This window comes from Burkholderia sp. IO2 (assembly GCF_029522185.1).
Classification (GTDB): domain Bacteria; phylum Pseudomonadota; class Gammaproteobacteria; order Burkholderiales; family Burkholderiaceae; genus Burkholderia; species Burkholderia cenocepacia.
This window is the reverse complement of record NZ_JAKWFH010000061.1, coordinates 1-43167: the sequence shown is the minus strand read 5'-3', so window position 1 is coordinate 43167 and position 43167 is coordinate 1. Positions and strand designations below refer to the sequence as shown.

General features: G+C 68.3%; 43 protein-coding genes. 25 read left to right on the top strand and 18 right to left on the bottom strand.

Going from position 1 to position 43167, the window contains the following annotated elements; genetic code table 11:
• Positions 1-2435 (bottom strand): AAA family ATPase (locus tag MMB92_RS29560; protein WP_212093560.1); only part of this gene is annotated, 2435 nt, incomplete at its 3' end.
• A 241-nt stretch (positions 2436-2676) separates the two neighbouring features.
• Here MMB92_RS29560 and MMB92_RS29555 point away from each other — a divergent pair.
• The 12 genes from MMB92_RS29555 (at position 2677) to MMB92_RS29500 (ending at position 14200) form a co-directional block, all read left to right on the top strand.
• Positions 2677-3609, top strand: a complete 933-nt coding sequence (locus tag MMB92_RS29555) for a hemerythrin domain-containing protein (protein ID WP_277563128.1) — start codon at positions 2677-2679, stop codon at positions 3607-3609.
• An 18-nt stretch (positions 3610-3627) separates the two neighbouring features.
• The gene (locus tag MMB92_RS29550; RefSeq protein ID WP_006490884.1) at positions 3628-4608 is read left to right on the top strand and encodes a quinone oxidoreductase; all 981 of its coding nucleotides are present in this window, start codon (positions 3628-3630) and stop codon (positions 4606-4608) included.
• A 10-nt stretch (positions 4609-4618) separates the two neighbouring features.
• On the top strand, positions 4619-5467 hold the full coding sequence (locus MMB92_RS29545) for a TauD/TfdA family dioxygenase (RefSeq protein WP_006490883.1): 849 nt from the start codon (positions 4619-4621) through the stop codon (positions 5465-5467).
• A 130-nt stretch (positions 5468-5597) separates the two neighbouring features.
• The gene (locus tag MMB92_RS29540; RefSeq protein ID WP_277563127.1) at positions 5598-6653 is read left to right on the top strand and encodes a 3-keto-5-aminohexanoate cleavage protein; all 1056 of its coding nucleotides are present in this window, start codon (positions 5598-5600) and stop codon (positions 6651-6653) included.
• A 155-nt stretch (positions 6654-6808) separates the two neighbouring features.
• Positions 6809-8137 carry an MFS transporter gene (locus MMB92_RS29535; protein ID WP_069352067.1) on the top strand — a complete coding sequence of 443 codons (1329 nt, stop codon included), beginning with the start codon at positions 6809-6811 and terminating at the stop codon, positions 8135-8137.
• Positions 8138-8168: 31 nt separating this feature from the next.
• On the top strand, positions 8169-8744 hold the full coding sequence (locus MMB92_RS29530; RefSeq protein WP_124675146.1) for an alpha/beta hydrolase: 576 nt from the start codon (positions 8169-8171) through the stop codon (positions 8742-8744).
• A gap of 310 nt (positions 8745-9054) precedes the next feature.
• Positions 9055-10221 carry an extracellular solute-binding protein gene (locus MMB92_RS29525; protein ID WP_006497265.1) on the top strand — a complete coding sequence of 389 codons (1167 nt, stop codon included), beginning with the start codon at positions 9055-9057 and terminating at the stop codon, positions 10219-10221.
• A gap of 49 nt (positions 10222-10270) precedes the next feature.
• Positions 10271-11350 (top strand): ABC transporter ATP-binding protein, encoded by a 1080-nt coding sequence (locus MMB92_RS29520; RefSeq protein ID WP_200064345.1) that lies wholly within the window; start codon positions 10271-10273, stop codon positions 11348-11350.
• Positions 11351-11399: 49 nt separating this feature from the next.
• Positions 11400-12278, top strand: coding sequence for a sugar ABC transporter permease (locus MMB92_RS29515; RefSeq protein ID WP_200064347.1), 879 nt, complete (start codon positions 11400-11402; stop codon positions 12276-12278).
• The gene (locus tag MMB92_RS29510; protein WP_124550488.1) at positions 12278-13201 is read left to right on the top strand and encodes an ABC transporter permease; all 924 of its coding nucleotides are present in this window, start codon (positions 12278-12280) and stop codon (positions 13199-13201) included. Before MMB92_RS29515 ends, MMB92_RS29510 begins: the two co-directional genes overlap by 1 nt.
• Positions 13202-13322: 121 nt before the next feature.
• Positions 13323-13760, top strand: coding sequence for a hypothetical protein (locus tag MMB92_RS29505; protein ID WP_006497262.1), 438 nt, complete (start codon positions 13323-13325; stop codon positions 13758-13760).
• A 227-nt stretch (positions 13761-13987) separates the two neighbouring features.
• Positions 13988-14200 (top strand): hypothetical protein, encoded by a 213-nt coding sequence (locus MMB92_RS29500; RefSeq protein WP_200064348.1) that lies wholly within the window; start codon positions 13988-13990, stop codon positions 14198-14200.
• A gap of 201 nt (positions 14201-14401) precedes the next feature.
• Here MMB92_RS29500 and MMB92_RS29495 read toward each other — a convergent pair whose 3' ends face one another.
• Complete coding sequence (locus tag MMB92_RS29495) at positions 14402-15367, bottom strand: D-2-hydroxyacid dehydrogenase (RefSeq protein WP_034201767.1); 966 nt, start codon at positions 15365-15367, stop codon at positions 14402-14404.
• A 258-nt stretch (positions 15368-15625) separates the two neighbouring features.
• Between MMB92_RS29495 and MMB92_RS29490 the strand changes: the two genes are divergently transcribed.
• From MMB92_RS29490 to MMB92_RS29470, 5 genes are all read left to right on the top strand, one after another.
• Entirely contained in the window at positions 15626-16816 is a 1191-nt protein-coding gene (locus tag MMB92_RS29490; RefSeq protein WP_059723760.1) for a CoA transferase, read from the top strand.
• Positions 16817-16837: 21 nt separating this feature from the next.
• The gene (locus MMB92_RS29485; protein ID WP_194130697.1) at positions 16838-17800 is read left to right on the top strand and encodes a hydroxymethylglutaryl-CoA lyase; all 963 of its coding nucleotides are present in this window, start codon (positions 16838-16840) and stop codon (positions 17798-17800) included.
• A 34-nt stretch (positions 17801-17834) separates the two neighbouring features.
• Positions 17835-18218, top strand: a complete 384-nt coding sequence (locus MMB92_RS29480; protein ID WP_277563126.1) for a VOC family protein — start codon at positions 17835-17837, stop codon at positions 18216-18218.
• Positions 18219-18421: 203 nt separating this feature from the next.
• Positions 18422-19249 carry an alpha/beta hydrolase gene (locus tag MMB92_RS29475; RefSeq protein ID WP_200064350.1) on the top strand — a complete coding sequence of 276 codons (828 nt, stop codon included), beginning with the start codon at positions 18422-18424 and terminating at the stop codon, positions 19247-19249.
• Between the two features lie 95 nt (positions 19250-19344).
• Positions 19345-20238, top strand: coding sequence for a LysR family transcriptional regulator (locus MMB92_RS29470; RefSeq protein ID WP_006483569.1), 894 nt, complete (start codon positions 19345-19347; stop codon positions 20236-20238).
• Positions 20239-20689: 451 nt separating this feature from the next.
• Here the strand turns inward: MMB92_RS29470 and MMB92_RS29465 are convergent, their stop codons facing one another.
• A complete protein-coding gene (locus MMB92_RS29465) occupies positions 20690-22153 on the bottom strand; it encodes an MFS transporter (RefSeq protein WP_062910631.1) in 1464 nt (487 codons plus the stop codon).
• Between the two features lie 813 nt (positions 22154-22966).
• On the opposite strand from MMB92_RS29465, the gene MMB92_RS29460 reads away from it, so the two are divergent.
• Together MMB92_RS29460 and MMB92_RS29455 are read left to right on the top strand one after the other, a co-directional pair.
• On the top strand, positions 22967-23836 hold the full coding sequence (locus MMB92_RS29460) for an RNA ligase family protein (protein WP_034201763.1): 870 nt from the start codon (positions 22967-22969) through the stop codon (positions 23834-23836).
• 41 nt (positions 23837-23877) lie between these two features.
• Entirely contained in the window at positions 23878-25011 is a 1134-nt protein-coding gene (locus MMB92_RS29455; RefSeq protein WP_062910629.1) for an AAA family ATPase, read from the top strand.
• A 62-nt stretch (positions 25012-25073) separates the two neighbouring features.
• Here the strand turns inward: MMB92_RS29455 and MMB92_RS29450 are convergent, their stop codons facing one another.
• Together MMB92_RS29450 and MMB92_RS29445 are read right to left on the bottom strand one after the other, a co-directional pair.
• Positions 25074-25757: a hypothetical protein gene (locus tag MMB92_RS29450; RefSeq protein ID WP_062910628.1), complete on the bottom strand. Its 684-nt coding sequence runs from the start codon at positions 25755-25757 to the stop codon at positions 25074-25076.
• 12 nt (positions 25758-25769) lie between these two features.
• On the bottom strand, positions 25770-26408 hold the full coding sequence (locus MMB92_RS29445) for a hypothetical protein (RefSeq protein ID WP_034201760.1): 639 nt from the start codon (positions 26406-26408) through the stop codon (positions 25770-25772).
• Between the two features lie 180 nt (positions 26409-26588).
• Here MMB92_RS29445 and MMB92_RS29440 point away from each other — a divergent pair, with 180 nt between their 5' ends.
• From MMB92_RS29440 to MMB92_RS29425, 4 genes are all read left to right on the top strand, one after another.
• Positions 26589-27692, top strand: a complete 1104-nt coding sequence (locus MMB92_RS29440) for a nitronate monooxygenase (RefSeq protein WP_058901477.1) — start codon at positions 26589-26591, stop codon at positions 27690-27692.
• 115 nt (positions 27693-27807) lie between these two features.
• A complete protein-coding gene (locus MMB92_RS29435; RefSeq protein WP_006482256.1) occupies positions 27808-28179 on the top strand; it encodes a GFA family protein in 372 nt (123 codons plus the stop codon).
• Positions 28176-28304 (top strand): hypothetical protein, encoded by a 129-nt coding sequence (locus MMB92_RS29430; RefSeq protein WP_256097523.1) that lies wholly within the window; start codon positions 28176-28178, stop codon positions 28302-28304. Before MMB92_RS29435 ends, MMB92_RS29430 begins: the two co-directional genes overlap by 4 nt.
• Before the next feature lie 111 nt (positions 28305-28415).
• A complete protein-coding gene (locus MMB92_RS29425; protein ID WP_006482257.1) occupies positions 28416-28871 on the top strand; it encodes a MarR family transcriptional regulator in 456 nt (151 codons plus the stop codon).
• Positions 28872-28923: 52 nt separating this feature from the next.
• Here MMB92_RS29425 and MMB92_RS29420 read toward each other — a convergent pair whose 3' ends face one another.
• From MMB92_RS29420 to MMB92_RS29400, 5 genes are all read right to left on the bottom strand, one after another.
• On the bottom strand, positions 28924-29640 hold the full coding sequence (locus MMB92_RS29420) for a GNAT family N-acetyltransferase (RefSeq protein WP_006497247.1): 717 nt from the start codon (positions 29638-29640) through the stop codon (positions 28924-28926).
• A gap of 168 nt (positions 29641-29808) precedes the next feature.
• Positions 29809-30138, bottom strand: coding sequence for a DUF4148 domain-containing protein (locus tag MMB92_RS29415; protein WP_006493913.1), 330 nt, complete (start codon positions 30136-30138; stop codon positions 29809-29811).
• A 73-nt stretch (positions 30139-30211) separates the two neighbouring features.
• A complete protein-coding gene (locus tag MMB92_RS29410; RefSeq protein WP_034201941.1) occupies positions 30212-30538 on the bottom strand; it encodes a DUF4148 domain-containing protein in 327 nt (108 codons plus the stop codon).
• Between the two features lie 63 nt (positions 30539-30601).
• The gene (locus tag MMB92_RS29405; protein WP_034201757.1) at positions 30602-30928 is read right to left on the bottom strand and encodes a DUF4148 domain-containing protein; all 327 of its coding nucleotides are present in this window, start codon (positions 30926-30928) and stop codon (positions 30602-30604) included.
• 68 nt (positions 30929-30996) lie between these two features.
• Entirely contained in the window at positions 30997-31416 is a 420-nt protein-coding gene (locus tag MMB92_RS29400; protein ID WP_034201940.1) for an organic hydroperoxide resistance protein, read from the bottom strand.
• A 397-nt stretch (positions 31417-31813) separates the two neighbouring features.
• On the opposite strand from MMB92_RS29400, the gene MMB92_RS29395 reads away from it, so the two are divergent.
• Positions 31814-33133 carry an MFS transporter gene (locus MMB92_RS29395; RefSeq protein ID WP_034201756.1) on the top strand — a complete coding sequence of 440 codons (1320 nt, stop codon included), beginning with the start codon at positions 31814-31816 and terminating at the stop codon, positions 33131-33133.
• Positions 33134-33189: 56 nt separating this feature from the next.
• Here MMB92_RS29395 and MMB92_RS29390 read toward each other — a convergent pair whose 3' ends face one another.
• Positions 33190-34077, bottom strand: a complete 888-nt coding sequence (locus tag MMB92_RS29390) for a LysR family transcriptional regulator (protein ID WP_006482261.1) — start codon at positions 34075-34077, stop codon at positions 33190-33192.
• On the opposite strand from MMB92_RS29390, the gene MMB92_RS29385 reads away from it, so the two are divergent.
• Entirely contained in the window at positions 34076-35413 is a 1338-nt protein-coding gene (locus MMB92_RS29385; RefSeq protein WP_034201755.1) for an alpha-hydroxy acid oxidase, read from the top strand. The genes MMB92_RS29390 and MMB92_RS29385 overlap by 2 nt on opposite strands.
• A gap of 454 nt (positions 35414-35867) precedes the next feature.
• On the opposite strand, the gene MMB92_RS29380 is transcribed toward MMB92_RS29385, so the two are convergent.
• The 7 genes from MMB92_RS29380 to andR form a co-directional block, all read right to left on the bottom strand.
• On the bottom strand, positions 35868-37094 hold the full coding sequence (locus MMB92_RS29380) for a dienelactone hydrolase family protein (protein ID WP_277563125.1): 1227 nt from the start codon (positions 37092-37094) through the stop codon (positions 35868-35870).
• A 50-nt stretch (positions 37095-37144) separates the two neighbouring features.
• Positions 37145-37993, bottom strand: coding sequence for an SDR family oxidoreductase (locus MMB92_RS29375; protein WP_034201753.1), 849 nt, complete (start codon positions 37991-37993; stop codon positions 37145-37147).
• Positions 37990-38628 carry a cysteine hydrolase gene (locus tag MMB92_RS29370; protein ID WP_006497238.1) on the bottom strand — a complete coding sequence of 213 codons (639 nt, stop codon included), beginning with the start codon at positions 38626-38628 and terminating at the stop codon, positions 37990-37992. The genes MMB92_RS29375 and MMB92_RS29370 overlap by 4 nt, the downstream gene beginning before the upstream one ends.
• A complete protein-coding gene (locus MMB92_RS29365; protein ID WP_006497237.1) occupies positions 38625-39161 on the bottom strand; it encodes an aromatic-ring-hydroxylating dioxygenase subunit beta in 537 nt (178 codons plus the stop codon). The genes MMB92_RS29370 and MMB92_RS29365 overlap by 4 nt, the downstream gene beginning before the upstream one ends.
• The gene (locus MMB92_RS29360; RefSeq protein ID WP_048986521.1) at positions 39161-40498 is read right to left on the bottom strand and encodes an aromatic ring-hydroxylating dioxygenase subunit alpha; all 1338 of its coding nucleotides are present in this window, start codon (positions 40496-40498) and stop codon (positions 39161-39163) included. The genes MMB92_RS29365 and MMB92_RS29360 overlap by 1 nt, the downstream gene beginning before the upstream one ends.
• Before the next feature lie 22 nt (positions 40499-40520).
• Positions 40521-41480 (bottom strand): PDR/VanB family oxidoreductase, encoded by a 960-nt coding sequence (locus MMB92_RS29355; protein WP_277563124.1) that lies wholly within the window; start codon positions 41478-41480, stop codon positions 40521-40523.
• Positions 41481-41582: 102 nt separating this feature from the next.
• A complete protein-coding gene (gene andR, locus MMB92_RS29350; RefSeq protein WP_006497235.1) occupies positions 41583-42566 on the bottom strand; it encodes an anthranilate 1,2-dioxygenase regulatory protein AndR in 984 nt (327 codons plus the stop codon).
• Between the last annotated feature and the right edge of the window lie 601 nt (positions 42567-43167).

Genomic DNA, 43167 nt, shown 5'->3' with positions numbered 1-43167 from the left:
GGCTGCGGCAGCGCGTGCCGCGCGGGGCCGTCGCCGGCGGCCGCCTCGTCGCCGGCGCGGCGCGCCCAGTCGGCGACGGCCGGATGCGCGTCGGCGAGCGTGCGCGTGAGCCCGAACATGTCCGCGAGGTTCATCGCCTCGTCGAGCAGCGCACGGCCGCCGCGCCCCGACTGTTCGAGCGCGAACGCGCTGAGCGCCATGATCTCGATGCGCTCGCGGCCCATGCTCATTTCGCGGGCCAGCACGGCGGCTTCGTCGAGCGCCGCACAGGCGTCGTCCCAGCGGCGCGCGGCGAGCGCCGCGTACGCATGCGCGCTCGCCTGCAGCAGCACGACGGGGCGCCGCCACAGCGGCCCGTGCGCCGGAAATTCAACCGCGGCGATCGTGTCGATCCGCTCGACCAGCGCATGGCAGGTTGCCTCGCGGTAACGCGCCGCGTGAATGCGCACCTGCTCGGCAAGGCTCGCGACCGACAGGCGCGGCAGCCGGCGGGCAACGCCCATCGCGTCGAGCGCCTCCAGCAAATCGATCGCGCGATGCTCGACGCCGCGCAGCAACGCGATGCGCGCGGCCGTGCGATAGCCGAGCAGCACGGTGTCGGGCGTGCCCGCGTGTTCGAGCACGTCGAGCCGGTTCGCGAGCAACGCGGCGGCCTGGTCGACGCGATCGGCCTCGTACGCGAGCGCTGCGCACATCGCCGCGAGCATGCAGGTCAGCGGATGGCGCCGCCCGAGATCGGCTTCCGCGCGCGCCAGCGCCGGCGACAGCACGTCGTCCGCGAGCCGGATCTGGCCTTCGCGCAGGTAGCTCAGGCCGGTGATCAGCTCGCCCCAGCGCGCGACGTAGCCGAACCCGGCCGCCGTCTCGCCGCGTGGCGCCGCCTGCTGGAACCGGCGCGCCTGCGCCGGTTCGCCGACGATGATCGCGCGCGCCGACAGCCGGTTCGCGTGCATTTGCGCGAGCCACGTCGCCGCCGGCGGCGTGAAGTCGGCCCACGGCTCGAACAGCGCGACGAAGCGGTCGATTTCGTCGGCGTAATACGCGGCCGCACTGAGGATCAGCGCGCATTCGTAGCGCATCGCGGCCGGCGTGCCGTCGTCGGCCAGGATGCCCGCGATCTGACGTTGCGCCTCGACATGGCGCTCGCCGAGCGCCAGCGCCCACGCGACCGCGATCCGCAGCGTCGGGCGCTTGTCGAGCTCCGTATCGGGCAGCAGCGCGAGCCAGTCGAGCACGTCGTTGATGCGGCCCTGCTTGATCGCATCCTCGAGGCAGCGCTGCGCGAGCGCGTACGCGGTCTCGAACTGGCCGGCCGCGTACGCGTGGCGCGCGGCTTCCTCGGTCATCCCGTGCGTGTCGAGCCAGGCGGCCGCGCGGGCGTGCAGCGTGCTGCGCTCGGCGTCGGGACGCGCAGCCAACCGATCGCGCAGCGTGTCGCGCACGAGCGGGTGCAGCCGGCACCAGTCCGAATCGTCCGACGCGGTGAACAGCGGCGTGTCGCGGGCGAGCCGCGCGAGGCGCTCGGGCGCGTGCACGTCGTCGAGCAACGCGGCGCACAACGACGGATGCAGCCGATCGGCGACGCTCGTGCGCGTCAGGAACGCGGTGTCGTCGGCCGACAGGTTCGCGAGCAACAGCTCGACGAGCCGGTCGCGCGTGCCGTCCACCCGTTGGGCGAGCGCGTCGACCGCCTGGCGCGGATCGGCCGAGCGCGCCATCGCGGCCATCGCGAGCTGCAGCCCGAGCGGCCAGCCGTCGACGCGCTCGAACAGCCGCGCGCACGCGTCGGCATCCACCCGTTGCGCGAAGCGCGCGCCGACCAGCGCGATCGTCTCGTCGAGCGTGAAACGCAGCCAGTCGGCGCCCGCCAGCGTGCATTGGCCGCCCGCGAGCAGGTCGCCGGCCGCGTGATCGAGCCCGCGTCGCGCGGCGACGACGACATGCAGGTTCTGCGGCGCGTTGTGCAGCACGTAGGTGAGCGCGTCGAGGCCGGCGGGCGGCAGCCGCTCCGCGTCGTCGACGATCAGCAACGCCTCCATCGACAGTTGCGCGACCTCGGCCAGCCACGCGGTCAGGCCGTCGAGCGCACGCGCCGCGCCGGCCGGGATCAGCCGCCCGAAACCGGGCCGCGCGCAGCCGGTCCGCACCGCCTGCACGAGCCCCTGCAGCAGCCGCGGCGCGTCGTCGCGCTCGTCGGCCGACAGCCACACGACCGCGCGGCCGAGCGCGACGGTTTCGCGGCGCCATTGCGCGAGCAGCGAGGTCTTGCCGTAACCGGCCGGCGCCTGCACCAGCGTGACCGGGCGGCCGTCGAACGCCGGCGCGGCGAGGCTCAGCCGTGCGCGCGCGAGCAACTGCGCCGGCACGCGCGGCGCGGTCGTCTTCAGGACCAGTTCGGTGGGGGGCGCGTCGGCGCGATCGGGTGGGTGGGCCATCGGGGCAGCAGTGGAGTCCGGCGGAGCCGTGCGGGCCAGCGTCCGGGGTGGGCGTGCGGCAAGGATCGGTCGAACCGCGTTCGTGCGTCAATCCCCCCCGCGACGAGTGGGGCCGCCCCGGCGCGGCGTCGATAGCATGGGTTCCGATGCATGACGAACGCCACGAGGAGGGCACCCATGAAGATCGTATCGACCGGCGCGACGCGTAGCACGCCGACCGCCGGCTGAGCGGAGCGACACGATGTACCGCCATCTGCTCGTGACGGTCGACGACGCGCCCGGCGGCATCGACGCGATCGGCGACGCGCTCGAACTGGCGCGCGCGGTCGGCGCGCGGGTCACGTTCGTGCTGCCCGCCGCCGCGCCGGACTCGCGTTTATCCGGAGCGCGGCTGCCCGGACACGGTGCGAAAGTGGAAGCCGCCGCGCGAGCGCAGGGCCTGTCCCATGGGATCGCGGGGGCCGGCCAACCGGGGGCCGGCCATCCGGGGGCCGGCGACGCGTCGCCGGGCGTGCTGGCCGGCAAACTCGGCTGCGACCTGATCGGCGTCGCGGCGCTGCCGCCCGACGCCGATGCGGTGGCCCGCGCGCAGCGACGGCAGTTGCTCGCGACGAGCGGCGTGCCGGTGCTCGTCTGCCCGTCGCGGCGGGCGCCCGCCGCGGCGCGCGTGATCGCGCGCTGCCTCGATGCGCATCGCATGGTCGGGGGGCTGCTGCACGCGCTGGCGGCGCTTGGCGACGCGACGAACGAGCCGCATCGGCAAGCGGCCGACGCACGGCGCGCGCTGGCTGCGCTCGCCGCGCTGCAGAACGCCCGGTTCGGCACGGCCACCGAAGCGCGGCTCTTCGCGGCATTGCGCGTTCGTGCGGAGTGCGTCGCGGCCGAACTGGACGAACTCGACCGTCAGCGCCAGCGCGACACGCACGCCCTCGGCGCGCTCGCGCGGCTCGCCGAAGACGGGCTGCCGTCGGCCGCGTTCGACGCCGCGCTGGCCCGCTATGCGCACGGCGCGTTCGAGCAGATGGGGCGAATCGAAGGCGTGATTTTCCCGGCCGCGCGGCGCTACCTCGGCGACGCCGACTGGACCGGACTGGACGAACCCCCGGCGGACAACGCACCCGCGACGACGCCGGACACGAACGAACCCGCCGATGCGCGACGCGCATCGGACTGACGATTGACGGAGAACAAGATGGCACATGCAGTGCGATTCCACGAAACCGGCGGCCCCGACGTGCTGCGCTGGGAGGCGGTCGACGTCGGCGATCCGGGCGCCGGCCAGGTACGCCTGCGGCACGAGGCGGTCGGCCTGAACTTCGCCGACACGTATTTCCGCAGCGGCCTGTATCCGGTGCCGCTGCCGGCCGGCATCGGCGTCGAGGCGGCCGGCGTGGTCGAGGCCGTCGGCCCCGGCGTGACGAACGTCGCCGTCGGCGACCGTGTGACCTACACGGGCTTCCTGAACACGCTGGGTGCGTACAGCACCGAACGGTTGATCCCCGCCGCGCCGCTCGTCCGGCTGCCGGCCGGCATCGCGTGCGAAACGGCTGCCGCGATGACGATGCGCGGCCTCACGTCGGCCTACCTGCTGCGCCGCATCCATGCGTTCGCGCCGGGCGACACGATCCTGCTGCATGCGGCCGCCGGCGGCGTCGGGCTGATCGTGTCGCAGTGGGCGAAGCTGCTCGGGCTCAACGTGATCGGCACCGTCTCCAGCGAACACAAGGCCGCGATCGCCCGCGCGCACGGCTGCGACCACACGATCGACTACAGCCGCGAGGACGTCGCGAAGCGCGTGCGCGAACTGACGGACGGCGCCGGTGTCGACGTCGTGTTCGACAGCGTCGGCAAGGACACCTTCGAAGGCTCGCTCGATTCGCTGAAGCGGCGCGGGCTGATGGTGTGCGTCGGCACCGCGTCGGGCCCGATCCCGCCGTTCGATCCGCAGCGTCTCGCGATGAAGGGCTCGCTGTACCTGACGCGCCCGGCGCTGGCCGACTACATCGCCGACCCGGCCGAGAAGAACGACCTGGCCGGCGAGCTGTTCGCGCACGTCGCGGCCGGTCGCATCAGGATCGAGATCAACCAGCGCTATGCGCTGCAGGACGCCGCGCACGCGCACCGCGATCTCGAATCGCGCAAGACGACCGGTTCGTCGGTGTTCATCGTCTGAGGAGGCGCGCATGCGAGTCGAACCCCTGACCTGCGCGATCGGTGCGGAACTGCTGGACGTGAGCCTCGCCGACGCCGTGCACGACGACGGCCTGTTCGCCGAGATCCGCGCGCAGTTGCTGCGGCATCGCGTGCTGTTCCTGCGCGACCAGGACATCACGCGCGCCGAGCACGTCGCGTTCGCGCGGCGCTTCGGCGAGCTCGAGGATCATCCGGTCGCCGGCAGCGATCCCGAGCACCCCGGGCTCGTGCGGATCTACAAGTCGCCCGACCAGCCGAACGACCGCTACGAGAATGCGTGGCACAGCGATGCGAGCTGGCGCGTGGCGCCGCCGTTCGGCTGCGTGCTGCGCTGTATCGAGGGTCCGCCGGTTGGCGGCGACACGATGTGGGCGAACATGGTGCTCGCGTACGAGCGCCTGCCGGACCACGTGAAGCAGCAGATCGCCGACTTGCGCGCGCGTCACAGCATCGAGGCGAGCTTCGGCGCGGCGATGCCGGTCGACAAGCGCCTCGCGCTGAAGGCGCAGTATCCGGACGCCGAGCATCCGGTCGTGCGCACGCATCCGGAAACCGGCGAGAAGGTGCTGTACGTGAATGCGTTCGCCACGCATTTCACGAACTTCCACACGCCGGCGCGCGTGCGCTACGGGCAGGACGCGAACCCCGGCGCCGGCCAGTTGCTGCAGTACCTGATCAGCCAGGCTTATATCCCCGAATACCAGGTGCGCTGGCGCTGGAAGAAGAACAGCGTCGCGATCTGGGACAACCGCAGCACGCAGCATTACGCGGTGATGGACTACCCGCCATGCGTGCGGCGGATGGAGCGCGCGGGCATCGTCGGCGACGTGCCGTTCTGAGCGCCACCGCGCGCCGACCGATTCGCCACCCGAGACACGACGCGCCGGGCTCGCCGCCCGGCGTGGCGGGGTACGCACGCCGGTACGGCCTCGTACGCCCGAACCACAACGATTCCCACTGGAGGACGACATGCAATTTCTCGACGATTCGCTGCACCCGGAAAACCAGGACAAGGTGGTCATCACGGTCGCGCCGTACGGCCCCGAATGGATGCCCGCCGATTTTCCGGAAGACATTCCGGTGACGATGGACGAGCACGTGCAGAAGGCCGTCGACTGCTACAACGCAGGCGCGACCGTGTTGCACCTGCACGTGCGCGAACTCGACGGCAAGGGCAGCAAGCGGCTGTCGAATTTCAACGAACTGCTCGGCCGGCTGCGCGAAGCGGTGCCGGACATGATCCTGCAGGTCGGCGGCTCGATCTCGTTCGCGCCGGAAGGCGACGGCGCCGAAGCGAAATGGCTGTCCGACGACACGCGCCACATGCTCGCCGAGCTGACGCCGAAGCCCGACCAGGTGACGGTCGCGATCAACACCGTGCAGATGAACATCACCGAGCTGATGAGCCGCAAGGACATCGCCGGCACGTCGCTGAACGAGGCCGCGCTGTGGGACGCCTATCGCGAGATGACGGTGCCCGCCGGCCCCGGCTGGGTCGACGAACACCTGCGCCGCCTGCAGGCCGCCGGCATCCAGCCGCATTTCCAGCTGACCGGCATGCATGCGCTCGAAACGCTCGAACGGATCATCCGGCGCGGCGTCTATCGCGGCCCGCTGAACGTCACGTGGGTCGGCATCGGCGGCGGCTTCGACGGCCCGAATCCGTACAACTTCATGGAATTCGTGCGGCGCTGCCCGGACGGCGCCTGCATCACGCTCGAATCGCTGATGAAGAACGTGCTGCCGATCAACACGGTCGCGATGGCGCTCGGCCTGCATCCGCGCTGCGGGATCGAGGACACGATCATCGACCAGAAGGGCAAGCGGATGACGTCGGTGCAGCAGGTCGAGCAGTGCGTGCGGATCGCCCGCGAACTCGGCCGCGAGATCGCGACCGGCAAGGAGGCGAAGGCGATCTACCGGATCGGCGTGCAGTACGACGGCGTCGACCAAACGCTCGCGCAGCTCGGGATGGCGCCGAACCGCCGGCCGGGCCAGGTGAGCGTGCCGCTGCGCGCGGCCTGACGCGCAGCGCCCCGGGCGGCCGCGAGCGCCGCCCGCCGATCGAGGTGGCGCGGCACCCATCCTCGCGCGACGCGCGAGGGCAAGCTCCGGGACACGGAGCGGGGCCGCGCAAGCCGCGCCGGCGCATTGCCGCCCCGGTGCCGGAGGAGACACGCATGTTGATTCATCACATCGAGCCGTCGCTGCAGGACCGGACGGCCACCGAGCGGCGCGCGCCCGCGTATGCGTGGCTCGTGTTCGGGCTGACCGTCGGGCTGCTGCTGTCGGACTACATGTCGCGGCAGGTGCTCAACGCGGTGTTTCCGCTGCTCAAGCACGCATGGGCGCTGTCGGACACGCAGCTCGGTTCGCTGTCCGGCGTCGTCGCGCTGCTGGTCGGGCTGCTGACGTTTCCGCTGTCGGTGCTCGCCGACCGTTTCGGGCGCGTGCGCAGCATCGTGCTGATGGCCGCGTTGTGGAGCGTCGCGACGCTCGGCTGCGCGCTGTCGACCAGCTACGCGGAAATGCTGGTCGCGCGCGGCCTCGTCGGGCTCGGCGAAGCCGCGTACGGCAGCGTCGGCGTCGCGCTGATCCTCAGCATCTTTCCGGCCCGGCTGCGCGCGACGCTCACCGGCGCATTCATGGCCGGCGGCGCATTCGGTTCGGTGTTCGGGATGGCGCTCGGCGGGCTGGTCGGCGCGCATCTCGGCTGGCGCTGGTCGTTCGGCGTGATGGCCGCGCTCGGCATCGTGCTGCTCGTCGCGTACCGCTGCGTCGTGACCGAGCGGCGGCTCGCCGCGTACCGCGTCGAACCGTGCCGGCGCGAGGCCGACGCGCCGCGCGATCTGCGCGGCAGCGTGCGGGCGCTGATGTCGGGACTGTTCGCGTCGCGCTCGGTGATCTGCGCGTATCTCGGCAGCGGGCTGCACCTGTTCGTGCCGGGCGCGCTGTTCGCGTGGCTGCCGAGCTACCTGAACCGCTACTACGCGATGGCGCCCGACCGCGCGGCCGTGCTTGCGGCCGGCTTCGTGCTGCTCGCGGGCGTCGGGATGGTCGGCTGCGGCATCGTCACCGACCGCGTCGGCCGGGCCGACGGCTCGCGCAAATGGCTGACCGCGATCGCGTATTGCGTGCTCACCGGCGTGTGTCTCGCGGTCGCGTTCCGGTTGCCGCCCGGGCCGCCGCAGCTCGCGCTGATCTGTGCGGGCATGCTGGTCGGCGCGGGCGCGTCCGGCGCATCGGGCGCGATGGTCGCGAACCTCACGCCGGCCGCGATCCACGCGTCGGCGTTCGCGACGCTCACGCTCGCGAACAACCTGCTCGGCATGGCGCCGGGTCCGCTGCTGACGGGGTGGGCGGCCGATCGCGCCGGGCTCGTCGGCGCACTGCAATGGATTCCGGCCGTGCCGCTCGCGGCGGCCGTGCTGTTCGCGATCGGACGCGCGAGCTATGCGGCCGATCTCGCGCGCGTCGAACGCGAACGGCGCGCGACACGACTGTCCTGAACCTTCTTCCTGACCGCTTCCTGGAGGCTGCATGACCCTGGCGACCGCTCCCACCATCCTGATCGTGCCCGGCTTGCGCGATCACGTCGAAGACCACTGGCAGACGCATCTCGAACGACGTCTGCCGAACGCACGCTCCGTCGCGCCGCTCGACGCCGACAAGCTGAGCCGCGCCGCGCGTGTCGCGGCACTCGATGCGGCGCTGGCCGCGATCGACGGGCCGGTGATGCTGGTCGCACACAGCGCGGGCGTGATGATCGTCGTGCACTGGGCCCGGCAGGCCACTCGCGCGATTCGCGGGGCGCTGCTCGCGGCGCCGGCCGATCTCGATACGCCGATGCCCGCAGGCTATCCGACGCCCGGCACGCTCGCCGCGCACGGCTGGACCCCGGTGCCGACCGGGCCGCTGCCGTTTCCGAGCATCGTCGCCGCGAGCCGCAACGATCCGCTCGCGCGCTTCGAACGCGTCGAGACGCTGGCGGCCGGGTGGGGCAGCCGGCTCGTCGATCTCGGCGAGGTCGGGCACCTGAACCCGGCATCCGGCTACGGCGAGTGGCACGATGCGGAGCGGTGGATCGGGGAAGTGGCGACGCTTCGCGCGGCCTGACGGACGATCCGTCCGCCGTGCGCCGGCCCGACCGGGGCGGCGCGCGCCTGCCGGGGGCCGCCCCGGGCGCCATGCGACCCGACGCGATACCGTTTCGCCATGCGCTGAGATACGACGTCTTAACACGCCGCACCACGCGACCCCGTCGTCCCCGGCAAGCCGGTCGCCACACAATTCCTTAACAAACGGAAGGTTTTTGTCAGGGAAAGTCCCGCCCCGCAATCCGTGGTTTTTTGTTGACCGACATCGTATAACGCCGTCATGATTTCCTGACAAGAAAGGTCCCATCCACCGACCGAAGTGAGGAGACATGAACACCACCCCGATCACTCGCCGTGTCCGCCGGATCGCACTCGCCCTGGGCTTCACGCTGTCGGCCGCCGCGGCCGTGGCGGCCCCCGTATCGCTGAACATCGTCGACGTGGCCGGCAACCTGCAGCTCACGCAGAAGGCCATCGAGGCGTTCAAGGAGAAGAACCCGACCCTCGTGTCGAACGTCACGTTCACGAATGCGCCCGCGCCGCAGTTGCCGGGCAAGATCAAGGCGATGCAGGCGGCGGGGCGCTCCGACATCGACCTCGTGCTGACGGGCACCGACGCGCTGGCCGCCGGCATCGAGCAGAACCTGTGGCAAAAGCTCCTGCCCGACAACGCGGGGGCGCTCCCCGGCGTGCTCGACAAGTACGCGCCGGGCCCGCGCAAGATGCAGGATCTCGCGCAGGGCTACGGCCTCGAAGTCACCTACATGCCGGCCGGCCCGCTGCTCGAATACAACCCGGCGAAGGTCAGCGACCCGCCGAAGACGCCCGACCAGTTGCTCGCGTGGTGCAAGGCGCACCCGAACAAGCTGATCTATGCGCGCCCGGCGAACTCGGGCCCCGGCCGCACGTTCCTGATGGGGCTGCCGTACGTGCTCGGCGACAAGAATCCGCAGGACCCGATCAACGGCTGGGACAAGACCTGGGCGTTCCTGAAACAGTTGAACGACTGCGTGCCGTATTACCCGGGCGGCACGTCGGCGGTGATGAAGGAGCTCGGCGAAGGCACGCGCGACATGACCGTGACCGTCACCGGCTGGGACCTCAACCCGCGCGCGCTCGGCATCGTGCCGGCCGAATTCAAGATTCAGGCGTTCGACAACATGACGTGGGTGAACGACGCGCACTACATGGTGATCCCGAAGGGGGTGCCGAAGGAAAAACTGGACGTGCTGTTCAAGCTGATGAACTTCCTGCTCGAACCGGCGCAGCAGGCGATGACCTACGACGACGGCTACTTCTATCCGGGCCCGGCGGTGAAGGGCGTGACGCTCGAAATGGCGCCCGCCCACAGCCAGGAAGTGATCAGGAAATTCGGCCGCCCCGAATACGCGAAGCTGCTCGCCGACCGTCCGCACGTGCAGCCGCTCAACGCGCAGGCGATGGTCGCCGCGTTCCAGAAATGGGATCGCGAGATCGGATCGCAAAAATCGAAATGACGCCTGAACCGGCGGGCGCCGCGGCGCCCGCGTCGATGGAGTTCGCGCAATGAAGCACTGTTTCGAACGGTTGCGGCTCGACGGTGTATGCCGCAGTTTCACCAATACGGAAGGCGCGCAGGTCGCCGCTCTGAACGGGCTCGACCTCGAGATCCGGCGCGGCGAGTTCATCGCGCTGCTCGGCCCGTCGGGCTGCGGCAAATCGACCGCGCTGAACTGCATCGCCGGGCTGCAGCCGCTCACGCGCGGCGGCATCTGGCTCGACGACGTGCGCATCGACGTGCTGCCGCCCGAGCGGCGTGGTTTCGGGATGGTGTTCCAGAACTACGCGTTGTTTCCGCACATGTCGGTGCTCGACAACGTCGGCTTCGGCCTCAAGATGCGCGGCGTGCCGAAACAGGAAACGCGGCGGCGCGCGCAGCAGGCGCTCGAACTCGTGCAACTCGTCGGCCACGAGGGCAAGCTGCCCGGGCAATTGTCGGGCGGGCAGCAGCAGCGTGTCGCGATCGCGCGTGCGATCGTGATCGAGCCGCCGCTCGTGCTGATGGACGAGCCGCTGTCGAACCTCGACACGAAGCTGCGCATCGAGATGCGCGCGGAGATCCGCCGCATCCACACGCAGCTCGAACGCGCGACGATCTACGTGACGCACGACCAGGACGAGGCGCTGTCGATGGCCGACCGCATCGTCGTGATGAAGGAGGGCGTCGTGCAGCAGGTCGCGTCGCCGAAGGACGTCTACACGCGCCCGCACAACCTGCATGTCGCGCGCTTCATGGGCTATCGCAACGTGCTGCCGTTTACGCTCGCAGGAATGGCTGGCGAGTACGTGAACGTCACGTCGGGCGGCGTGCGCCTCACCGGTGTGCCGATGGCCGGCTTCGACGCGAAGGAGGTCGTGGTCGCGCTGCGTCCGGACGACATCGAGCGCGCGGAAGCCGGTGCCGACAACGCGTTCGACGCGACCGTCGAGACGGTCGAATACGGCGGCCGCGACTCGCTGATCCGCGCGATCACGCCGTTCGGTGCGGTCTGGGCCCGTATGGCCGGCGAGTTCACGGAAGGTGAACCGCTGCGGCTGCGCGTCGCGCCGGCGCGCACGCTGGTTTATGCGGGAGACGTCCGATGACCGGATTGCGCCAACCGGCATGCGCGGCGACGTCGCGCCCGGAGGCCGCATGAGCACGCTCGCGACCGGCGGCGCGCCGCGCGACGCGAAAGCCTGGCTCGTCACGCCGGCGCTCGCGTTCATCGCCGCGCTGTTCATCTATCCGTTCGCGTACGGCCTCGTGCTGTCGTTCCAGCCGATGAACGCGACGAACGGCGGCGCGCTCGCGAACTACGTGCAGTTCTTCACCGACACCGCGATGTGGCCGACCGTGCTCGTCACGCTGAAGCTCGCGGTGCCGGCGACGCTGCTCAACGTCGGCATCGCGGTGCCCGTCGCGTTCGCGCTGCGCCGCAATTCGCCGTACCAGAAATTCGTCACGACGCTGCTCGTGATTCCCGTCACGCTCGGCACGGTGCTCGTCGCGGACGGGATGCTCACGTATTTCGGGCCGAACGGCTGGTTCCCGCAGGCGCTGCAGGGGCTGCACCTGTACACCGACGAAGTGCGCCTCACGCACAACTACTGGGGCGTGCTGCTGTCGCTGATCGTGTCGGGTTTTCCGTTCGCGTTCCTGCTGATGCTGTCGTACATCAGCGGCATCGACCCGACGCTCGCGCGCGCGGCCGCGACGCTCGGCGCGAACCCGTGGCAGCAGTTCCGGCAGATCTACCTGCCGCTGCTCGTGCCGGGGCTCACGATGGCCGCGTGCCTGTCGTTCGTGCAGGCGTTCTCGGTGTTTCCGTCGGCCGTGCTGCTCGGCGCGCCCGCCGGGCCGACCCGCGTGATCTCGATCGCGGCCGCCGAAGCCGCGTTCGAAAGCTACGACTATTCGCTCGCGTCGGCGATCGCGATCGTGATGGGTTTCGTGCAGTTGCTGGTGGTCGCGTCGATGCTCGGCGCGCGCCGCTTCTTCTATACGGGCGCGGTGACGGGAGGCAAGGGCTGATGGCGACCGACAATCATGCCGCTCGCACGTGGCCGCCGAAACACGATGCGCCCGACGCGCGGCCCGTCGACACCGGAAAACCGCAGCGGATGAACAACCACCTCGCCGGCCGCGCATGGAGGGCGCTCGTCTGGGGGCTGATGGCGTTCTTCCTGCTGAACGTGATGCTGCTGATCGCGACCGTCGCGGTGAACTCGGTCGCGACGCGCTGGTTCGGCACGCCGTTGCCGCAGGGCTTCACGCTGCGCTGGTATGCGAAGGCGTGGGAAGACTTCCAGCTCGCGAGCGTGCTGTGGGTGACCGTCGAGGTCGTCGGCGCGGTCGTGCTGCTGTCGATCGCGCTCGGCGTGCCGGCCGCGTATGCGCTCGCGCGCGTGCAGTTCCGCGGCAAGCGCTTCGCGCTGCTGGTGTTCCTGCTGCCGCTGATGGTGCCGCCCGTCACGTACGGGATTCCGATGGCGACCGTGATGTACAAGATCGGACTCGCGGGCACGCTGCCAGGCGTGATCCTCGCGAACCTGGTGCCGGCGCTGCCGTTCGTGATCCTCGTGATGACGCCGTTCATCGAGCAGATCGATCCGAACCTCGAAGCCGCCGCGCGCATCTTCGGCGCGAACACGTGGCGCTATTTCCGCTACGTGCTGCTGCCGCTGCTGGTGCCCGGCATGCTCGCGGCCGGGCTGCTCGTGCTGGTGCGCACGATCGGGATGTTCGAGCTGACGTTCTTCACCGCGGGCCCGAGCACGCAGACGCTCGTCGTCGCGCTGTATTACGCGGTGTTCTCGACCGGCGTGCGCGCGCCGCAGTCGATCGACGCGATGGCGATGATCTACATGGCCATCACGCTCGTATGGGTCGTGATCGCGCTGCAGTTCGTCAGTCCGACGCAACTCGTGAGCCGCGTGAAGCAGGAGCGGCAGTAGGTGAGGGCGTCGCACGATCGCGCCGGGCCGCCGGGCAGCGTGCAATTGGTTACAAATGGATACCGCGCACGACCCGGGGACGTTGCAGACTACGCGGCGTTCACCCGATCGACGGATATCCATGAAGTTTCATACGCTGCTGACACTCGCCGGCGCCTCGACGCTGCTGGCCGCCTGTAACCTGCTTCACGACGGCCCCGGATCGAGCGACGTCGACGCCGCCGTGCGCCGCGCGCTCGAAGCGGAAAACCACGGCGGCCTGAACGCGCTGTTCGGCCAGCCGCTGCCCGTATCGGCCGACGTCGTGTCGGCGAAACCCGACGGCGACTGCAAGAAGCTCGGCGATCGCACGTATTCGTGCGACGTCGTGGTCACGTGGCGCAACGCCGATTACTCGCCGTCGCGCGCGAACCTGACCTTCGTGAAGGCGGCCGACGGTTCGTGGCAGACGTCGGGCGTCGACGCGGCGCTCGTGACGGGTACCGCGAAGTCGCTGATCGACCATATCGGCAAGGCGTGGCCCGGCAACGCGGCGAGCGGTGCGTCGGCGTCGGAGTGACGTGACGCAGCGGGCCGGTAACGCGCCGGCGGCAAGCCGCTTTCTCGTCCTCGAGCCAGCCCGCCTCGGCCTTGCCGGCCGCCCCGGCCGCCCCGGCCGCATGCCCTGAAAAAAGGGCGCAATCTTCGGTTCCATCTCGTTTGAACGCATCCTCGGTATGCGGGCAGGGTTATAGGGAAAACCCTTATCTCAAGGTATAATTATGGGCTGAGAGAAAGGTCCACACCATGCCTGAACGTTTCCAAACCCTTGAAAAATTTGTGTTTTCCCTCGTCGTGATGTCCGCCGTCGTGTGCTCGGCCTTCCTTGCGTACGAGCGTCACCCCGAGATCAAGACCGCGCTGCACGAAGGCGAAGCGCTGATGCGCGAGAGCGCGAAGTACTCGGTCATCTGCTCGCCGTCCAAGGTCGATCCCTGCGTCGAGATGTCCGCTTACTGAGCGGGCTTTCCGCTTTTCGGACCTGCGCGACATCACTGCCGGTCTGAATACCCTGAAGTCGTCTCGTCACGTATTCGGAAACCCGCAGCAAGACAGCGCGAATGCACGAACCCGTTACGTGCCGGGTCGCTGGCGTGAGCACCCCTGCATCCTGTCGGCCCCGCTTCGAGCAATCGAGCGGGGCCGTTCCGTTTGTACGTGTCACACGACGTGCCGCGGCTCGCCGTCGACGAACGCGGCGACGTTGTCGACCAGCTGATCGGCCAGCGCCTGCATCGCCTCGTCGCTCGCCCACGCGACGTGCGGCGTCAGGATGAACGCCGGATGCGACAGGATCGCGTGAAACGGATGCGCGGCCGGCAGCGGCTCCTGCGTGACCACGTCGAACCCCGCGCCCGCGATCTGCCCCGACTGCAATGCGTCGACGAGCGCGCTTTCGTCCACGAGCCCGCCGCGCGCGGTATTGATCAGCAGCGGCCGGCGCGCCATCCGCGCGAATGCGTGCGCGTCGATCAGGTGCCGCGTCGCGGGCGTGAGCGGGCAGTGCAGCGTGATCACGTCGCTGTCGCGCAGCAGCGTGTCGAGCGGTACGTGACCGTCACCCGCTGCGTCGCCGTGCGCCGCGAACAGCACCCGCATGTCGAGCGCACGCGCGATGGCGGCCACCGCTCGCCCGAGTACGCCGTCGCCGACGATCCCGAGCGTCGACCCGGCCAGGTCGCGAATCGGATGATCGAAGAAGCAGAACTGTCCGCTGTCGAGCCAGCGCCCGGCGCGCACCGCGTCGCGGTAAGCGACGAGGCTGCGGCGCAGCGCGAAGATCAGCGCGAACGTGTGCTCGGGCACCGTGCGCACCGCATAGCCGCGAATATGGCTCACGACGATCCCGCGCGACGCACACGTATCGAGATCGACGATGTCGGTGCCGGTCGCCGCGATCGCGATCATCCGCAACTGCCGCGCGCCGGCGAGGGCCGTCGCGTCGAGCCGTACCTTGTTGGTCACGACGATGTCCGCGTCGCGGATGCGCGCCGCGACTTCGTGCGCGGCCGTCCGGTCGAACGTCTGCCATGCGTGCGGAAACGGAAACGGCTTCAGCACCGTCTGCGGCGACAGCGTCGCGCGGTCGAGGAACACGATCTTCGCGGGAGAAGAAACGGAAAACATGGCGGGTCTCGCTGGCAGGCGCCGGTGGCGCGGAACGGCATCGATTGTGCCGGCGGCGCGCGCGCCGTCGTTTGACCGTTGCGCGAGCGCGCTTTCCCGCCAGGAAAGGCGGATGCCTCGCACATGGCCGCCGCCGTGCTCGCGCCAACGCGCACCTTTCCGTTTCGGAAAGGCGGGTTGACCATCGATCGATTTTCGCCGGGCGCGAACGCGGTCATGATCGCCGTCATCGACAACACGATTTCATCGGAGACAGTCATGACACGCCCCCTGGACGGCATCCGCGTGCTGGAGCTTGGCCAACTGATCGCCGGGCCGTTCGCGGGCCGGATGCTCGCCGAATTCGGCGCGGACGTCATCAAGGTCGAGCCGCCCGGCGTCGGCGATCCGCTGCGCAAATGGCGGCTGCTGCACGACGGCACGTCGGTCTGGTGGGCCGCGCAGTCGCGCAACAAAACCTCGCTCACGCTCGACCTGCGCACGCCCGAAGGGCAGGACGTCGTGCGCCGCCTCGTCGCCGACACCGACGTGCTGATCGAAAACTTCCGGCCCGGCACGCTCGAAGGCTGGGGGCTCGGCTGGGACGCGCTGTCCGCGATCAACCCGGGGCTCGTGATGCTGCGCGTGTCGGGCTTCGGGCAGACGGGCCCGTATCGCGACCGCCCCGGCTTCGGCGTGATCGCCGAGGCGATGGGCGGGCTGCGCCACCTGACCGGCGAGCCGGGCCGCACGCCGGTGCGCGTCGGCATCTCGCTCGGTGATTCGCTGTCGGCACTGCACGGCGTGATCGGCGTGCTGCTCGCGTTGCGCCATCGCGAGCAGCAGGGCGGCAAGGGGCAGGTCGTCGACGTCGCGCTGTACGAATCGGTGTTCAACCTGATGGAAAGCCTGCTGCCCGAATATGCGGCGTTCGGCGCGGTGCGCGAGCCGGCCGGCAGCAGCCTGCCCGGCATCGCGCCGACCAACGCGTACCGTTGCCGCGATGGCAAGTACGCGCTGATCGCCGGCAACGGCGACAGCATCTTCCGGCGCCTGATGGAACTGATCGGCCGCCCCGATCTCGGCCACGATCCGGCGCTCGCGCACAACGACGGACGCGTCGCGCAGGTGGCGCGCATCGATGCGGCGATCGGGGAGTGGAGCGCCCGCCACGACCTCGACGACGTGCTCGCCGCGCTGAACGACGCGCGCATTCCGTCCGGACGCATCTACGACGTGGCCGACATCGCGGCCGATCCGCACTACCGCGCGCGCGACATGATCGTCGACGCCGCGCTGCCCGACGGCACGCCGGTGCTCGTGCCGGGCATCGTGCCGAAACTCGACGCGACGCCCGGACGCATCGAGCGGCCGGCGCCCGCGCTCGGCGCGGATACCGACGCGGTACTCGAATCGCTCGGCATCGACGCGGCGACGCGCGACGACTGGCGCACGCGCGGCGTGATCTGAAACGGCCACCGGAACGAAGACATGAACCTGCATCCGCACCGACTCCATCTCCACGAAGTCGCGACCCGCGACGGTTTCCAGAACGAAGCGGCATTCGTCGACACCGACGACAAGATCGCGCTCGTCGACGCGCTGAGCGCATGCGGCTACGCGAAGATCGAGGTCACGTCGTTCACGTCGCCGAAGGCGATTCCCGCGCTGCGCGACGCGGAAGCCGTGATGCATGGCATCGCGCGCGCACCGGGCGTCGTCTATACGGTGCTCGTGCCGAACGTGCGCGGCGCCGAGCGCGCGCTGTCGTGCGGTGTCGACGAGGTGAACCTCGTGATGTCGATGAGCGAGAGCCACAACCGCGCGAACCTGCGGATGACGCGCGAGCAGTCGTTCGCGCAATTGCGCGACGTGATCGACGCCGTGCGCGGCACGGGTGTCGCGATCAACGTGTCGCTGTCGACCGCGATGGGCTGCCCGATGGAAGGCGACGTGCCGGCCGAAACGGTGCTCGCGTGGATGCAGCGCTTCGCGGAGCTCGGCGTGCACGGCTTCACGCTGTGCGACACGACCGGCATGGCGTTCCCGTCGCAGGTGCGCGATTTGTCCCGCCGCGCACGCGAGCGCTTCGGCGCGCTGCAGCTCACGCTGCACTTCCACAACACGCGCGGGATGGCGCTCGCGAACACGCTGGCGGCGCTCGACGCCGGCATCGACCGCTTCGACGCGTCGCTCGGCGGGCTCGGCGGCTGCCCGTACGCGCCGGGTGCGACCGGCAACGCGTGCACCGAGGAACTGGTGCACATGCTCGAGCTCGACGGCTACGATACGGGCATCGACCTCGCGGCCGTGCTCGCCGCGTCGGCACGGCTGCCCGCGCTGATCGGGCACGACGTGCCGAGCCAGATCCTGAAGGCCGGCCGCCGCTCGGACCTTCATCCGCCGCCGTGCGCCGACGCCGGCGACATGCCCGCGCAACGCGCTTTCTCGTGAATCGTGAACCACCACAGGAACAGGAGCGAATTCCATGGCGCTGATTGACCACCTCGATCATCTCGTGCTGACCTGCGTCGATCCGGAACGGACCCGGCATTTCTACACCGAGGTGCTGCAGATGCAACTCGAAACCTTCGGCGCGGGCCGGCTCGCGTTCCGGTTCGGCAACCAGAAGATCAACCTGCACGTGCGCGGCGCGGAGTTCGAGCCGAAAGCGCATGTGCCGGTGCCCGGCGCGCGCGATCTGTGCTTCATCGCGTCGGTGCCGCTCGACGACGTGATCGCGCACCTGCGGCGCGTCGGCTGGCCGATCGTCGAAGGGCCCGTCGAACGCACGGGCGCGACGCAGAAGATCCGTTCGATCTACGTGCGCGATCCCGACCTGAACCTGATCGAAATCTCCGAGCCGATCTGACCCGTCGCATGCGGTTGCGCGCACGCCGCCATATTCGTTCGCCGAAAGCGGACAGGCACGCGCCGCGCCCGCCGATTCCGGATAGCCGCGCGCGGCCGCGCTGCGGATAATGGTGCAACGGCGTCGGCCAGGCCGCCGCCTTCGCCGCGTGCTCGGGACGACCGTGCCGCGCGCTTCCGCAACCCGATCCAGGCGCTTCCCGAATGACGATCCTCTATCGCGGCATGGACCGCGCGGCGCTCGACGCCGCGTACCTGAACACGAAGGCCGTTCCCGATTTCCCCGCATTGCTCGCGTCATGCCAGGCGCGCAGCGCGGCGCTGTACGCAGCGACGCCCGGCCGCCGCGACCTGCGTTACGGCGCGCGACCCGCGCAGCGTTTCGACTGGCTGCCGTGCGGGCAGCCCGATGCGCCGCTGTTCGTGTTCATCCACGGCGGCTACTGGCAGCACTGCACGAAAGAGGATTTCGCGTATGCGGCGAGCGGGCCGCTCGCGCGCGGCTACGACGTCGTGCTCGCCGAATACACGCTCGCGCCGGTCGCGACGATGACCGATATCGTCGGCGAGATCGGCGCGCTGCTCGACCATCTCGCGGCCGACCGCGACGGCCTCGGCATCGCGGGGCGGCCGATCCATCTGAGCGGCCATTCGGCGGGCGGCCATCTGACGGCGATGCATCGCGCGCACCCGGCCGTGGCGTCGGCGCTTGCGATCAGCCCGCTCGTCGATCTCGAACCGATCGCACGGTGCTGCCTGAACGACAAGCTGCAACTCACCGCGCACGAAGTCGACGCATACAGTCCGCTGCATCACATCGGGCCCGGCGCCCCGACCGTCGTGGCGGTGGGCGAGGCCGAACTGCCCGAACTCGTCCGGCAGGCAGACGAATACGCGACGGCGTGCGAAGCCGCCGGCGAGCGGATCGCCCGCACGTGGCTGCCCGGCATGCAGCACTTCGCGGTGCTCGACGATCTCGCGACACCCGACGGCGCGATGCTCGCCGCATTGCACGCCATCGCGCCGCGTTAGCCGCGCCGTATCGCATGCGCACGGCCGGGCGTATGATCGGTGTCAGGCCGGCGCGATGACGGCGTCCCGCGCACGGCCTTCCAGGATTCCACGACATGGTGAACCCGCTTCATTTCGATCTGCAGTCGCTGCGCGTGTTCGCGCTCGTCGCCGAGCACGGCAGCCTGACGAAGGCGGCCGAACACGGCCAGCTCACGCTGTCCGCGGTCAGCAAGCGCATCGCCGAACTCGAAAGCGTGACCGGCAGCGCGCTGTTCGTCCGGCATGCGCGCGGCGTCGAGCTGACGCCCGCGGGCCGCGCGCTGCTCGATCATGCGGCGAAGGTGATCGAGCAGGTCAACCGGATGGCGCACGAGATGAGCGACTACGTCGCCGGCGTGCGCGGCCATATCCACGTCTGGACCAACACGTCCGCGATCGTCCAGTTCCTGCCCGCCGATCTCGCCGCGTTCCTCACCGACAACCCCGGCATCAAGGTCAGCCTCGAGGAACGGCTGAGCCACGAGATCGTCGACGCGCTCGCGTCGGGCAAGGCCGATCTCGGCGTATTCGCGGACAACGTGCCGGCGCCCGGCATCGAACGGCGGCTCTACCGGCGCGACGAGCTCGTGCTGCTCGTGCCGCGCACACACCGGTTCGCCGCGCGCGACGGCATCCGCTTCGCGGATACGCTCGACGAGGACTACGTGGGCTTGAGCGACGGCAGCTCGCTGCTCGCGCGCATGACCGACGCCGCGTTCGCGGCCGAGCGCTCGCTGAAGCTGCGGATCCAGGTATCGAATTTCGACGGCGTGAGCCGGATGATCGAGGCGGGGCTCGGCATCGGCGTGTTGCCGCGCGATGCGGTGACCGGCGAACGCGCGGCGCGGCTCGGTGTCGTGAAGCTCGACGACGCGTGGGCTACGCGCACGCTGTGGGTCGGCGTGAAAGCCGGCACCGTGCTGACGACCGACGTCGCGAAGCTGTTCGATTTCATGTCGGCGCGGTGAAGCGGAGCTGCCCGCGGTTAAAACGGTTCGGTGCGGGCGCCCGGGAACGCGATCATCGGTTCGCGTTCGAGCCTGTTTCAGACGTTCTGCTCATTTCCTCGAAAGGTTGTTCTGGGGCCGCCCAATGAACGAATCGAGCTACCGCATCATTATCGCCTTTGCCTGCTTAACTTATGGCATCGGGATATCCGCAATCATGGCATTTCGTCCGGAACGGATATTGGCTTTCTATTGCAGATCGAAGGCCTGGCGATGGTCGTACAAATTCTTTTACAACATGTCTCCGGAAGACATCATGTCGGCCACGATGGTTCGAATCACCCGATTCCAGGGGGGGGGTGGGGCTGGTGTTCTGTACGGTCCTTATGCTGGGCCTCTTGTTCCGCCGGTAGCCGTGGCGTCGCCGGCTCGCTCATTCAGGAGCGCCATCTTCCCATACCCCACATCGCAGTCAAACCGGATTGATGTCGTCCTGGCTGCGCCGCGTGGTCAGCGGTCCGAGCACGCGCAGCGTGACGGCGACGATGCCGAGCGCGACCGAGATCACGCCGAACATCGCGCCCGCGCCGTAGTGGCCGAGCACCGGCAGCAGCACGAACGGCAGCGCGCCGCTGACGATGCGCGACAGCGCATAGGTACTGCCGATCGCCGTCGAGCGCACGCGCGCCGGGAAGATCTCGGCCTGGTACACGTGATACGCGTTGCTGAACACGTTCGACGCGCACGTCGTCAGGAATCCGAAGCCGACGATCAGCACGGTATTGCCCGAATACGCGAAGCACAGCCCGAACACCGCGATCGACAGGATCGACACGATCACGAGCGTGCGGCGCTCGATCCAGTTGAGCAGCGGAATCGACAGCAGCGAACCGATCGGGTAACCGATGAACGACAGCGCGATGAACAGCGTGCTGTCCGTCACGTCGAAACCGCGGCTTTTCACGACCGTGCCGGCCAGCGTACCGAATCCGTAATAGCCGAAGCCCTGGAGCAGGTGAAAGATCGCCAGCATCACGTAGCGCGCGCCGTACGGTTGGCGGCGCAGCAGCGCGATGCGCTCGCCGAGCCCGAGCGGCCGCTGCGGCTCGACCGGTGCCGCGAAGTGTTCGGGCACGCGCACGCCGGCGCTATCCGCGAAACGCCGCAGCGCCGCGTGCGCGTCGGCCGTGCGGCCTTGCGCGAGCAGCCAGCGCGGGCTTTCCGGCAACCGGTGCTGGATGAACAGCACGTACACGGCGCCGAGGCTGCCGATCGCGAGGATGATGCGCCACCCGGCGACGCCGGCCACCTGCAGCGGGTTCAGCCACAGCGCGAGAAAGCCGACGAGCGGCACCGCGACATACGAAGTCGTGTAGGCCCACGCCGCGAGCCGCCCGCGCTTGTCCTTCGGCAGGATTTCGGACAGGAAGCTGTCGGCGACCGGATAGATCGCGCCGACGCCGATGCCCGTCAGGAACCGGCACGCGACGAGCATGTCGGCGTTCACCGAAAACGCACCGACCAGCGAGAACGCGCTGTACCACCCGAGCGTGAGCAGGAACGCCTTGCGCCGGCCGATACGGTCGGCCAGGCTGCCGAGGCACATCGCGCCGACGAACATGCCGATGAACGCGGACGCCAGCAATAGCTTGAAATCGGCGCTTTGCCGGCTCAGCCCGTATTCGTGCTGCAACGCGGAGCCGATCGTACTGACGAGAAAGATCTCGTACATGTCGAAGAACAGCCCGATGCCGATCACCCAGACGACGAACCGGTGCAGCGCACCGACCGGCAGATCGTCCATGAAATCGCCGAGCGTGACGCGGCGGCCGGGAAGGGCCGCTGCATCGGCGCCGGCGCCTGCTGAAGCGGCCGGCGGCCGCGCGGATTCAGGTCCGCCGGCATGGCCGCCGAGGTCGAGGGATTGGCTGTTCATCGTGTCTCCTGATTATCGATATGCCGGGGCGCGGGGCCCGGCCGTTCGCGACCGGCGTCACGCGCCGGCCGCGCGACGCGACGGCACGCATCGCCGGACTCGTGCAAGCGCCGGTCATGCCGGCTGCGCCGATCGTCCGACACATGGTGGGCAAATCGGCGGCACGTGATAATTGCGGATGTTTCAAGCGTCCTTTCCTGAGCAGAAAGGGTCGGGCGCCCGCGGCAGCCCGTATTCGCCCGGCAGGCCGTTGCAGCCTGCGTGGCGGGCGGGGGCGTATCGAAAACGATGGGCCCCCGCGCCATCCTGCGGGCCGGGAAAACCATGACGTCGGTTGCGTGGCCGCCGGCGCAACCGCCGCCGACGGCCACGCAACCGACGCAGCAAGCGAACGGCACGATGCCGGCGATCGCTTCGGCACCCGATGTGGCGAAAAACATACACATAGGATTCCGGATCATTCATGCATCGATCACGCGTGCGGCGCGTCGCAGCAGGCGCTCAACGCGTTCGAAAGGCCGTAACGAACTCGTCCGGTCGTGCTTGACACCGCCGGAACCGTTTCGTAGCATCCGCCTGCTTCATCCCTGAACCCTCATCGAATCGGTGATCCAAGTGCCCGCAATCATTCGTCCCTTCGCCTGATACGCCGACGACTGCCATCCCGGCCGCGTCGTCCTGCCCGGTTCCGCTCGCGCCATCGCGCCGGAACGGTGATCGCAGGGCCGCTGCCGGACTCGCACTGACACCGCAACGCACTCCTGTCCGTTCGTTCACGTCGTCGGCTTTTTCCCCTGTTTCCGGAGAAAGACCATGACGCTGGATTTTCGCGCCTACGCGCAATCGCTCGACCTTGCACGCTACCCGCGCACGCCGCACCTTGAAGGTTCGCGCCTGCAGGACGGCGACGAAGGTCACGACCACGTTCCCTATCGCACCCTCGCGGGCGCGCACCTCGTCGTCGAGGAAAAGCTCGACGGTGCGAACACGGGCATCAGCTTCAGTCCGGCAGGCGAACTGCTGTTGCAGTCGCGCGGCCACTATCTGGCCGGCGGCGGCCGCGAGCGGCAGTTCGGCTTCGTGAAGACGTGGGCGGCGGCCCATGCCGGCTGGCTGCTCGAGCGCCTCGGCGATCGCTACGTGATGTACGGCGAGACGATGAGCAAGAAGCACGCGGTGTTCTACGACGCGTTGCCGCATCATTTTTTCGAATTCGACGTGTTCGACCGTGCGACCGGCCGCTTCCTGTCGACGCCTGCGCGGCGCGCGCTGCTCGCCGACGGCCCCGTACTGTCGGTGCCCGTGCTGTACGAGGGCGTGGCGCCGGCGCGGCTCGCGGACCTCAAGGCGCTGCTCGGCCCGTCGCTCGCAAAAACGCCGGACTGGCGTCGCGCGTTCGAGCACACCGTGCGACGGCAGGGGCTCGACCTCGCGCGCGCGTGGCAGCAGTGCGACAAGTCGGAGCAGTCCGAAGGGCTCTACGTGAAGATCGAGACCGACGACACGACGACCGCGCGCCTGAAGTGGGTGCGCCACGATTTCGTGCAGGCGATTCTCGATTCCGCGCGCCATCACTCGGAGCAGCCGTTCATCCCGAACCTGCTCGCGCCGGGTGTCGACCTGTATGCACCGCGTCCGACGGTGACGTGGGGGCCGAGCCCGGCAGCGCATCCGAACCAATGAATGCGAAGCGGCCGCCTGCCGCTTCGACAGGAGTCTCGATCATGAAGTACGAACATCTGCAGGCGCTCGTGCCTGCGCCCGGCCAGCAGCCGGACTATCGCGCATGCCTCGCGGCGTTCCCCGCGCTGGAACACGCGAAAACCACCCCGCAGGAGCCCGCGCATCACGGCGAAGGCGACGTGTGGACGCATACGATGATGGTGATCGATGCATTGCTCGCGCTGCCCGGTTATCGGACGGCGTCGCGCGCCGATCAGGAAATCGTGTTCCTGGCCGCGCTGCTGCACGACATCGCCAAGTCGAGCACGACGGCCGTCGATCCCGTCACCGGTGCGATCGGTCATCCCGGCCACTCGCGCAAAGGGGCGATCGACGCGCGTATCGCGCTGTGGGATGCCGGCGTGCCGTTCGCGGTGCGCGAGGCCATCTGCCGGATGATCGCCGTGCACCAGGTGCCGTTCTTCGCGATGAGCGGCTCGCGCCGCGGCACGCCCGAGTTCATCGCGCGCGAGCTGTCGTGGCAGGTCAGCCTGCCGCTGTTGTGCCTGCTCGCCGAAGCCGACATTCGCGGGCGCATCTGCAACGACACGCAGCGTGTGCTCGACAATATCGAGCTGTGGCGCGAACTGGCGCGGGAGGACGGCTGTTACGGCCAGCCGCGTGCATTCGCCGACGCGCATACCGCACTCAGCTACTTCCGCGGCGCGGACGTGCATCCCGACTATCCGCTGTTTCGCACGCCGGGCTCGCCGGTCGTCGTGATGGCGGGCCTGCCGGCATCGGGCAAGAACACGTGGGTCGCGCGGCATCATCCGGATCTGCCGGTCGTGTCGTTCGACGATGCGCGCGATGCGTTGGGGCTGCGTCACGGTCGCAACGAGGGCGCGGTCGCGCACCATGCGGTCGATGCCGCGAAGGCGATGTTGCGCGACCGGCGGCCGTTCGTGTGGAATGCGACGAACCTGTCGCCGCTGATGCGCAAGAAGACGCTCGACCTGCTGTATGCGTACGGCGCCGACGTGACGCTCGTGTACCTCGAACGGCCGCGCGCGGAACTGTTGCGCCGCAATGCGCGGCGCGACACGTCGCTGACGAACCGGGCGCTCGAGGCGATGCTGCTGCGCTGGGATCTGCCGCTGCCGACCGAAGCGCATGCGGTACGCTACGAAGTCTGACGGGCGATGTCGTCGTGCACGCCCGTACGCCGCCTGTCACCGCGGCGTACCGGCGGCGCACCTCATTTCAGTTCCGGATTCTGCTGCGTCGCGCACGCGCGCAGCGCGGCCACGCGCTCGCTGTCGCCGAGCTTCTCGAACAGATCGGCCATCTCCATCTGCGCGACCGGATCGCCTTCACGCGCCGCGCGCCAGCGCAACGACGCGATCATCCCTCTCACGCGTTCGCCGGGCGTTTCGCCGTCGTAGCCCGACATCGCCTGCATCACGTCCGCGAGCTTGTTGTATCCGGCCGGTACATGATGCGCGAGCAGCCACGCGACCGCCGGCTGCGCGCCTTCCCAATCCTCGTCCTCTAGCGAACTGTTGACGAGTCGCGCCGCCGCGCGCCACGCGCCGAGCGACGCGGCTTTCGCGTACGCTTTGTCGGCATCGCGACCGCGCGACGACGGCGCCGCGTCGAACGCCGCCTGCGCAGCGGCCGACGGCGGCGGCACCGCGAGCTTCGTGCAGCGGAACGCGCCGTCATCGGGCGCGTTGCCGGGCAGACGGGCCCAGCGCAGCTGGTCCTTCAGCGCGCGATCGAGCGTCGGCCGCACGTCGCTTTCCTTCATCGACGCGAATACCCAGGAAGTGCGCACCTGGCGGGCGGCGTCCCAGTCGTCGTCGGCCACGGCGTGTTGCGCGAATGCCAGGCAAGCGGCCGCGCAGCCGATCCGGAGCAGTTGTCGTGCAGGGGATGTCATCGTGGATTCCCCTCAGCTCGCGATGACGATGAAGGCCGTCAACGCAATCGGGAACAGTGCGAGGCCAAGCAGGCCCAGCGCGCCGTCCGCCGCCATCGTGATCGGCGACAGGGCGAGCTTGGCGCCCTTGCCGAGTACCGATGGCCGCTCGATGACCTTGACGTCATACTCGTGATTGAACGCCTGCGGGAGCGACGACGGCGTGACGTCGTTCGGCTGGTAGCGCTTGCCGCTGATCGTACCGCTCTCCGTCAGCTGGTGGCGCTGGTCCTTGAAACCGTCCGCGAGCGCACGCTCGCGAAGCTCGGAGCCGGGAGGCGCATCCTCGCGCGCAAGCCGCAGCACGTAACGCCCGGAGATCGTATCGCCGTGCGTCTCGAAATCGTCGAAGTCGGTATACAACTTGGGACGGTAGGGTGCCGTGAGGTTGATGGCGAGGGCCGGCGGCACATCGAAAATGTAGTGATACTGCTTGCCGATCACGACGAGCTTTTTCCCGTCCGCGCTGATCAGGAACGCCGAGAGCGTTTCCCGGTATTCAGGGTCCTTCATCAGGCGATGGGTGACGGGCCCCAGGTCGGCGCTGGAACAGCCGGCCAGCATGCCGGACGCCGCCACGGCGGGCAGCGCGAGAAATGTTCTTCTTTTCATGGATGGTGTAATGGTGTTGTTCGTTATTCGGCCAAACCGCATGAATGTCGGGTGAAGCGTTCGACGAACGCTGCACGGTGACGGCCTTGGACGCGGTTTCGCCGTCCGCTATTCTAGGGATGAAACCGGCAATGCGATACGTGCGGCCGGCATATCGGCTGCCACCAGGAGACCAGCACCATGCATCAACCGACCGACCGCCGGGCAACCCTGTTGCGCACGCTCGGCATCCGCGCGCCGATCGTGCAGGCGCCGATGGCCGGCGTCAGCACGCCGGCGCTGGCCGCCGCCGTCTCGAACGCGGGCGGGCTCGGCTCGCTCGGCGTCGGCGCAACCGATTCCGACGGCGCACGCAAGATGATCCGCGACACGCGCGCGCTCACCGACCGGCCGTTCAACATCAACGTGTTCTGCCACCGTCCGGCGCAAGCCGACGCGGCCGTCGAGCGCGCGTGGCTCGACTGGCTCGCCCCCGCGTTCCGCGCGTATGGCGCGACGCCGCCTGCATCGCTGTCGGAGATCTACACGAGCTTCGTCGCGGACCACGCGATGCAGGCGATGCTCGTCGAGGAAAAGCCGGCGGTCGTCAGCTTCCATTTCGGGTTGCCGTCCGCTGACGTGATCGCCGCGCTCAAGCGCGCGGGCATCACGCTGTTCGCCACGGCGACGAATCTCGACGAAGCCCGCCAAGTTGCCGCCGCCGGCATCGACGCGATCGTCGCACAGGGCATCGAGGCCGGCGGGCATCGCGGCGTGTTCGACTCGACCGCGCACGACGATCGCCTCGGCACATTCGCGCTGACGCGCCTGATCGTGCGCGAATGCGCGCTGCCGGTGATCGCCGCCGGCGGCATCATGGACGGCGCGGGCATTGCCGCCGCGCTCGCGCTCGGCGCGCAGGCCGCGCAGCTCGGCACCGCGTTCGTCGCGTGCCCGGAGACGTCGATCGACGACGGCTACCGCCGCGCGATCCTCGGCGAGGCGGCGCACCGCACCACGTTCACGCACGCGATCTCGGGCCGCGTCGCGCGCGGCATCGCGAACCGGCTGACCGCGCTCGGCGACGACCCGCGCGCCCCGGCCACGCCTGCGTATCCGATCGCCTACGATGCGGGCAAGGCGCTGCATGCGGCCGCGAAAGCGCAGGGCGAATTCGGTTACGGCGCGCAATGGGCGGGGCAGGCGGCGCCGCTGGTCCGCGCGCTGCCGGCGGCCGAGCTGTTCGCGGCGCTCGAACGCGAAACGCGGGCGGCAATCGAGCGGATGCAGCACGTGCTGGACTGATCGCCTGCCGCGGATGTGCAATGTTCTGTATCCGCGCCGCGCGCGGATACAGTGCGATACAACGCCCGCGCGCGGCTTCGCTATAAAGCAGGCATGACCTCTTTCGGAGCCCGTCATGTCTGCCACCTGGTTCAAAGGGTCCTGCCATTGCGGGGCCGTCAAGTTCGAAGTCACGGCGGCCATTGCGCCGGCCGTCCGCTGCAACTGCAGCCTGTGCCGCCGGCGCGGCGCGCTGATGAGCCCGATGTTCGCCGCCGCCAACCTGACGATCGTCGAAGGCGAGGGCGCGCTGACCTGCTATCAGTTCAACACGCACACGGCCCGTCACTATTTCTGCAGCCGGTGCGGCGTCTATCCGTTCCACCAGACCCGCAAGGACCCGGCATGCTGGCGCGTCAATCTCGGCTGCCTCGACGGCGTCGATCCCTATGCGCTCGACGCGACGATCGCCGATGGGGCAAGCCTCTCGGTCGTGGAGGACGCATGAAACGCTGGCTGATGATCCTGCTGTTTGCCGCGGGCGGGCTCGCGACCGAAATCGCGCATCCGGTGCAGTGCACGTTGCTGTCGGTCAGCCGTCAGCCAACCCACAAGCGCCGCGAGCCGGGCTGAGCGAGCGCGGCGCGCGTCAGCCGATCGAGACCGATTATCATGCTTCCGATAAGATCGCATGCGATATATAATGCGGTTGTCTGCGACCGTTCGCGTCGCTGGAGGAAGTCCATGAAACCGACCGAAACCCCGTCGCCCGCCGCGCCGAAGCTGTCCGAGTTCCTGTGCTTTGCGATCTACTCGGCGAACCTGGCGTTCGGCAAGGCGTACAAGCCGATCCTCGACGAGCTCGGCCTCACGTATACGCAGTACATCACGATCATTGCGCTGTGGGAGCAGGACAACCAGACCGTCGGCCAGCTCGGCGAGAAGCTGTTCCTCGAATCCAACACGCTGACGCCGATCCTGAAGAAGCTCGAGGCAATGGGCTACCTGGAGCGGCACCGTGATCCGTCCGACGAACGCCAGGTGCTCGTCAGCCTGACGAAAAGCGGCCGCCGCGTGCGCGAGAAGGGGCTCGACATGAACCTCGTCGAAGCCACCGGGCTGAAGCCGGACGAATTCGCGAAAGTGCAGAAAGCGATCGTCACGTTGCGCGGCAACCTGATCCGGTCGACCGAAGCATAAGAACGCTCAGGCCCGGCCAACGGCCGGCGCGGGAATCGCGCCGGCCGCGTTGTCACGTGTGCGCGTCGCCCAGCACCAGCAGGTGCATCTCGCGACGGACGACGAAACCGAGCGCGAGATAGCGCTCGATCGCCACCTGGTTCGTCGTGAGGACGTGCAGGAACGGCGTCTCCGCACGCGCGCCGATCGTCGCGATCAACGACCGGACCAACCGCGCGGCCAGCCCTTGCCGCCGAAACGCGGCGTCCACGCAGACGGCGCTGATCTCGGTATACCCTTCGACCTGCATCCGCTGGCCGGCCATCGCGGCCAGCCGGCCTTCGCTGCGCACGCCGATGTAGTGGCCGAGCTCGAACGTGCGCGGGCCGAACGGGCCCGGCTGCGCGGCGGCGGTCAGCGCGAGCATGTCCGGCACGTCGGCTGCGCCGAGCGGAACGGGTTCCGCTTCGTGCGCCGCGTCCAAGGTTCCTTGCCAGGTCATTTGAAGCAACGTCGCGCGCCGGATCGCCGACAGGCTCGCCGGCGCCTCGATCTCGTCCGGCGTGACGAGCGCCGCCGGCCCGTGTGCGGCGATCAGCTCGCACAGCGCGTCGAACGACGCCGGGCTCGTGTCGTCGATCGCGGCAAACGGCGCGATGGCCGTCGGGAACCGCCGCGCGCGCCCCTCGCCAAGCGCAAAGCGGCGCTGCCTGCCCGTGAGCGCATGCCAGACGACCCGGTCGAGCACGTGCGCATCGGCTGTCGCGTTTCCGGTCATGGCGTCCGGCATCGGCGGCTCCTTGGTGGAAGATGGGGAGCCGCACAGAATAATCCCGGACAGGGCGAACGGGTAGCGCTGGCGATACGGTCCGGGACAATACCAATAAAAAAGCGCACGCGATTACATCGCATGCGCTTTATATGGCAGAGGTCGGCGAGTGAATTCGCCGTACCGCGCTCAATGGCCGAAATAGATCGAGCGCTCGGCGGTGCGCACCGTGTTGCGGCTGCCGGACTGCGTGGCGCCGCCGGCATCGCTGCCGTAACCGGCTGCCTGCGTGTCGGCCGCGACGGCACCGTGGTCGCGAATCCGGTTCAGCGCCGCCTGGATATTGTCCGGATAGTTCGGATCGTTGGGACGATTCGGCTGGTAGCCGGCTTGCTGCAGCGCGGCCAGTTCCGCACGCACCTGCGCACGCGTGACGGTGCTTTCGCTCGCAAAAGCCGGCGCGGCGACGGCGGCCGACACGGCAACGAGAACGGTGGCAATCAGTTGGGTCTTCATCATTTACCTCGACAGGATTCGGGAATTCGGGAGTTGCGCACCACACGCCGACTATCGGCGTCGTTCGCGCGTTCGTTCAATGACCGAAGTAGATCGAGCGTTCGGCGATTCGCGTCGCCGGCCGGCTGCCCGACTGCGTAACAGCGGCGGCATCGCTGCCGTAGCCGGATGCCGACGTATCGGCCGCCACCGCGGGACTCGCGTGAATGCGCGTCAATGCGGCCTGCAGATCGTCCGGGTAGTGCGGATCGTTCGCGCGGCCCGGCCGATAACCGGCTTGTGCCAACTGGACGAGCTCGGCGCGTACCTCGGCGCGGGACACGACGGCTTCGTCGGCGAACGCCGGTGCGGCGGCGGAAGCGGAAACAGCAACGAGAAGGGCAGCGATCAGGCGGGTTTTCATCATGCACCTCGACAAAATGGAATCAGCGATAAAGGGAATCAGGTTCACGTACCGTGCGGGCGCTCAGTGACCGAAGTACACCGAGCGCTCGGCCACGCTGGCGACGTGCCGGCGGCCGGATTGCGTCGCGGTGTCGCCGTTGCCGCCGTAGCCGGCCGCCGGTGCGTTGGCCGCGACGGCATCGTCGGCGCGGATCTGCGTCAGCGCGGCTTGCAGATCGTTCGGGTAGGTCGCGTCGGTCGCGCGGTTCAGCGGATAGCCGACGTGTTGAAGCTGCGCGAGTTCGGCGCGTACCTGCGCACGCGTCACGGTGGCTTCATTGGCAAACGCCGGAGCGGCAACGGCAGACGAAACAGCGACGAGAAGGGCAGCGATCAGTTGGACTTTCATTTTTTTCACCTCGATGGAAAAGGAATCGGGAATTCGGGAGGGCGGCGCTCGGCCGCCCGATGCAACGCTCAGGCGATCCGGATGTCGACGTCGATGTTGCCGCGCGTCGCCTTCGAATACGGGCAGGTCTGATGCGCAGCGTCGACGATGCGTTGCGCGACGTCGCGCTCGAGCCCCGGCACGCTCACGTTCAGCCGGGCCTGCAGGAAGTACGCGTTACCCGCCGTGCCGAGATCCACTTCGGCGTCGACCGCGAGATCGGCCGGCAGCGTCACCTTCGCGGCGCGCGCCGCAAGCTGCATCGCGCCGATGAAGCAGGCCGACCAGCCGGCCGCGAACAGTTGCTCCGGGTTGGTGCCGGTGCCGGCGCTGCCCGGCGACGACAACTGGATGTCGAGGCGGCCGTCGGAACTGCGCGCGGCGCCGTCGCGGCCCCCGGAAGTCGTATGCGTCTTGCCCGTGTACAGCACTTTGTCGATCTTGCTCATCATTTGCTCCGTCTGTTGGTTTGTCTCAGATGCGATTCGATCGCATGCGACGCAGTTTCCGCCTGACGGCCACCCACGTCAAGCGGATTCGATTAAATCGCATGCGATATTTTGTATTTCAATGTATCCGGATCGTGTAGCGCCTCGCGGGACAAGGCTTTCCGGCGATTCGACATCGATGGCCGGGCATCGACGAACGGCGACCGATTCCGGAAAGGCAGCGGGAGAGCAGGGTAGCCCGCCGATCGACGTTTCCAGAAAGCGAACAGGCTCCTTGTCATTATTTCGCTTTCTACAACGCACCGTCTCTTCTAACCTTGCCGGACCCGATCGCGAGCGGCCCACCCACGGCCAGCGCTCGCACGGACAACGAGCACATTCGAAACGGAGACATTACGTGTCGCGCGCCAGCCCTCTTGCAACGGCCACGGATTCCCGGCCGACCGGAACCCTCGCGAACCTGCGGTCCATCTTCAGCGGATCGGTAGGCAACCTCATCGAGTATTACGACTGGTACGTCTATTCGGCGTTTTCGCTGTACTTCGCGAAGGCGTTCTTTCCGAACGGCAACCTGACCGTGCAATTGCTGAACACGGCGGCCATCTTTGCCGTCGGTTTCATCATGCGTCCGATCGGCGGGTGGCTCGTCGGCATGTACGCGGATCGCAAGGGGCGCAAGGCCGCGCTGCTCGTGTCGGTGCTGGCCATGTGCATCGGCTCGCTGATCATCGGGCTGACACCCGGCTACGACACCATCGGCATCGCCGCGCCCGTGCTGCTGGTCATGGCGCGGCTGCTGCAAGGGCTGAGCCTCGGCGGCGAGTACGCCAGTTCGGCGACCTATCTGAGCGAAATGGCTGCCCCCTCCAGCCGCGGTTTCTATTCGAGCTTCCTGTTCGCGACGCTGTCGCTCGGTCAGTTGCTCGCGATGGGCGTCCTCGTGGTGCTGCAGCAGTTCTTCCTGACCACCGCGCAGCTCGAAAGCTGGGGATGGCGCATCCCGTTCCTGCTCGGATCGCTGCTCGCCTGCAGCGCGATCTTCCTGCGCAGCAACATGAAGGAAACGGCCTCGTTCGAGCAGCATCGCCAGAGCAAGCGTCGCCACGCGTCGCTCGCCGACCTGTTTCGCCACAAGCGCGAATGCCTGATCGTCGCCGGCCTGACGCTCGGCGGCACGGTGGCGTTCTATGCGTACACGACGTACATGCAGAAGTTCCTCGTCAACAGCGCGGGGATGAGCAAGGCCGACGCGTCGATGGTCTCCGTGCTCAGCCTGCTTGCGTTCGTCGCGATGCAGCCGATCTTCGGCAGCCTGTCCGATCGCATCGGCCGTCGTCCGCTGCTGATCGCGTTCGGCATCCTCGGCACGCTGTGCACGGTGCCGATTTTCCAGGCGCTGCGCGGGGTCGAGACGACCGGCAGCGCGCTGGCGCTGATCATCGGCGCGCTGCTGATCGTCAGCCTGTATTCGTCGGTCAGCGCGGTGGCCAAGGCCGAGCTGTTCCCGGTCGGCGTGCGTGCGCTGGGCGTGGGGCTGCCTTACGCGATCACCGTCTCGCTGTTCGGCGGCACGGCCGAGTATGTCGCGCTATGGATGAAGAGCATCGGACACGAAGCGTGGTTCTTCTACTACGTGTCGGGATGCGTGCTCGTGTCGTTGCTCTGCTACCTGTGGATGCCCGACCCGAAGCGCGTCTCGCGCATCGACGAAGCCTGACGGCCACGCGCCCGTTCCCGGCCGCCCGCGCGTGACGCGCGGCGGCCAATCGCGCATCAGCGGAAATCCGCATACTGCCGCACCAGCGACAGCATCGACGGTATCAACCCGCGCACGTCGCCGCGACGCCACTGGAACGCATACTGAAGCGGCGTCAGCGGCGGCTCGCTCGTCAGTTCGACGAGATCGCCGCCCAGGCGCGCACGCGCCCAGTCGACCGGCAGGAAGCCGATGCCGACGCCTTCACTCAACATCCCGGCCACCGCGCTCCAGTTGTTGCACGCGATCCGGCGCGCATGATTGATCCCGCATGCCAGCAGCCAGTCGTCGAGAATGCGCGTCACGCCCGAACCGGACGGCAGCAGTACCAGCGCATGACGGGCGATCAGCGCCGGCGTCAGATCGCGTTCGCTGCCGACCAGCGTCTCGGCCGCCATCCACGCGAACCGCGCTTCCGCCACCGGCTGCGACATCACGCTGCCGCGCGACGAACGGCCGGCGATCACCGCGAAATCCAGCTCGCCGGCGTCGACTTTCTCCTCCAGCGCCGCGCCCACGTCGACATACGGCTCGAGCGCCAGCTTCGGATGCAGCTTCTGGACCGCCGCGACGAAGCGCGGCAGCCACGTGAGCGCCGACAACTCGCCGACGCCGAAGCGCAGCCGGCCGCTCAACCCTTCGTCCCGCGCGACGGATTCCTGCAACGCGGCGACGGACTCGAGCACCCGCACCACGGCGGGCAGCAACGCCTCGCCGTCGTCGGTCAGCACGGCACGATGGCCGCTGCGGTCGAACAGCGTGCGCTCGACCACCTGTTCGAGTTCGTTGATGCGCTTGGACAACGACGACACCGACAGATGGAGCCGTTGCGCGGCGGTCGAGAAGTTGGCGCAGGTCGCCGCCCAGTAAAACGCGTCGAGTTGCTTGAGAGTCGGAGTCGCCATGGTCTTTCGCTTTTATCGAACAAATTCCTTGGAAGATTATCGCTTTTTAAGCGCCTCGCGCGACCCTAAAATTCCCGCATCGATTCGACAACAGGCCGCAGAAATGACCCCGTCCGCCTCATCCCGTCCCGCAGCCAGCCGTCCGCTGGCAGATACGCGACCGCCGCGCGTGCTGCGCAACATGCTGAGCCTCCACGATTTCGAGGCGGCGGCGCGGCGCGTGCTGCCGCGCCCGATCTTCGGCTATGTCAGCGGCGCGGCGGAGGACAACCGCACGCGCGACGACAACCGCGCCGTGTTCGACGAGTACGGATTCGCGACGCGTGTGCTGCGCAACGTTTCGCAACGGCAACAGACGGTCGAGCTGTTCGGACGGCGCTATGCGTCGCCGTTCGGCATCGCGCCGATGGGTATCCATGCGCTGTCGACCTATCGCGGCGACGTCGTCTTGGCGCGGGCCGCGCAGCGCGCGGGCATCGCGTCGATCATGAGCGGCTCGTCGCTGATCCCGCTGGAAGAGGTGGCGGCCGCCGCGCCGGGTACCTGGTTCCAGGCGTACCTGCCCGGCGATCCCGATCGTATTGCCGCGTTGCTCGAACGCGTCGCGCGCGCCGGCTACCGGACGCTGGTGATCACGGTCGACATTCCCGTGTCCGCCAATCGCGAGAACAACGTGCGGACCGGCTTCACCACGCCGCTGCGCCCCGGGCCGCGCCTGTTCTGGGACGGCATCACGCGGCCGCGCTGGCTCGCGGGCACCTTCGCCCGGACGCTGCTCGCGCACGGCATGCCGCATTTCGAAAACTCGTTTGCGACACGCGGCGCGCCGATCCTGTCGTCGACCGTGCTGCGGGATTTCTCCGCGCGCGACCATCTCGACTGGGGCCACCTGAAACGGATCCGGCAGGAATGGAAGGGCGAACTGGTGATCAAGGGCATTCTCAGCGTGGACGATGCCGTGATCGCGCGCGACATCGGCGCCGACGGCATCATCCTGTCGAACCACGGCGGCCGCCAGCTGGACGGCGCGGTGTCGCCGATGCGGATCCTGCCTGACGTGGTCCGGGCGCTCGGAGCGGATTATCCGGTGATGATCGACAGCGGGTTTCGTCGCGGGTCGGATGTGCTGAAAGCGGTTGCGATGGGCGCGCGCATGGTGTTCGTCGGGCGGCCGTTCAATTACGCGGCGGCCGTGGCCGGGGAAGCCGGTGTGCTGCATGCGATCGGCCTGTTGCACGATGAAGTGGACCGGAACATGGCGATGCTGGGCGTCGGGCGATGCAGCGCGTTGACGCCCGACGTACTGATTCGGAAAAGTGGATCGTCGGCGGCGTAGGTGGCCAGGTCGCAGCCGGACGGGTTCGGCGGACGCTTCGACCGGTTCGCGGCAGGGCAGGTGAATCGAAGGTCTGCGGCTGTTGCCGCGTAAGCCGATGGCGGATGGCCGGTACCCGTCAGCGGGCGGCTGCCTGTTGCGTCTGCTGCTCGGCAAAGCGGCGCTCGACGTTGTGTTCGCGCGAGCGCGTCGACGCGCTATGCGCGAATATCGACGCGTGGTGGGAACGCATCGACGGAACCGGTTTTCCGGTGGTTTAACGCGCCGATCCTTTTATCGAGGAACACGTAGTTGGAGCATATGATGGCGCTATCCGGATAACTTTTCTTATCACAATAGCTCGATTCAGTTTACAAACTGGCCGATTCGAAAACGCGCCGCTGCCGGTCACGAAAACCGCCGATGGCAGCGTCACCACCGGCGAAGGAGGGCGCGTCGTGGCCGACAGGCGCCGCTATCGCGCCGGTTCGCTCTCGCGCCAGCGCACCATCAGCGTATTCGACGGCAACGTTTCGTCGCGCAGCTTGCGCGCGACGTCGACGCCCCCGACCGGCAACCCGTGCGGATCGAGCAGCCCGAGCTGCACGAGCACGCTCGCCTGGTCCCAGTAGATGTGCTCGTTGTAGAGCTTCGGCCCGCGGAATTCGACGACGACGACCATCGGAATCTCCACGTGCTTGCCGGTCGGCGCGACGCCGGGCAGCAGCCAGTCGATCTCCCGGTCGTGCGTAAACGTCAGGATGAACTCGTCCACCATGCGATCGACGCCGACCACGCGCGAGATCGGCGCCATCGCCATGTCGGCCGGGTTGCCGTGGATGAAGTGATGCGTGTAGAAGCGCTTCAGTTCCGTGTACCCGGTGCCGCCCGTCATGGTCGGCACGTGATTCACGTACGGTTCGGGCACCATGGTCCGCATCGTCTCCTCGGGATCGCGCGCGGCGAATTCCAGATGGAAGTGATGATCGGCGAGCGCGCCCAGATCGTAGTCGGGGCCGAGCACCTTGCGAAACACCGCAAGACTGCGTGTGTGCGCGGACATCGCGGCCGCCTTGACGAAGGTCGGCCCGCTACGGCTGAAGGCATGGCCGGCACCGTCGTACGCGTAAAGCTTCAGGTTCGGCTTGCCGTCCAGCGCCGCGCGGATCGCCGTCACGATCGCGGGCGGATTGAGCGGATCGTCGGCGCCGAAATGCAGTGCGAGCGGGCACGCGATGCGCTCGGCCAGTTCGAGCGACTGCTCGATGCCGACACCGTAATAGCCGACCGCGCAATCGACGTCGCCCTGCGCCGCGGCGAGCCACACGAGCTTGCCGCCGAGACAGAAGCCGAGCACGCCGACCTTGCCGGTCGATTCGGGCAGCGTGCGCGCATGGGCGATGGTCGCACGGATATCGTCGACGGCGCGGGCCACGTCGAGGCGCGTGTAATAGTCGAAAGCCTTGGCATGGTCGGCGTCCCCGTAACCAAGTTCGATGTTCGGACCGAACGGGTGGAACAGGTCCGGCGCGATGACGACGTAGCCCTCGGCCGCATAGAGATCCGCCACTTCGCGCATCTCGGCGTTCACGCCGAAGATTTCCTGCAGCAAGACGATGACCGGGCCGTGGCCCGCTTCCGGCAGCGCGAGATAGGCGTCGAACGCCGTGTCGCCCCGTTCGATTCTGATGTGCTTCTTCATGGTTGAAGTCCCGATGGAAGAGGGGGAAGGAATGCGAGCCGAACGGTTCGCTACTGCGCTGCGTGCCGTTCGAACCATTCGCGCGGCGAGCGGCCCTGATCCGGCCCGAGGATCGAAAAACCGCCGTCGACCGGTACGTCGATCCCGGTGATCCACGCGGCATCGTCCGAACAGAGAAACGCGACGACTCGCCCGATCTCGTCGCCGCGACCGACGCGGCCGAGCGCATGCAGCGGCCGGCCGACGCGGTCCGCGACGTCGACCGACCCACCCGCGAGCCGCTCCAGCGACGGCGACCACGTCCAGGCGGGCGACACGCTGACCGCCCGCAGGCCATGCGGCGCCAGCTCCACGGCGAGATTGCGTGTCAGTTGCAGCAGCGCGGCCTTCGACGCCGGATACAGCGCGCGGGCGGCCGCGCCGAACTTGCCGCCGACGCTGCCGAGGTTGACGATCACGCCACCGCGCCGCAGATGCGGCGCGGCCTTCTGCGCGAGGATCGCCGCCGACACGAGATTGACGTCGAGCAGGCGCGACCATTGTTCGCGCGTCGACGCGAGGCCTGCATCGTCGTAGCTGCACGCATTGTTCACGACGATGTCGAGACCGCCGAACGCGGCGAGGGCAGTCGCGATCGTGCTGTCGAGTCGCGCGTCGTCGGTGACGTCGGTGTGTGCGAAGCGCGCCGATGTGCCGATCGAGGCGGCCAGCGCGTGGCCGGCCGCGTCATCGAGCCCCGCGATCAGCACGCCGGCGCCTTCGTTCGCGAGGGCGCGCGCGATGTCGGCGCCGAGCCCCTGCGTCGCGCCGGTGACGATCGCGACCTTGCCCGCGAGGCGTGCGCGCGTGCCAGCCGGGCTCGTCTGCGAGGACGCTTCGGAAGCGTGCGAGACGTTCATGTGCCCTCCGTGTGCGACGCGTGGCCGAACAGCTCCGCCACGCTGGAAATACCCGCGATCAAGCGCATCGACTCGAGCGATGCATCGTGCTGCCGACGATCCGCGCACGCGCAGGCGTCGGCCGCGACGGTCACGCGATAGCCGAGATCGGCGGCATGGCGCACGGTCATTTCTACGGTCGAGTGCGTGGCGACGCCGGCAACGATCAGGTGACGCACGTCGTGCGCCGCGAGGATCCGTTCCAGCGGCGTACCGATGAAGCCGCTCGTGCACTGGTGATGGATGACATGGTCGAGCGCGCGCGCCGGATCGGGTTCGAGCGTCGGGTAAAACTGCGCGCCCCAGCTGCCGTCGCGTAGCGCGCCGAGCTCGGCCGTGCGCACGAAAATCGGTGCATTGCGCGGCAAGTCCGCGTAATCCTCGCGGAAGGCGATGCGGACATGCGCGATCGGCAAGCCGAGCCCGCGCGCGCCGGCCAGCAGCGCGCGGGCCGCGTCGAGCACCGCCGCGCGGTCGGGCCGGTCCGCGTCGAAGCCGACGCGAATCTTGCCGCGCGGATCGAGCACGTCGTTCTGGTAATGCAGCGCGATCACGGCGGTGCGCGCAAGCGGTATCGACGGCGATGCGGCGTTCACACGAATACCTCCAGGTTCGCGAGCGCATCGGTCGAGTTGATGAGATCGACGCGCTTCAGATAGATCTTCCAGTCCGGGCCGCGCGTATCGAGCTTGTGCGTGACGAGCCCGGCGAGCGTGCGCTGCCCGATGCGCCATTCGTTGACGATCAGCGTCGAGTGGACCACCAGCCGGCCGGCCGCATCGCGGCCGTCGACGATCACGTTGCCGACGATGCGCGCGGTGCGCGTCGACGGCTGCTGCGACCAGTTGCGCCGGTTCGTCACGCGGGCCGCGCGCACTTCGCGCAGCGTCGCATCCTCCCAGAAGAGCGAGATATGGTCGCGCGGGCTGGTCTGGCCCGGCTCGTGCGGCAGCCAGTACATGCCGTCGGGCGTCCACAGGTCGAGCCATGCGTCGAATGCGCGCGTATCGAGCAGCCGCGCCTCGCGAAACAGAAACTGTGCCGCCTGCGCGTGCAGCGCCGCGTCGGCGGCGAGGGCAGGGGCGTCGACCGCGACGGTCGACAGGTCGAAAGCCGGATCGTGCAGCATCAGGCGTCTCCTGCGCGCGTGCGCGCGGGTGGGGCGGCCTCGTCAACCATGAAGCGTTTCCACGCGGCGAACTGGTTGCGCATCGGCAATTCGCTGGTGCCGTTGATCGACACGAAGCCGTCGTCCGTCGCGCGATCCGTGCCCGCGTAGCGATGCATGCTCACCCACTCGCCGCCGCGGGTCTGATTGCCTTCCTGGCAGCGTGCGTAGACTTCGACGTCGTCCGGCATCACGTTCGACGACGGCGAATTGATCACGTTCGCGTAGGTCAATGCGCGATCGAACACCGCGTCGGGTGCACCTTTCAGGCGAAACAGCTGGATTTCAACCAGTGTCCGGTCCACCGCGATCGGACGAATCACGCGGAACTGCTGAAACACCGTATGCGGGGAACCGCTGCCGTAGATCACGGTGTTGTGGCGATTCATCCCGAGAATCCGGCGTGCGCGTTCGTCGCCATAAGCCTGCGCGAGCACCGCGAAATGCGCGTTCGACACCGAATCGCGTTCGGCCGCCGCCGGATCGAAAATCCCTTCCATGTAGCCGTGGCCGTATGCGTAGGCGCGCAGTTCCAGTTTTTCCCAGAATTCGTACGGCTCGCCGTTGCCGTCCATGATGAGCAGCTCGAACGGCATCGCGCCCATTTCCTCGGCCTGCGCGCGGGCCGACATCACCGACGATTCATGCGTGACCGGCGCATGCATCGTGTCGTGCAGGTTCTCGTAGAACACTTTCCAGTTCGAGCGCTGCAGGACGCGGAACACGCCCCCCGTGACCTCGACCTCGCCGACCGGGGAACGGTCGCACAGATTGTCGATCGACGACACGACGCCATTCAGGAAGGTCCGCAGATCCGGGCCGTCGTCGCTCTGGCTCGCGAACACGAAGCCGCGATAGCTGTCCACGCGCGCGACGCGGCGCATCGAGAAATCCGGATGCTTCGGGTCGAAGCAGGTGTTCTGCAGGCCGTTGCGCAGCGGCGCCGACAGGTGCGTGCCGTCGTGCCTGAAGGTCCAGGCATGATACGGACACCGGAAGAATTTCCCGACCGAGCCGTCGCCGTCGGGTACGACTTTCGCGCCCTTGTGCGGACACCGGTTGTAGATCACGTGGATCGTGCCGTCGGATGCACGCACCATCACCACGTCCTGGTCGCCGATACGCGTCGTGTGATAGTCGCCGGCCGTCTTGACCTGGCTCTCGTGGCCGACGTAGATCCACGCACGACCGTAGATCCGTTCCATTTCCAGCGCGAAGATCGCGGGATCGGTATAGAGGCGCTTGTGCACGCTGTCGGGGCGCACCAGCCCGGCCAGCGTCTCGTTGGTAACGCTCATGGGGTTTCCTCGATGGGAAGGGTCAAAGATCCAGCACGAGATGCGCGCCGTGCGCGCGCGACACGCATGGACAGAACGCGCCGCTCGCGTGGTCGTCGTCGCTCAGGCAGATGTCGCGGTGATCGGGATCGCCGTCGAGCAAGCGCACCGCGCACACGCCGCAATCGCCGCGCCGGCAGTCGTAGAGCGGATCGAGGCCGGCTTCGATCATCGCGTCGAGAATCGACGTGCCGGGCGGCACGTTCAGCACGTGCCCCAAGCCGGCGAGACGCACTTCGACCGTGGCGTTTTCCGCCGTCGCGACCGGCGCGGCAAAGCGTTCGCAGTGCAGCGCGTCGTCGCGCCAGCCAAGATGCCGCGCGGCCGCGAGCGTCGCCCCGATGAGCCCGGCGGGCCCGCACACGTACAGATGCGTGCCGCGCTCGGGCGCGCCGATCGCGTCGGCCAGCGGCAGGCCGCGCGACGGTTCGCCGTCGTCGAACCAGCATGTCGCACCCGGTAGCGCGGCAACCTCGTCGCGATAGGCCATCGACACGGCATCGCGCGCGGCGTAGTGCAGCGTGAACGGCCGCCCGCTGCTCGCCAGTTCGCGCGCCATCGCGAGAATCGGCGTGATGCCGATGCCGCCGGCCACGAGCAAGTGCCGGCGTGCGCGCGCGACGAGCGGAAAATCGTTCCGGGGCGGATCGATGTCGAATTCGTCGCCGGGCGCACAGGCGTGCATCCACTGCGAACCGCCGCTGCCGGCCGCTGCGTGCAGCACCGCGATTTCGTAACGGTCGATCGAATCGGCGCGGCCGCCGGCGTTCACGAGCGAATATGCACGCCGTTGCGAACGAGGGGAGAGGGGCACGTGCACGCCGATATGCGCGCCGGCCGTGAACCCGGGCAGCGGGCCGCCGTCGGCGGCGATGAGATGCAATCGGCGGATTGCGGGCGTCAGCGCATCGATGCGCTCGACGCGAATTCTGAGCGGGGACATCCAGCGGCTCCGTTGAATTCAGAGGAGGCCACTGTATGCGGGCGAATGTGCCGCGAATATCCGGCGAGCGCAGCGCCTGTCCGGCGCGCGCAGAATTTCCGCTCAGCCAGCGGACTGGCGCGCGCGCCGCAACGTATCCGACGGCGATTCCCGGAACGTTTCGCGGTACAGGGCGGCGAAGCGGCCCAGATTCGCGAAGCCGCAACGGAGCGCCACGTCGGCCACGCGGTCACTTTCGCGGCCTTGCAGCAATCGGTCGCGTGCGCGTTCGAGACGCCGTTCGCGGACCAGCTGCATCGGGCTGCCGCGCGAGAAACGCTGGAACCCGTCGAGCAGCGTACGCACCGGCACGTCGGCCGCCAGCGCGATATCGGCCAGCGTGATCGGCTCGCACGCGTGCTCGTCGATATAGGCTTCCGCGCGCTTGACCGTGCGCGGCACGAGCGCCGTTCCGCCGGGCCGCGTCTGGCAGTGATGCGGCTGCCCGGCGAGCAGGAGCGAGATCACGAGTCGCTCGAATTCGAGTGCGATACGGCGGTCGCGCTGCGCGAGCGCGACCGTCTCCGGCGACGACGCCATGACGCGCAACTGCATCAGCCACGGCAAGAGTTCGGAGCGGGAGAGATCGAGCACCGGCTCGATCTGCAGATGGTCGTAGCCGGTGTGAGCCAGGATCGCGCGCTTGTCGACGCGCACGAAGAACTGCTCGCAGTCGCGGGAGAACGTGCCGCCGAAATGGCTGGCCGGGCTGACGATGACGCCCTGCGCCGGCCCGATGATCACGCGCCGGCCGCCGACGCTCACGTCCGCATAGCCGCCGAGGCTGAGGATCGCGAGATAGTAATCCTCGATTTTCCCGGCATCGACGCCCATCGCGACGTCGTAACCGATCGTGCCGAACCCGACGCTGTCGATCCGCACGTAGTCCATGTACGCGGAATAGCCGCCACGCGAGCTGCCAGGGATGAGTCGATGCGGCTGCAGCACCGCGGCGATCCGTTCACGCGTGTCGTCGATATCGACCGATTCGAAATAGCGGTATCGACGGAGCAGGGTCGGCTCAATCGGCAAGGAAGCATTGGGCATGGCGAATCTTCTTTGCGTATGCGGGGAAACCCGGGGCGCGACATCGAACGATCGCCGTTGTTTTCCGGGGCACGTTCACTGTACACGTTTGCGACAAGGTCAATAAAACGGCCAATATCGGCCTCCGGATACTTGCGGGAATCGGACAGGCAGCCGTGTGCGGTTGCGTTTATTGGCTGGATATCGGCCGGATGGTGAGCCGGCGGACGTCATATTCGCTCGGGTCGCCACACGCGCCGGACAATGCCGGCGGAAATCCTCACGTTCGCGTGGGAATGGATGGCGACTTCATCCTGCGTCCGTGTGGCGTCGCCTGATCACGACGAAACCGAGCGCATGAAGACGATGCCGGGCGCTTGGTCGCGAGTTGGGATCGGCCCGAGGTCGGTCGCGTGATTGGATGCGACGAGTAGCGACGCTGGATAGCTTGCGACGGGTCGAAAAGCGGACATTTCAATCTAGCTACTACAACATATGTCGTAGCCATTTCAAGATGTCGTAGCGGCGGCTAAATAGAAATGTCGTGTTTTGAAGGGTTCAGGGTTCGTCTCTTTCGGGTTACAGATTTCGCGGAGTCGAAGAGCGGAGCTTGAACGGGCAG

Coding starts and splice junctions, on each gene's coding strand:
- MMB92_RS29555 (WP_277563128.1), top strand. CDS start 2,677: ATGTACCGCCATCTGCTCGTGACGGTCGACGACGCGCCCGGCGGCATC.
- MMB92_RS29550 (WP_006490884.1), top strand. CDS start 3,628: ATGGCACATGCAGTGCGATTCCACGAAACCGGCGGCCCCGACGTGCTG.
- MMB92_RS29545 (WP_006490883.1), top strand. CDS start 4,619: ATGCGAGTCGAACCCCTGACCTGCGCGATCGGTGCGGAACTGCTGGAC.
- MMB92_RS29540 (WP_277563127.1), top strand. CDS start 5,598: ATGCAATTTCTCGACGATTCGCTGCACCCGGAAAACCAGGACAAGGTG.
- MMB92_RS29535 (WP_069352067.1), top strand. CDS start 6,809: ATGTTGATTCATCACATCGAGCCGTCGCTGCAGGACCGGACGGCCACC.
- MMB92_RS29530 (WP_124675146.1), top strand. CDS start 8,169: ATGACCCTGGCGACCGCTCCCACCATCCTGATCGTGCCCGGCTTGCGC.
- MMB92_RS29525 (WP_006497265.1), top strand. CDS start 9,055: ATGAACACCACCCCGATCACTCGCCGTGTCCGCCGGATCGCACTCGCC.
- MMB92_RS29520 (WP_200064345.1), top strand. CDS start 10,271: ATGAAGCACTGTTTCGAACGGTTGCGGCTCGACGGTGTATGCCGCAGT.
- MMB92_RS29515 (WP_200064347.1), top strand. CDS start 11,400: ATGAGCACGCTCGCGACCGGCGGCGCGCCGCGCGACGCGAAAGCCTGG.
- MMB92_RS29510 (WP_124550488.1), top strand. CDS start 12,278: ATGGCGACCGACAATCATGCCGCTCGCACGTGGCCGCCGAAACACGAT.
- MMB92_RS29505 (WP_006497262.1), top strand. CDS start 13,323: ATGAAGTTTCATACGCTGCTGACACTCGCCGGCGCCTCGACGCTGCTG.
- MMB92_RS29500 (WP_200064348.1), top strand. CDS start 13,988: ATGCCTGAACGTTTCCAAACCCTTGAAAAATTTGTGTTTTCCCTCGTC.
- MMB92_RS29495 (WP_034201767.1), bottom strand. CDS start 15,367: ATGTTTTCCGTTTCTTCTCCCGCGAAGATCGTGTTCCTCGACCGCGCG.
- MMB92_RS29490 (WP_059723760.1), top strand. CDS start 15,626: ATGACACGCCCCCTGGACGGCATCCGCGTGCTGGAGCTTGGCCAACTG.
- MMB92_RS29485 (WP_194130697.1), top strand. CDS start 16,838: ATGAACCTGCATCCGCACCGACTCCATCTCCACGAAGTCGCGACCCGC.
- MMB92_RS29480 (WP_277563126.1), top strand. CDS start 17,835: ATGGCGCTGATTGACCACCTCGATCATCTCGTGCTGACCTGCGTCGAT.
- MMB92_RS29475 (WP_200064350.1), top strand. CDS start 18,422: ATGACGATCCTCTATCGCGGCATGGACCGCGCGGCGCTCGACGCCGCG.
- MMB92_RS29470 (WP_006483569.1), top strand. CDS start 19,345: ATGGTGAACCCGCTTCATTTCGATCTGCAGTCGCTGCGCGTGTTCGCG.
- MMB92_RS29465 (WP_062910631.1), bottom strand. CDS start 22,153: ATGAACAGCCAATCCCTCGACCTCGGCGGCCATGCCGGCGGACCTGAA.
- MMB92_RS29460 (WP_034201763.1), top strand. CDS start 22,967: ATGACGCTGGATTTTCGCGCCTACGCGCAATCGCTCGACCTTGCACGC.
- MMB92_RS29455 (WP_062910629.1), top strand. CDS start 23,878: ATGAAGTACGAACATCTGCAGGCGCTCGTGCCTGCGCCCGGCCAGCAG.
- MMB92_RS29450 (WP_062910628.1), bottom strand. CDS start 25,757: ATGACATCCCCTGCACGACAACTGCTCCGGATCGGCTGCGCGGCCGCT.
- MMB92_RS29445 (WP_034201760.1), bottom strand. CDS start 26,408: ATGAAAAGAAGAACATTTCTCGCGCTGCCCGCCGTGGCGGCGTCCGGC.
- MMB92_RS29440 (WP_058901477.1), top strand. CDS start 26,589: ATGCATCAACCGACCGACCGCCGGGCAACCCTGTTGCGCACGCTCGGC.
- MMB92_RS29435 (WP_006482256.1), top strand. CDS start 27,808: ATGTCTGCCACCTGGTTCAAAGGGTCCTGCCATTGCGGGGCCGTCAAG.
- MMB92_RS29430 (WP_256097523.1), top strand. CDS start 28,176: ATGAAACGCTGGCTGATGATCCTGCTGTTTGCCGCGGGCGGGCTCGCG.
- MMB92_RS29425 (WP_006482257.1), top strand. CDS start 28,416: ATGAAACCGACCGAAACCCCGTCGCCCGCCGCGCCGAAGCTGTCCGAG.
- MMB92_RS29420 (WP_006497247.1), bottom strand. CDS start 29,640: ATGCCGGACGCCATGACCGGAAACGCGACAGCCGATGCGCACGTGCTC.
- MMB92_RS29415 (WP_006493913.1), bottom strand. CDS start 30,138: ATGATGAAGACCCAACTGATTGCCACCGTTCTCGTTGCCGTGTCGGCC.
- MMB92_RS29410 (WP_034201941.1), bottom strand. CDS start 30,538: ATGAAAACCCGCCTGATCGCTGCCCTTCTCGTTGCTGTTTCCGCTTCC.
- MMB92_RS29405 (WP_034201757.1), bottom strand. CDS start 30,928: ATGAAAGTCCAACTGATCGCTGCCCTTCTCGTCGCTGTTTCGTCTGCC.
- MMB92_RS29400 (WP_034201940.1), bottom strand. CDS start 31,416: ATGAGCAAGATCGACAAAGTGCTGTACACGGGCAAGACGCATACGACT.
- MMB92_RS29385 (WP_034201755.1), top strand. CDS start 34,076: ATGGTCTTTCGCTTTTATCGAACAAATTCCTTGGAAGATTATCGCTTT.
- MMB92_RS29390 (WP_006482261.1), bottom strand. CDS start 34,077: ATGGCGACTCCGACTCTCAAGCAACTCGACGCGTTTTACTGGGCGGCG.
- MMB92_RS29380 (WP_277563125.1), bottom strand. CDS start 37,094: ATGAAGAAGCACATCAGAATCGAACGGGGCGACACGGCGTTCGACGCC.
- MMB92_RS29375 (WP_034201753.1), bottom strand. CDS start 37,993: ATGAACGTCTCGCACGCTTCCGAAGCGTCCTCGCAGACGAGCCCGGCT.
- MMB92_RS29365 (WP_006497237.1), bottom strand. CDS start 39,161: ATGCTGCACGATCCGGCTTTCGACCTGTCGACCGTCGCGGTCGACGCC.
- MMB92_RS29360 (WP_048986521.1), bottom strand. CDS start 40,498: ATGAGCGTTACCAACGAGACGCTGGCCGGGCTGGTGCGCCCCGACAGC.
- MMB92_RS29355 (WP_277563124.1), bottom strand. CDS start 41,480: ATGTCCCCGCTCAGAATTCGCGTCGAGCGCATCGATGCGCTGACGCCC.
- andR (WP_006497235.1), bottom strand. CDS start 42,566: ATGCCCAATGCTTCCTTGCCGATTGAGCCGACCCTGCTCCGTCGATAC.